Annotated in this window: 44 protein-coding genes and 1 riboswitch; of the genes, 26 read left to right on the forward strand and 18 right to left on the reverse strand. The window is 72.7% G+C overall.

Annotated elements, in window-relative coordinates:
• Positions 1–36: 36 nt before the first annotated feature.
• Positions 37–1,839 (reverse strand): LVIVD repeat-containing protein, encoded by a 1,803-nt coding sequence (locus tag ACWGPE_RS14420; protein ID WP_452048952.1) that lies wholly within the window; start codon positions 1,837–1,839, stop codon positions 37–39.
• Positions 1,840–2,049: 210 nt separating this feature from the next.
• Here ACWGPE_RS14420 and ACWGPE_RS14425 point away from each other — a divergent pair, with 210 nt between their 5' ends.
• The 4 genes from ACWGPE_RS14425 (at position 2,050) to ACWGPE_RS14440 (ending at position 6,513) form a co-directional block, all read left to right on the forward strand.
• Positions 2,050–3,162 carry an epoxide hydrolase family protein gene (locus tag ACWGPE_RS14425; RefSeq protein WP_231429857.1) on the forward strand — a complete coding sequence of 371 codons (1,113 nt, stop codon included), beginning with the start codon at positions 2,050–2,052 and terminating at the stop codon, positions 3,160–3,162.
• A 158-nt stretch (positions 3,163–3,320) separates the two neighbouring features.
• A riboswitch (TPP riboswitch) is annotated at positions 3,321–3,437 on the forward strand.
• Positions 3,429–4,352, forward strand: a complete 924-nt coding sequence (gene thiM, locus ACWGPE_RS14430; protein ID WP_452048953.1) for a hydroxyethylthiazole kinase — start codon at positions 3,429–3,431, stop codon at positions 4,350–4,352. Its footprint overlaps the riboswitch before it by 9 nt.
• Positions 4,349–5,011, forward strand: coding sequence for a thiamine phosphate synthase (gene thiE, locus ACWGPE_RS14435; protein ID WP_452048954.1), 663 nt, complete (start codon positions 4,349–4,351; stop codon positions 5,009–5,011). Before thiM ends, thiE begins: the two co-directional genes overlap by 4 nt.
• The gene (locus tag ACWGPE_RS14440; RefSeq protein WP_308191616.1) at positions 5,008–6,513 is read left to right on the forward strand and encodes a bifunctional hydroxymethylpyrimidine kinase/phosphomethylpyrimidine kinase; all 1,506 of its coding nucleotides are present in this window, start codon (positions 5,008–5,010) and stop codon (positions 6,511–6,513) included. The genes thiE and ACWGPE_RS14440 overlap by 4 nt, the downstream gene beginning before the upstream one ends.
• 78 nt (positions 6,514–6,591) lie before the next feature.
• On the opposite strand, the gene ACWGPE_RS14445 is transcribed toward ACWGPE_RS14440, so the two are convergent.
• Positions 6,592–6,960 (reverse strand): winged helix-turn-helix transcriptional regulator, encoded by a 369-nt coding sequence (locus tag ACWGPE_RS14445; RefSeq protein WP_231429855.1) that lies wholly within the window; start codon positions 6,958–6,960, stop codon positions 6,592–6,594.
• Positions 6,961–7,058: 98 nt separating this feature from the next.
• Between ACWGPE_RS14445 and ACWGPE_RS14450 the strand changes: the two genes are divergently transcribed.
• Positions 7,059–7,919, forward strand: coding sequence for an SDR family oxidoreductase (locus ACWGPE_RS14450; protein ID WP_275505303.1), 861 nt, complete (start codon positions 7,059–7,061; stop codon positions 7,917–7,919).
• 3 nt (positions 7,920–7,922) lie between these two features.
• On the opposite strand, the gene ACWGPE_RS14455 is transcribed toward ACWGPE_RS14450, so the two are convergent.
• Positions 7,923–8,495 (reverse strand): dihydrofolate reductase family protein, encoded by a 573-nt coding sequence (locus tag ACWGPE_RS14455; protein WP_231429853.1) that lies wholly within the window; start codon positions 8,493–8,495, stop codon positions 7,923–7,925.
• A gap of 148 nt (positions 8,496–8,643) precedes the next feature.
• On the opposite strand from ACWGPE_RS14455, the gene ACWGPE_RS14460 reads away from it, so the two are divergent.
• The 3 genes from ACWGPE_RS14460 to ACWGPE_RS14470 all read left to right on the forward strand — a co-directional run bounded on the left by ACWGPE_RS14460 (position 8,644) and on the right by ACWGPE_RS14470 (position 12,112).
• Positions 8,644–9,204, forward strand: a complete 561-nt coding sequence (locus ACWGPE_RS14460; RefSeq protein WP_231429852.1) for a hypothetical protein — start codon at positions 8,644–8,646, stop codon at positions 9,202–9,204.
• A gap of 101 nt (positions 9,205–9,305) precedes the next feature.
• Positions 9,306–11,321, forward strand: coding sequence for an ATP-binding cassette domain-containing protein (locus tag ACWGPE_RS14465; protein ID WP_452048955.1), 2,016 nt, complete (start codon positions 9,306–9,308; stop codon positions 11,319–11,321).
• Complete coding sequence (locus ACWGPE_RS14470; protein ID WP_452048956.1) at positions 11,318–12,112, forward strand: ECF transporter S component; 795 nt, start codon at positions 11,318–11,320, stop codon at positions 12,110–12,112. The genes ACWGPE_RS14465 and ACWGPE_RS14470 overlap by 4 nt, the downstream gene beginning before the upstream one ends.
• Positions 12,113–12,388: 276 nt before the next feature.
• Here the strand turns inward: ACWGPE_RS14470 and metH are convergent, their stop codons facing one another.
• Both metH and ACWGPE_RS14480 read right to left on the reverse strand, forming a co-directional pair.
• Positions 12,389–16,060: a methionine synthase gene (gene metH, locus ACWGPE_RS14475; protein ID WP_452048957.1), complete on the reverse strand. Its 3,672-nt coding sequence runs from the start codon at positions 16,058–16,060 to the stop codon at positions 12,389–12,391.
• Between the two features lie 303 nt (positions 16,061–16,363).
• The gene (locus ACWGPE_RS14480; protein ID WP_452048958.1) at positions 16,364–17,839 is read right to left on the reverse strand and encodes a cellulase family glycosylhydrolase; all 1,476 of its coding nucleotides are present in this window, start codon (positions 17,837–17,839) and stop codon (positions 16,364–16,366) included.
• Positions 17,840–18,114: 275 nt separating this feature from the next.
• Between ACWGPE_RS14480 and ACWGPE_RS14485 the strand changes: the two genes are divergently transcribed.
• Positions 18,115–20,403 (forward strand): immune inhibitor A domain-containing protein, encoded by a 2,289-nt coding sequence (locus ACWGPE_RS14485; protein ID WP_376930570.1) that lies wholly within the window; start codon positions 18,115–18,117, stop codon positions 20,401–20,403.
• A 166-nt stretch (positions 20,404–20,569) separates the two neighbouring features.
• Complete coding sequence (locus ACWGPE_RS14490; protein WP_452048959.1) at positions 20,570–21,610, forward strand: DUF389 domain-containing protein; 1,041 nt, start codon at positions 20,570–20,572, stop codon at positions 21,608–21,610.
• A 68-nt stretch (positions 21,611–21,678) separates the two neighbouring features.
• Here ACWGPE_RS14490 and ACWGPE_RS14495 read toward each other — a convergent pair whose 3' ends face one another.
• The 3 genes from ACWGPE_RS14495 to gap form a co-directional block, all read right to left on the reverse strand.
• Positions 21,679–22,509, reverse strand: a complete 831-nt coding sequence (locus ACWGPE_RS14495) for an alpha/beta fold hydrolase (RefSeq protein ID WP_452048960.1) — start codon at positions 22,507–22,509, stop codon at positions 21,679–21,681.
• Between the two features lie 44 nt (positions 22,510–22,553).
• The gene (locus ACWGPE_RS14500) at positions 22,554–22,757 is read right to left on the reverse strand and encodes a hypothetical protein (RefSeq protein ID WP_452048961.1); all 204 of its coding nucleotides are present in this window, start codon (positions 22,755–22,757) and stop codon (positions 22,554–22,556) included.
• Positions 22,758–22,943: 186 nt separating this feature from the next.
• On the reverse strand, positions 22,944–23,945 hold the full coding sequence (gene gap, locus ACWGPE_RS14505) for a type I glyceraldehyde-3-phosphate dehydrogenase (RefSeq protein ID WP_452048962.1): 1,002 nt from the start codon (positions 23,943–23,945) through the stop codon (positions 22,944–22,946).
• A gap of 133 nt (positions 23,946–24,078) precedes the next feature.
• Between gap and ACWGPE_RS14510 the strand changes: the two genes are divergently transcribed.
• The gene (locus tag ACWGPE_RS14510; protein ID WP_231429842.1) at positions 24,079–24,615 is read left to right on the forward strand and encodes a GNAT family N-acetyltransferase; all 537 of its coding nucleotides are present in this window, start codon (positions 24,079–24,081) and stop codon (positions 24,613–24,615) included.
• A gap of 9 nt (positions 24,616–24,624) precedes the next feature.
• Here the strand turns inward: ACWGPE_RS14510 and ACWGPE_RS14515 are convergent, their stop codons facing one another.
• Positions 24,625–25,578 carry a GlxA family transcriptional regulator gene (locus ACWGPE_RS14515; RefSeq protein ID WP_452048963.1) on the reverse strand — a complete coding sequence of 318 codons (954 nt, stop codon included), beginning with the start codon at positions 25,576–25,578 and terminating at the stop codon, positions 24,625–24,627.
• A gap of 140 nt (positions 25,579–25,718) precedes the next feature.
• Between ACWGPE_RS14515 and ACWGPE_RS14520 the strand changes: the two genes are divergently transcribed.
• Positions 25,719–26,687: a hypothetical protein gene (locus ACWGPE_RS14520; RefSeq protein ID WP_452048964.1), complete on the forward strand. Its 969-nt coding sequence runs from the start codon at positions 25,719–25,721 to the stop codon at positions 26,685–26,687.
• A gap of 20 nt (positions 26,688–26,707) precedes the next feature.
• On the opposite strand, the gene ACWGPE_RS14525 is transcribed toward ACWGPE_RS14520, so the two are convergent.
• Positions 26,708–27,907, reverse strand: a complete 1,200-nt coding sequence (locus ACWGPE_RS14525) for a fumarylacetoacetate hydrolase family protein (protein ID WP_231429839.1) — start codon at positions 27,905–27,907, stop codon at positions 26,708–26,710.
• Positions 27,908–27,966: 59 nt separating this feature from the next.
• Here ACWGPE_RS14525 and ACWGPE_RS14530 point away from each other — a divergent pair, with 59 nt between their 5' ends.
• Positions 27,967–28,377, forward strand: a complete 411-nt coding sequence (locus ACWGPE_RS14530) for a hypothetical protein (protein WP_231429838.1) — start codon at positions 27,967–27,969, stop codon at positions 28,375–28,377.
• Between the two features lie 73 nt (positions 28,378–28,450).
• Here ACWGPE_RS14530 and ACWGPE_RS14535 read toward each other — a convergent pair whose 3' ends face one another.
• Complete coding sequence (locus tag ACWGPE_RS14535; protein WP_452048965.1) at positions 28,451–29,389, reverse strand: 5'-3' exonuclease; 939 nt, start codon at positions 29,387–29,389, stop codon at positions 28,451–28,453.
• A 78-nt stretch (positions 29,390–29,467) separates the two neighbouring features.
• Between ACWGPE_RS14535 and ACWGPE_RS14540 the strand changes: the two genes are divergently transcribed.
• The gene (locus tag ACWGPE_RS14540; RefSeq protein WP_231429836.1) at positions 29,468–30,496 is read left to right on the forward strand and encodes an FUSC family protein; all 1,029 of its coding nucleotides are present in this window, start codon (positions 29,468–29,470) and stop codon (positions 30,494–30,496) included.
• Between the two features lies 1 nt (position 30,497).
• On the opposite strand, the gene ACWGPE_RS14545 is transcribed toward ACWGPE_RS14540, so the two are convergent.
• Entirely contained in the window at positions 30,498–30,833 is a 336-nt protein-coding gene (locus ACWGPE_RS14545) for a DMT family transporter (protein ID WP_275505293.1), read from the reverse strand.
• A gap of 70 nt (positions 30,834–30,903) precedes the next feature.
• Between ACWGPE_RS14545 and ACWGPE_RS14550 the strand changes: the two genes are divergently transcribed.
• The 3 genes from ACWGPE_RS14550 (at position 30,904) to ACWGPE_RS14560 (ending at position 37,075) form a co-directional block, all read left to right on the forward strand.
• Entirely contained in the window at positions 30,904–33,573 is a 2,670-nt protein-coding gene (locus ACWGPE_RS14550; protein ID WP_452048966.1) for a LuxR C-terminal-related transcriptional regulator, read from the forward strand.
• Between the two features lie 168 nt (positions 33,574–33,741).
• Positions 33,742–34,020, forward strand: a complete 279-nt coding sequence (locus ACWGPE_RS14555; RefSeq protein WP_231429833.1) for a helix-turn-helix domain-containing protein — start codon at positions 33,742–33,744, stop codon at positions 34,018–34,020.
• 127 nt (positions 34,021–34,147) lie between these two features.
• Positions 34,148–37,075, forward strand: coding sequence for an aminotransferase class III-fold pyridoxal phosphate-dependent enzyme (locus ACWGPE_RS14560; RefSeq protein WP_452048967.1), 2,928 nt, complete (start codon positions 34,148–34,150; stop codon positions 37,073–37,075).
• A gap of 73 nt (positions 37,076–37,148) precedes the next feature.
• On the opposite strand, the gene ACWGPE_RS14565 is transcribed toward ACWGPE_RS14560, so the two are convergent.
• A complete protein-coding gene (locus tag ACWGPE_RS14565) occupies positions 37,149–37,367 on the reverse strand; it encodes a hypothetical protein (RefSeq protein WP_231429831.1) in 219 nt (72 codons plus the stop codon).
• 101 nt (positions 37,368–37,468) lie between these two features.
• Here ACWGPE_RS14565 and ACWGPE_RS14570 point away from each other — a divergent pair, with 101 nt between their 5' ends.
• From ACWGPE_RS14570 to ACWGPE_RS14585, 4 genes are all read left to right on the forward strand, one after another.
• A complete protein-coding gene (locus tag ACWGPE_RS14570; RefSeq protein WP_231429830.1) occupies positions 37,469–38,605 on the forward strand; it encodes a DUF2207 domain-containing protein in 1,137 nt (378 codons plus the stop codon).
• The gene (locus tag ACWGPE_RS14575; protein WP_376930581.1) at positions 38,602–39,309 is read left to right on the forward strand and encodes an alpha/beta hydrolase family protein; all 708 of its coding nucleotides are present in this window, start codon (positions 38,602–38,604) and stop codon (positions 39,307–39,309) included. The genes ACWGPE_RS14570 and ACWGPE_RS14575 overlap by 4 nt, the downstream gene beginning before the upstream one ends.
• Positions 39,310–39,424: 115 nt before the next feature.
• The gene (locus tag ACWGPE_RS14580) at positions 39,425–41,155 is read left to right on the forward strand and encodes a molybdopterin-dependent oxidoreductase (protein ID WP_452048968.1); all 1,731 of its coding nucleotides are present in this window, start codon (positions 39,425–39,427) and stop codon (positions 41,153–41,155) included.
• A 472-nt stretch (positions 41,156–41,627) separates the two neighbouring features.
• Positions 41,628–42,188 carry a hypothetical protein gene (locus ACWGPE_RS14585; protein ID WP_452048969.1) on the forward strand — a complete coding sequence of 187 codons (561 nt, stop codon included), beginning with the start codon at positions 41,628–41,630 and terminating at the stop codon, positions 42,186–42,188.
• On the opposite strand, the gene ACWGPE_RS14590 is transcribed toward ACWGPE_RS14585, so the two are convergent.
• Entirely contained in the window at positions 42,185–43,912 is a 1,728-nt protein-coding gene (locus ACWGPE_RS14590; RefSeq protein WP_452048970.1) for an amidase, read from the reverse strand. The two genes, ACWGPE_RS14585 and ACWGPE_RS14590, sit on opposite strands and share 4 nt — an antisense overlap.
• Positions 43,909–44,943 carry an agmatine deiminase family protein gene (locus ACWGPE_RS14595; RefSeq protein WP_452048971.1) on the reverse strand — a complete coding sequence of 345 codons (1,035 nt, stop codon included), beginning with the start codon at positions 44,941–44,943 and terminating at the stop codon, positions 43,909–43,911. The genes ACWGPE_RS14590 and ACWGPE_RS14595 overlap by 4 nt, the downstream gene beginning before the upstream one ends.
• Before the next feature lie 122 nt (positions 44,944–45,065).
• On the opposite strand from ACWGPE_RS14595, the gene ACWGPE_RS14600 reads away from it, so the two are divergent.
• Positions 45,066–45,707, forward strand: a complete 642-nt coding sequence (locus tag ACWGPE_RS14600) for a TetR/AcrR family transcriptional regulator (protein ID WP_275505289.1) — start codon at positions 45,066–45,068, stop codon at positions 45,705–45,707.
• A gap of 73 nt (positions 45,708–45,780) precedes the next feature.
• Here the strand turns inward: ACWGPE_RS14600 and ACWGPE_RS14605 are convergent, their stop codons facing one another.
• Positions 45,781–46,176 (reverse strand): MmcQ/YjbR family DNA-binding protein, encoded by a 396-nt coding sequence (locus tag ACWGPE_RS14605; RefSeq protein ID WP_275505288.1) that lies wholly within the window; start codon positions 46,174–46,176, stop codon positions 45,781–45,783.
• A 124-nt stretch (positions 46,177–46,300) separates the two neighbouring features.
• Here ACWGPE_RS14605 and ACWGPE_RS14610 point away from each other — a divergent pair, with 124 nt between their 5' ends.
• Positions 46,301–49,981, forward strand: a complete 3,681-nt coding sequence (locus ACWGPE_RS14610; protein ID WP_452048972.1) for a TM0106 family RecB-like putative nuclease — start codon at positions 46,301–46,303, stop codon at positions 49,979–49,981.
• A 33-nt stretch (positions 49,982–50,014) separates the two neighbouring features.
• On the opposite strand, the gene ACWGPE_RS14615 is transcribed toward ACWGPE_RS14610, so the two are convergent.
• On the reverse strand, positions 50,015–50,473 hold the full coding sequence (locus ACWGPE_RS14615) for a PPOX class F420-dependent oxidoreductase (protein WP_231429821.1): 459 nt from the start codon (positions 50,471–50,473) through the stop codon (positions 50,015–50,017).
• 127 nt (positions 50,474–50,600) lie between these two features.
• On the opposite strand from ACWGPE_RS14615, the gene ACWGPE_RS14620 reads away from it, so the two are divergent.
• Positions 50,601–50,870 (forward strand): glutaredoxin family protein, encoded by a 270-nt coding sequence (locus tag ACWGPE_RS14620; protein WP_275505287.1) that lies wholly within the window; start codon positions 50,601–50,603, stop codon positions 50,868–50,870.
• Between the two features lie 147 nt (positions 50,871–51,017).
• The gene (locus ACWGPE_RS14625) at positions 51,018–51,548 is read left to right on the forward strand and encodes a hypothetical protein (RefSeq protein ID WP_376930588.1); all 531 of its coding nucleotides are present in this window, start codon (positions 51,018–51,020) and stop codon (positions 51,546–51,548) included.
• Between the two features lie 93 nt (positions 51,549–51,641).
• Here the strand turns inward: ACWGPE_RS14625 and ACWGPE_RS14630 are convergent, their stop codons facing one another.
• Complete coding sequence (locus ACWGPE_RS14630) at positions 51,642–52,646, reverse strand: LLM class F420-dependent oxidoreductase (RefSeq protein ID WP_452048973.1); 1,005 nt, start codon at positions 52,644–52,646, stop codon at positions 51,642–51,644.
• 94 nt (positions 52,647–52,740) lie between these two features.
• On the opposite strand from ACWGPE_RS14630, the gene ACWGPE_RS14635 reads away from it, so the two are divergent.
• On the forward strand, positions 52,741–53,085 hold the full coding sequence (locus ACWGPE_RS14635) for a hypothetical protein (protein WP_452048974.1): 345 nt from the start codon (positions 52,741–52,743) through the stop codon (positions 53,083–53,085).
• Positions 53,086–53,145 lie beyond the last annotated feature (60 nt).

Consider the following 53,145-nt stretch of genomic DNA (forward strand, 5'->3'; position numbering starts at 1 on the left):
GTCGTGGGTGGGGAGGCGCGGCCTCCCCACACCGACTCATCGGAATGTCGCCGTCAGTGCCGTGAGCGCCTGCACCACGTCGGAGTCGGCCGCGAGGCCGGACTTGCGCGCGGCGTTGACGAGCTGCGCGACGACCGCGCGGTCGGCCGCCGAGCCGTCGGCGAGCTGCTCCGCCTCGGTGAGGTGCTCACGCACCTCGGCGAGCGCCTCGCCGCTCAGGCTGCCGTCGCGCTCGGCCTGATCGACGTACGCGCCGGCGAGGGCGAAGCTCGGCGCGTGCACGGCGCCGGTCTGCAGCTGCGCGTTGAACTCGTCGAAGCGCACCTCGCCGGCGGCCTCGATCTCGTTCGCCGACAGGTCGTCGCTCGCGGTGAGCGCCATCGTGTCGAACCCGCGCGCGATCTCGCTGCCGAGCACGTTGCCGTTGTACCAGTACGTCGACCAGTAGCCGCCGAGGTTCAGGCCGGTCGTGCTCGGCGTGTTGATCGGACCGCGGTCGAGGAAGGCGATCTCCTTCGGGTTCGCGGTGTCGGTGAAGTCGATCACCGACAAGCCGCCCTGGTACCACGCCTGCACCATGATGTCGCGCCCCGGCACCGGGATGAGCGAACCGTTGTGCGCGACGCAGTTCTCCTGCGTGGTCTGCGGCACCGGCAGCTTGTAGTAGCTCGCGAACTGCAGCTTGCCGTCGACGATGTCGAAGAGCGCGTCGGCGCCCCACTCGGGCTGGTCGGTCGACCGGCACCGTGCCGCCGTGCCGCCGCCCCACTCATCGGTGAAGATGACCTTCGTGCCGTCGTTGTTGAACGTCGCCGAGTGCCAGTACGAGAAGTTCGGGTCGGCGACCGCATCGATCCGCACCGGGTCGGCCGGGTCGGAGATGTCGAGCAGGATGCCGTTGCCCTGGCACGCGCCGGCCGCGAGCCCGATCTCGGGGTAGGCGGTGATGTCGTGGCACGTGTTCGTGTTGGGGTTCGGCGAGTACCGGGTGCCCGACGGGTGCAGCGGCTGCGTCGGTCCGTTCTGCAGTCCGTTGAACGCGCCCGTCTCGGGGTCGGCGAAGATGCGCGGCTGGTTCACGATCGCCGCCGTCTCAGGCGCGGCGAGCGGCACCTTGATGACGTCGATGCGCCACTGCGTCGGGTTGCCCGTCGTGACCGGCTCGGTCGAAGCCGGCGCGTTCTCGCAGCCCGCGAGCTCGAGCGGCGAACGCACGCCCGAGGTGCCCGAGTTGTAGATGAAGACGTTCTCGGCGTCGTTCGGGTCGCTGACGAGCGTGTGCGTGTGCGAACCGCGGCAGGTCTGCACGCCGGGCAGCTGCACCGGGTTGTCGATGTCGCTGATGTCGAAGATGCGCACGCCGCGGAACCGCTCGGGGTTCACCGAGCCCGGCGCCCCCTGGGTGCCGCAGTCGATGCGGCCGCGCGTCTCCTCGACCGACATGAACAGCAGGTCGCCGTACACCGAGACGTCGCCCTGGCCGCCCGGGCAGACGAACGACGAGCGCAGCGTCGGCTCGGCCGGGTCGGACACGTCGTAGACCTGGAAGCCGTTGAAGTTGCCCACGATGGCGTTGTCGCCCGAGAAGGCGAGGTCGGAGTTGACGAACCCGAAGTCGCCGGGCGGGGCGTTGAACGGGTCGACCCGTGGCGTGCTCGACAAGAGGTCGATGTTGCTCGTCGCGACCTCGGCGTCGAGGTAGCCGGAGGGCAGGTCGACCCTGGGGTCGTCTTCGGCGACCGCCGCGGTGGCGGTCATCAGTGAGGCGCCGAGCAGCAGGGCGCCGGCGGCGGCGAGTGCGCGGCGCCGCGCATTCGGGGGTCGTTGTTCGGATCTCATCGTCGTGCCCTCTTCTCTCGTTACGACAGAACCTGCGTTTCGACACAGCGATCGAGCCCTCCGATGGGCGGTCGCCCACAACCCCGTGGGCGCCCGCGGCCCCGGAAGGCCGACCATGCCCCCCAAACTAGCGACAAGCGCAGGGTCGGCGCAGCCGGTATTTCGGGGGACACGGGCGACTCCGTCGGTGGGTCGCCGTACCGTCGGCCCATGGGCCAGGTGCAACCGTTCGAGATCCACGTCGACGATGAAGTGCTCGGCGACCTGCGGGCACGCCTCGCCCGCACCCGGCTCCGGGGCGACTCGCCGCGACGGCCGCCGGCGGGCATGAACCACGACTACCTGCGGCAGCTCATCGACACCTGGGCGGCATGGGACTGGCGAGCGCGCGAGGCGTGGCTCAACCGGCATCCGCAGTTCGTCGCCCGGGTCGGCGACGCCGACGTGCACTTCGTGCACCGGCGATCCGAGCGCACCGACGCACCCGTGCTGCTCGTGATGCACGGCTGGCCGCACACCTTCGCGCTGCAGCTCGACTTCGCCGACCTGCTGCCCGACTTCCACGTCGTCGTGCCGAGCCTGCCGGGGTTCGCCTTCTCATCGCCGTACGCCGACGGCCCGATGACCGAGCGGCGCCTCGCCGAGACGATGCACTCGCTCATGACCGACGTGCTCGGCTACGAGCGCTACGTCACCTACGGCGAGGACGTCACGGCCAACGTGAGCGACCTCATCGCCGCGAGCCATCCCGAGCATGTCGTCGCGATCGTCGCGACGCACGCGCACTTCCCGACCGGTGACGAACGGGAGGCGCTCACCGAACCGGCCGAGCGCGCGTTCTTCGCGGCGCTCGCCGAGCGCCACGGCACCGACGGCGCCTACGGGCACGTGCAGGCGACGCGTCCCGACACCCTCGCGGTCGCCCTCGACGACTCCCCCGCCGGCCTGCTCGCCTGGATCGCCGAGAAGCTCGTCGAGTGGAGCGACACCCCGCCCGGCGACCCCAGCGCCGTCGAGCGCCGCATCTCGCGCGACCGCATCCTCACCGAGGCGATGATCTACTGGGTCACCCGCTCGATCGCGTCGTCGTTCCGTCCGTACTACGAGGGCGCTGATCAGCCCGACCCGATTCCGCCGACCGGGGTTCCGGCGGCCGTCTTCATCCAGCGGCACGAGGCCGACTACCCCGAGACGCTCGCGCGACGGCACTACCTCGACCTGCGCGTCTTCGACCGGCTGCCAGAGGGCGGGCACTTCACCGTCGCCGAGGTGCCCGAGGCGATGGCGGCGCGGGTGCGGGAGTTCGTGGGGTCGCTGGGCTGAGGCGCGGCCCGCGCTTCCGGCGCATGGCGGCCCCGAACGTGAACGGAGCCCGATCAGAATGCGAGCCCCAGGTCGTCACGCGGAGTACCGCAGGTCGGGCGACGGGCTCCCCGGAACTGCGATGCCGACTCGCACTCGACCGCTGCGCTAGGCTCGCTCGCAGTGACACGGGGTGCCGCCCCGCCCGCGCCGAGGCGCGAGCACGAGCGGCTGAGATCACACCCGTCGAACCTGATCTAGTTCGGACTAGCGAAGGGATGTCGCCGATGAGCGCACGCCTGAACGACCCTGCCCAGCACGACGCGGATGCCTCGGAGGAGGTGGCGCTCGCCGCGGCGGCGCTGCTCGACCGGCTCCGCGAGACCGCCCCGCTCACGCACTGCATCACGAACAGCGTCGTGACGAACTTCACCGCCAACGCGCTGCTCGCGCTCGGCGCCGCCCCCGCGATGGTCGACATCACGGGCGAGGCCGGCATGTTCGCGAGCATCGCAGGCGGCCTGCTCGTGAACCTCGGCACTCCGACGCCCGAGCAGCGCGATGCCGCCCGCGAGGCCGTCGCCGCCGCCCGCGACGCGGGCACGCCGTGGGTGCTCGACCCGGTCGCGATCGGCGCCCTGCCCGTGCGCACGGCGCTCGCGCACGAGCTCACGGAGTTCCGGCCGACGGCGATCCGCGGCAACGCGAGCGAGATCCTCGCCCTTGCGGGTGACGGCGCGGGCGGGCGCGGCGTCGACGCCGCCGATACGACGGATGCCGCGGCCGACGCCGCCGCGCGACTCGCAGGCCGGTTCGGCTCGGTCGTCGCGGTGTCGGGCCCGGTCGACCTGATCACCGACGGCCGGCGCACCGTGCGACTCGCGAACGGCGACGCCCTGCTCACGCGCATCACGGGCGGCGGCTGCGCCCTCGGCGCGGTGACCGCCGCCTTCCTCGCCGTCGGCGACGACGCCTTCGAGGCCACCGTCGCAGCGAACCTCGTCTACACGGTGGCGGCCGAGCTCGCCGCTGACGGCGCCGCCGGGCCGGGGTCGTTCGGACCCCGCTTCCTCGACGCGCTCGCGGCGGTCGATGCGGCCGAGCTGGGGGCGCGGGCGCGGGTCGTTCTCGATGCGGGGCGGGGCGCCGGCCTCGACGTCGACGTCGACGTCGACGAATCGCTCGCCGAGATCGCCGAGGTCGGGGCGTGAGCGCCCGCACGGCACTCGACCTCTCGCTCTACCTCGTCACCGATCCGGCGCTCTGCGGCGCGCGCGGCATCGTCGAGGTGGTCTCCGAGGCCGTGGCCGGCGGCGTGCGGGTCGTGCAACTGCGAGACAAGGGCGCCGAGGCGTCCTCGCTGCTCGCCCAGCTCGAGGCGCTCGCCGCCGCGATCGACGGGCGCGCCGCCCTGCTCGTCAACGACCGGCTCGACGTCGCACTGGCCGCACGCGCGAGCGGCCTGCCGGTCGACGGCGTGCATCTCGGGCAGGGCGACGCGACGGTCGTGGTCGCCCGCGAACGGCTCGGCGCCGAGGCGATCGTGGGGCTCACCGCGAACGGCGCCGCCCACCTCGACGCGGTCGACCGGCTGCCGCGCGGCACCGTCGACTACCTCGGGGTCGGGGTGATCCGGCCGACGTCGACGAAGCCCGACCATCCGCCGACGCTCGGCGTCGACGGCTTCGCCCGGGTCGCCGCGGCGACCGAACTGCCGTGCGTGGCGATCGGCGGCGTCGGCCTCGCCGACGTCGTGCCGCTTCGCGAGGCGGGCGCGGCCGGTGTCGCCGTCGTCTCGGCGCTGTGCGCGGCCGACGACCCGCGGGCCGCGGCGCGCGAATTCGTGCTCGGATGGGCGTCGGCGCGATGACCGCACGCGTGCTCAGCATCGCCGGAAGCGACCCCTCGGGCGGTGCCGGCATCCAGGCCGATCTCAAGTCGATCGCCGCCGTCGGCGGCTACGGCATGGCCGCGATCACCGCCCTCACCGCGCAGAACACGCGCGGCGTCCGCGGGGTGCACGTGCCGCCCGCGAGCTTCCTCGCCGCGCAGCTCGACGCGATCGCCGACGACATCGTCATCGACGCGGTGAAGCTCGGCATGCTCGCGAACGCCGAGGTCATCCGCACGGTCGTCGCCTGGCTCGGGCGCACCCGCCCGCCGGTCGTCGTGCTCGACCCGGTGATGGTCGCGACGAGCGGCGACCGGCTGCTCGACGCCGACGCCGAGGCCGCGATGCGCGAGCTGCTGCCCCTCGCCGACCTCGTCACCCCGAACCTCGACGAGCTCGCCGTGCTCGCCCGGCGCGAAGTCGCGACGACCTGGGCCGCGGCGATCGCCCAGGCAGAGGGCGTCTCGGCCGAGTACGGGATCCGCGTGCTCGCGAAGGGCGGACACCTCGCGGGCGACCTCGCCCCCGACGCGCTCGTCGACGCCGCCTCCGCGACGATCGTCGAGTTCGGCGGCGAGCGCATCGCCACGAGTTCGACGCACGGCACCGGATGCTCGCTCTCGTCGGCGATCGCCGCACTCGCCGCCGAGCTCGGCGATTGGCCCTCCGCGATCGCCGAGGCCCGGCGCTGGCTGCGCGAGTCGCTGCGGCACGGCGACGCACTCGAGGTCGGCGACGGCCACGGGCCGATCAGCCACTTCGCGGGGCTCTGGTCGCGCGGCGGCACGCGCACCGCACCGACGCCGACCGAGGTCGAGGCCGAATGGTGGGAGGGCATCTCCGACGTGCGTCGTGCGATCGACGAGCTGCCGTTCATCCGCGGGCTCGCCGACGGCACGCTGCCGGTCGAGCCGTTCCGCGAGTACCTCGCGCAGGACGCGCTCTACCTGCGCGACTACGCACGCGCACTCGCGACGGCGGCGGCCCTCGCCCCGGATGCCGCTGCGCAAGCCTTCTGGGCGACGTCGTCGCACGGCTCGATCGTCGGGGAGCTCGAACTGCACGAGCGCTGGCTGGGCACCGGCGCCGCGACCGACGCGACCCGCCCCGGGCCCGCCACAACCGCGTACCTCGACCACCTGCTCGCGACGGCGGCGCGCGGCGACTACGCCGTGCTCGTCGCGGCCCTGCTTCCCTGCTTCTGGCTCTACACCGACCTCGGCGCCCGGCTCGCGGCCGGCGAGTTCGGGGAGCAGGCGCTCGCCCCGGAGCATCCGTATGCCTCATGGCTCGCGACGTACGGCGACCCCGCGTTCGCCGAGGCGACCCGCGAGGCGGTCGCGATCGTGACCGCCTCGGCGTCGCGCGAGACACCCGGGGTGCGCGAGCGCATGCTGCGGGCGTTCCGGGCTTCGGCCGTGCACGAGCTCGCGTTCTTCGCGGCGCCGCTCGGGGCGGAGGTCGCTCCGCTGGCGGGCTGAGGCGCGGCGGGCGCAGCTCGGGTCCTCGGCCGTCCGGGGTTCGAGGCGGGTCCTCTTCGTCGGCGCTCCTCGACCGACTCAGGCCGTTCGACCCACGATGCCGTCGGCCTCGCGAGCGACCCACCCCACGAGGGGCAGCATGTGCTCCATGAGGTCGTCGCCGAGCGGCGTCAGCGAGTACTCGACGCGAGGCGGCACCTCGGGATACGAGGTGCGGGCGACGAGCCCGTCGGCCTCGAGGGTGCGCAGCGTCGAGGCGAGCATCTTCTCGCTGATGCCTTCGACCTCGCGACGCAGCTCGCCCCAGCGATGCGTGCCGTCGGTCAGCGCGAGCAGCACGAGCACTCCCCACTTGCTCATGATGTGGTCGAGCACGACCCGTGTCGGGCAGCCGTCGGTGAAGACTTCGCCGGACTGCTCCCGGATCTCCGCAAGACTTACCGTCATGTGGGTACCTTACTTCAAAGTGGGTACAGATTCGGGGGAAGGTTCAGCCGAGGCATCCGGTTGCAGCCGGTGACGCTTCTCGAAAGGAACCGACCCTCATGACCATCCTCGTCACCGCCGCCTCGGGCCAGCTCGGCCGCCTCGTCGTCGACGCGCTGCTCGACCGCGGCGTCGCCCCCGCCGACATCGTCGCGACCGCCCGCGACACGGCGAAGCTCGCCGACCTCGCCGAGCGCGGCGTGCACACCGCTCGCCTCGACTACTCGGAGCCCGCCTCGATCGCGGCGGCGCTCGACGGCGTCGACCGGGTGCTGCTCGTCTCCGGTTCGGAGTTCGGCGAGCGCGCCGCCCAGCACCAGAATGTGATCGACGCGGCGAAGGCCGCGGGCGTCGCGAAGCTCGTCTACACGAGCGCACCGCAGGCCGCGACCGCCGACTTCGTCCTCGCGCCCGAGCACCGCGCCACCGAGGAGGCGATCGCCGCCTCGGGCATCCCCGCGGTCATCGCCCGCGACAACTGGTACACCGAGAACTACGCGGCGGATGTCTCGCGCGCGGCCGACACGGGCGTCATCGCCGCTTCCGTGGCCGACGGGAAGGTCGCGAGCGCGACCCGCGCCGACCTCGCCGAGGGCCTCGCCGTGCTGCTGACGAGCGACGACCACGTCGGCCAGGTGCTCGAGCTCGCCGGCGAGACGGCGTGGAGCTACGACGAGCTCGCCGCCGCGGCGTCCGAGGTGCTCGGTCGCGAGGTGCGGTACCAGCAGCTCACGACCGAGGAGCACGTGGCCGCGCTCGAGTCGGCCGGACTCGACGCGGGCACCGCGGGGTTCGTCGCGGGCATCGACGACGGAATCCGCCGCGGCGTGCTCGACGTGCCGAACGACGCGCTCGCCCGCCTCATCGGCCGGCCGACGACCTCGCTCGTCGACGGGCTGCGCGCGGCGCTTGCCGCGTAGCGATCAGCGCACGACGTCGTAGACGGCCTTGACGATGCCGTTCGAGTAGGCCGCGTGCTCGGTGAGCTCGAGCTTCGTCGTGAGGCCCGGGTCGTCGCCGAACAGGCGCTTGCCGCTGCCGAGCAGCACCGGGAACACCAGCAGGTGGTACCGGTCGACCAGCCCGGCGGCGGCGAGCCCCTGCGCGAGGGTCGCCGAGCCGTGCACGATGATCGGCGCGCCATCGCCCTCCTTCAGGCGGGCGACGTCGTCGAGCGAGCGCAGCAGGTTCGTCTCGTGCCACTCGGGTACGAGGTCGGCCTCGTCGAGCGTCGTCGACACGACGTACTTCGGCATCGCGTTGTACTCGGCGAAGTCGTCCTCCATCGAGGGCCACACGGGCGCGAACTCCTGGTAGCTCACCCGGCCGAGCAGCAGGGCTCCGGCTTCGAGTTGCTCGGTGCCCTTGAGCTCGTACGCCTCCTCGACGAACGGCACCTCCTTGAAGGTCCAGCCGGCGCGAGGGTGGTCGCCGCCGCCGGGCGAGTCGACGACGCCGTCGAGGCTGATGAACTCGGTCACGATGATGGGGCGCATTGGCCTGTCCTTCCGATTCAGGTGGCGGCGAAGCATCCGCCTTCATTCTGGACGTCGAACGGGCCGCGCCGATATCGACAGATGACGGAAGAAGCCCACCGCAGGTCACGCGGCGTCACAGCACGACTGCGCCGAATACGCTCGAAGGATGACTCGACTTCGGCCCGTGCTCGCGGCCCTGCCCCTGCTCGTGCTCGCCCTGGCCGCCTGTTCCTCGCCGTCCGGCTCGACCGGCGAGGGCGCCGAGCCCACCGCTGCCGCCACGGCGGAAGCCACCGCCGACGCCGCGACCGTGCTCGAGGAGTGCACGGGCGTCGCCGTCATCGTCGACTCGGCCGACCTCGAGCTGAGCGAACCGATCGACGTCGCCGCGTGCGTCGACACCGACGAGCCGATTCTCGCCGCCGACGCGCTCGACGAGGCCGGCGTCGCGACCGAGGGCACCGTCGAATGGGGCGACCAGGTCGTCTGCCGCGTGAACGGCGAGCCCGCGGAGGACACGCTCATCACGGCCGCCGACGGCACCGAGTATCACGAGACCTGCGCCTCGATGCCCGCGGCGTTCGCGTACTGGTCGCTCTGGCAGCGCAGCGGCGGCGGCGAATGGGGTTACGCGCAGGAGGGCCTGCCGACGCTCGAGCTGGCGCCGGGCGACGCGGTCGAGCTGCTCTTCACGCTCAACGACCAGCCGGCCTCGCCCGCCGAGTAGGCGGCCCGTGCCTCCGCTGGCCGGGCGGTGCCGACGCGTATCGAGACCACGATGCCAGCCAGCCCTTGACCGCGCGCCAGCGACCTGATGCACTGACCCCGATGTTCCGGTTCCGACCAGCTCCGCTCCGCCTTGCGCTCGTGCTCGCGGCGGTGTTCGTCGCGACCCGGGTCGTGTACCGCGTGCTGTTCGCGGGCGCCGGCGGGCCCGGCGTCGTGCTGGTCGACCTGCCGGTCGTGCGGCTCGCTCCCCCGTTCGAGCATGTCGCGATGTTCGGACCGATCACGACGGGCGGGCTGTGGGCCGCGTTCGTGAGCGCCCTGCCGATCGCGCTCGTGATTCTCGCTTTCGGCGTCGTCAACGCGTGCGTCGACGTCTCGCGGGTGTTCGCGCGGGCCGCTCGCGGAGGTCCCCTCGCCGGATCGGCTCGCGCGCTCGTCATCGCGTGGTCGACGTTCCCCGCGCTCGCCGACGCCGTGCGCCGGGTTCGGCTCGCCCGGCGGCTCCGCGGCGAACGCGGCGCCGGCGCGCTCATCGTGCCCATTCTCGAGCACACGATCGAACGCTCGATCGCGATCGCCGCCGCGATGGAGGTGCGCGGCTTCGCCGCGACCCATCGCGTCGAGGGCGACTGCGCCCGCCCCGTCGAGGTGACCGGCGCCGTGCTCGGCCACGGCGAGGGCGACGACCGCGAGCGTGCGGACCGCTGGTCGATCGCCGTGCCCGAACTGCGGCTCGAGCCCGGCACCCTCGCCGTGCTCGCCGGCCCGACCGGTTCGGGCAAGTCGACCCTGCTCGACACCCTGAGCGGCGTGCACACGCACGTCGACGGCGGTCGGGCGTCGGGCGTGCTCCGCGTCGGCGGCGTCGACCGCCTCGCCGTGCCGGCCCGCGACACGGCCGGGTTCGTCGGGGTGGTCGCACAGGACCCGCGGCTCGGATTCACGAGCGAGACCGTCGACGACGAGGTCGGCTTCGCGCTGACCGTGCGCGGCGTCGCACCCGTCATCGTCGCGGCCCGCGTCGCCGAGGTGCTGACGCGCATCGGCGCCGAGCATCTCGCGGGACGCGAGCTGCGCAGCCTCTCGGCGGGCGAGGCGACGCTCGTCGCGATCGGCGCCGCGATCGTCGAGCAACCCCTGCTGCTGCTCGTCGACGAACCGCTCGCCGACCTCGACCCCGAGGCCCGCGCCCGCATCACCGGACTGCTCGGACGCATCGCGCACGAGGCGGGCGTCTGCGTGCTCGTCGCCGAGCATCGGGCGGCCGAGTTCGCGGCGGTCGCCGATCGGTGGTTCGAGATCTCGGAGGGCGCGGTCGTCGAGGCATCGAGCGCTCCCGACTCGACCGAGGGCCAGCGGGCCGCCTCGTCTGGATACGCTCGTGCGTCGCTTCCCGGCCGACGGGCCGGCGTTGGACTGCGCGTCGCCGGCATCACCGTGCGACACGGCGATCAGGTCGCGGTCGACGACGTCTCATTCGACGCGGCGCCCGGCGAGATCGTGGCGCTCGGCGGACCGAACGGGGCCGGCAAGTCGAGCCTCTTCACCGCGATCGCGCTCGGCACCGAACCGGGCACGGTGCGCACGGGCGACGAGGATGACTCGGGCCAGGATGCCTCGGGCCACCGCCCCTCCCGGTCGTCACGGCGTCGCATCGCCCTCGTGCCCGACCGCTCCGACGACCTGCTCTTCACCGACACCGTCGAGGCCGAGTGCCGGCGCGCCGACCGCACCGGACGCCGACCGCGCGGCACGACGTGGGCACTGTTCACCGAGCTGCTCGGGCACCCGACCGATCGGGATGAGCTCGCGGCGCGGCATCCGCGCGACCTCTCGGCCGGCCAACGGCGGCTGCTCGTGATCGCCGTGCAGGCGGCGGGCGAGGCATCCGCGCTGCTCGTCGACGAGCCGACCCGCGGACTCGACCCGTCGGCGCAGACCGCGCTCGCGCGGGCCCTTCGGCTCGTCGCCGATCGGGGGCGAACCGTCGTCATCGCGACCCATGACCGCGGCTTCGCCGCGTGCGTCGCCGACCGCGCGCTCTCGATGCGCGAGGGGCGCCTCGAGGAGCGGCGAACGCCTGCCGCGCCCGCACCAGCGGGAGGTGCGGCATGAGTACGCTCGCCGCTCCCCCGGCGCCGGTCGTCGCACGGCGGCGACGGCTTCCGTCGTGGTCGTCGATGCTCCTCGTCGGCGGCAGCGTCGTCGCAGCGGCCGCGTTCGCCTGGCCCCTCATCGCCCCCGCGCTGCCGACCGACGCCCAGGCGGCGGCGCCCTGGGCGGCGCTCGCACTCGCGCCACTCGTCGCGATCGTCGCGGTGCTCGCGATCGACGGCGGATTCCGCTCGGCGAAGACGCTCGCGCTGCTCGGCACGCTCACCGCGGTCGCCGCCGCCGTGCGCGTCGCCGGCACGGGGGTCGGCGGAGTCGAGGCGGTGTTCGTGCTGCTGATCCTCGCCGGGCGGGTGTTCGGGGCGCGGTTCGGGTTCCTCCTCGGGGTGCTCGCGATCGCCCTGTCGTCGACGATGACGGGCGGATTCGGGCCGTGGACCCCCTTCCAGATGTTCGCGTGCGCGTGGGTCGGGGCGGGAGCAGGGCTGCTGCCGCGGGCGCGCGGGCGGCTCGGCGAGATCGTGCTGCTGTCGGTGTACGGGGTGCTCGCCTCGTACGCGTTCGGGCTCGTCATGAACCTGTGGTTCTGGCCGTTCGCGATCGGCGGCGGCACCGGCATCTCGTACGAATCGGGCGCCCCGCTCGCACAGAACCTCGCGTCGTTCTGGCTGTACTCGCTGACGACCTCGACGCTCACGTGGGACACGCTGCGCGCCGTCACGACCGTCGTCGGGCTCGCCGTGTTCGGCCCGGCCGCGCTCGCGGCGCTGCGTCGGGTGCGGCTGTCGCGCTGAGCGGAGTGATCGGTCGCCTCCGGGGCGCCCGCCTGCAGCGCAGGGAGCGAGCATCACCGGAGGTGATGGTGTGGATTTGTGGACTTGTCGACAACCCACGTGTGGATCTGTGGACTTGTCGACACCCCACGTGTGGATTTGTGGACTTGTCGACAACCCCGCCGGAAGGACCCACTCCCCGAGGTACCCGCCACCCCGAGCCGGCGCACCACACCCCCGACGGGTGGCCGGAATTCGAGACGGTCGCTGCGCCTCCTCCTCGACCCGCTCGACGCGTCAGACGGAGAAGTACTTCGCCTCGGGGTGGTGGAACACGAAGGCGTCGGTCGACTGCTCGGGGTGCAGCTGCAGCTCCTCGCTGAGCTCCACGCCCATCCGCTCGGGGCGCAGCAGCTCGACGAGCTTGCGGCGGTCCTCCATATCGGGGCAGGCGGGGTAGCCGAGCGAGAACCGCGCGCCGCGGTACTCGAGCTTGAAGAGCCCGGCCGTGTCGGTCGGGTCCTCACCCGCGAAGCCGAGCTCCGACCTGATTCGCGCGTGCCAGAACTCGGCGAGCGCCTCGGTGAGCTGCATGACGAGGCCGTTCACCTCGTAGTAGTCGCGGTACTTGTTCTCGGCGAACAGCTTCGCGGTGAACTCGTCGATCTTCGCGCCCGCGGTCACGAGCTGCACGGGCAGCACGTCCACCTGCCCCGACTCGCGCGAGCGCACGAAGTCGGCGAGGCACAGGTGCCGGTCGCGACGCTGCCGCGGGAAGTGGAAACGGAGGCGGTCGGTGCCGAGCGCCTCATCTGAACCGCCGTCGGGGGCGAGCAGCCCGGGCACGCCGAGCACGCCCGTGGGGTCGTCGGCGTGGTGCAGCACGACGACGTCGTCGCCCTCCGACACCACCGGGAAGAAGCCGTACGCCACCGAGGCATCCAGGAGCCCCTCGGAGAGGATGCGGTCGAGCCAGTACCGCAGGCGCGGCCGGCCCTCGCGCTCGACGAGTTCCTCGTAGGACGCGCCGTCGGCACCCCGACCCGGCTTCAGCCCCCACTGGCCCATGAACGTCGCCCGCTCGTCGAGGAACGCCGCGTAGTCGGCGAGCGCGATGCCGCGCACGATGCGGGTTCCCCAGAACGGCGGGGCCGGAACGGGGTTGTCGGTCGCGACATCCGACCGCGCCGGCATCTCGTCGGGTTCGGTGAGCGTCAGGCGAGACCCCGACGCGTGGATGCGCTTCTTGAGGGGCGGCAGGCCCACCTCGTCGGGCGAGGCCCCGCGGGCGACCCTCACGAGCGGCTCCATGAGCGCGAGCCCCTCGAACGCGTCGCGCGCGTAGCGCACCTGCCCGTCGAAGATCCCGGCGAGGTCGTCCTCGACGTAGGTGCGCGTGAGCGCGGCGCCGCCGAGGATGACGGGCCAGCGCTTCGCGAGGCCGCGGTGGTTCAGCTCCTCGAGGTTCTCCTTCATGACGACCGTCGACTTCACGAGCAGGCCCGACATGCCGATGACGTCGGCGTCGTGCTCTTCTGCGGCCCTGATGATGTCGGCGATCGGCTGCTTGATGCCGAGGTTGATCACGTCGTAGCCGTTGTTCGTCAGGATGATGTCGACGAGATTCTTGCCGATGTCGTGCACGTCGCCGCGCACCGTCGCGAGCACGATGCGGCCCTTGCCGGAGGCATCCGACTTCTCCATGTGCGGTTCGAGCAGGGCAACCGCGTTCTTCATGACCTCGGCCGACTGCAGCACGAACGGCAGCTGCATCTCGCCCGCACCGAACCGCTCGCCGACGATCTTCATACCCTCGAGCAGATGGTCGTTGATGATGCCGAGCGCGGTCATGCCCGAGTCGAGCGCGAGCGACAGGTCGGCGTCGAGTCCCTTGCCCTCGCCGTCGATGATGCGCCGCTCGAGGCGCTCGCCGACGGGCAGCGCCGCGAGCTCGGCGGCGCGCTGGTCGCGCAGCGCCGCGGTGTCGACCCCGGCGAACAGGTCGAGCATACGGGCGAGCGGGTCGTAGGTGGCGTTGCCGTCGGCGTCGAACTCCCGGCGGTCCCAGACGAGGTCGAGGGCGACCTCGCGCTGCTCGTCGGAGAGCGATGCGAGCGGCACGATCTTGGCCGCGTCGATGATGCCCGAGCTGAGCCCCGCCTCGACGGCCTCGTGCAGGAACACCGAGTTGAGCACGCTGCGTGCCGCCGGGTTGAGCCCGAACGACACGTTCGAGACGCCGAGCGTCGTGTTGATGCCGGGGTACTTCGCGTTGATGCGACGGATCGCCTCGATCGTCTCGATCGCGTCGCGCCGGGTCTCCTCCTGGCCGGTCGCGATCGGGAACGTGAGCGCGTCGACGATGATGTCCTCGACGCGCATGCCCCACGTGCCGGTGAGCTCGTCGACGAGGCGCGAGGCGATCGCGACCTTGCCGTCGGCAGTGCGGGCCTGGCCCTCCTCATCGATCGTGAGCGCGACGACCGCCGTGCCGTGCTCCTTCACGAGCGGCATGATGCGGCCGAAGCGACTCGTCGCGGCATCCCCGTCTTCGTAGTTGACCGAGTTGACGACGGGGCGGCCGCCGATGAGCTCGAGACCGGCGCGGATCACCTCGGGCTCGGTCGAGTCGACGACGAGCGGCAGCGTCGACGCGCTCGCGAAGCGCGAGACCACCTCGCGGATGTCGGCGACGCCGTCGCGCCCCACGTAGTCGACGCACACGTCGAGCAGGTGGGCGCCGACGCGGGTCTGCGACTTGGCGATCTCGACGCAGTCGTCCCAGCGACCCTCGAGCATCGCCTCGCGGAACGCCTTCGACCCGTTCGCGTTCGTGCGCTCGCCGATCGCGAGGTACGACGCGTCCTGCTGGAACGGCACGTGCTGGTAGAGGGAGGCCACGCCGGGCTCCGCCTGGACGGCCGGTCGAGTGGCGCCCGATGCTGGCGCACGCGTATCGAGACCCGACGCCGCCCCGACGGGCCGCAGCCGCTCGACGACCGCCGCGAGGTGGTCGGGCGTCGTGCCGCAGCAGCCGCCGACGAGGGCGAGCCCGAACTCCTCGACGAACTGCGCGTGCGCGGTCGCGAGCTCGGCGGGCGTGAGCGGGTAGTGCGCGCCGTTCGCGCCGAGCACGGGCAGGCCCGCGTTCGGCATGCACGCGACCGGCACCCGCGACTGCTTCGACAGATGCCGCAGGTGCTCGCTCATCTCGTCGGGTCCGGTGGCGCAGTTGAGGCCGATCGCGTCGACGCCGAGCGGCTCGAGCGCCGTGAGGGCGGCGCCGATCTCGGAGCCCATGAGCATGGTCCCCGTGGTCTCGACGGTCACCTCGACGAAGATCGGCAACCGGATGCCGCGGCGGACGATCGCCAGCTTGCAGGCGTTGACCGCGGCCTTCGTCTGCAGCAGGTCCTGGCTCGTCTCGATGAGGAACGCGTCGGCCCCGCCCGCGATGAGCCCCTCGGCCTGCAGCGCGAACGTCTGCTTGAGGTGGTCGTAGGTCGTGTGCCCGAGGCTCGGCAGCTTCGTGCCGGGCCCCATTGAGCCCAGCACCCAGCGCATGCGGCCGTCGTCTGCCTCGGACGCCTCGACCCGCGCCCGCGCGATGCGGGCACCGGCCTCGGCGAGCTCGAAGATGCGCTCGTCGATGCCGTAGTCCGAGAGGTTCGACCAGTTCGCCCCGAAGGTGTTCGTCTCGACCGCGTCGATGCCGACCGCGAGGTACGCGTCGTGGATGCCGCCGATCACGTCGGGGCGGGTGACGTTGAGCACCTCGTTGCAGCCCTCGTGCCCCTCGAAGTCGACCTCGATCGACAGGTCGTGCTGCTGCAGCATCGTGCCCATCGCGCCGTCGGCGATGACGACGCGGGTCGCGAGCGCCTCGAGCAGGGCCTCGGCGCGGGCGGTCCTCGGCACCGGGTCGATGTCGAGGCCGAATCTGGGCGCGCCGGAGGTGCTGGGGGTCACATCGCGAGTGTAGTCACGCGGGTCCCGCGCCGCCCGGCCCGTTACGCGGGAGGACGCGCGGAGCTGCCCGCGCCCGTCGGCGCCGGGCGGCGCGGCGCGGCGGGGCGGGGTGGCGCGGCGGGGCGGGGTGGCGCGGCGGGGCGCGGTGGCGCGCGGCTCGGCTGGAGCCGCCGAGCGTTTCCGTTCGCGCCGGGCGTTCCCGTCCGAACGGCAACGATCGACGGGAACGGCAACGCTCGTCGCACCGACGACAGCGGGTGCGGGTCCCGAATGACCCGCGCCCGCCGTGCGTGGGCGACCGCGTCAGCGCGAGAGCGTCAGCTCGACCGTCGCGCCCGGCTTCGCCGTGATGCGCAGGGTCTGCTTCTTGCGGTCGTAGTGCGCCGTGCCGCCGCTGATCTCGACGTCGGGACGCTGCGCGTATGCGGCGCTCGGCACCCACACCTCGCTCGGACCGGCGCCCGCCGTGTAGCTCAGCGAGTAGTCGCCGGTCGCGGCGTCGAAGTGCTCGGCGCCGGGAACGCCGGCGATCGCCCGGGCGTACGGTCCGAACGCGGGCTCGTTGCCGGGCGCGGCCCCGCCCGCGGCATCCATCGCGCAGTACCCGCCGTGGTCGCTCCGGCAGAAGTACCACATCGACCATCCGGTCGCGAACCGTTCCATCGACGCCACCTGCGCGGCCACGAGGGCGGCGTTGCCGGGCGTGCGCGAGTTCGGCACGCCCCACTCGCCCACGATCAGCGGCATGCCGTTGGCGGCCGGGTAGGCCGAGATCGCCGCCTCGTAGTTCACCACGAAGTCGTCGCCGACCCAGTCGCCGCCCTCTTCGACCCCGGTGTTGTAGAAGTGCGGGGCGTAGCCGATGCGCGGGGCACCGTCGCGCGGGTCGTCGAACGAGCGCAGCTGGGTGGGCACGCCGTAACCGACCAGCACGGTCGGCTCGACGAAGATCCACGAGTCGTCGTCGACACTGCGGATCGCGGGGATCAGCCGGTCGTACATGTCGCTGATCTTCGTCGACTCGATGCGGGCCGATGCGGTGACCCAGTCTTCGTCTTCGTAGAACTCGCCGAACGGCTCGTTGAAGAGGTCGTATCCGAGCAGGCTCTCGTGGTCGCCGAAACGGCCGGCCACCTCGACCCACAACTGCTGCTGAGCCGCTCGCAGATCGGCGTCGTCGTAGAGATGCGTGAAGGCGCGCATGACCGCGGGCTGGAAGTAGTTGTTGAACCAGTTGTCGGGGTCGTCCACGAACGGCAGCCCGTCGGTGCGGGTCGTCCACTCGGGAGCACCCGAGGCCCCGAACGTGGGCCCGTAGACGTCCTGGTGCATGTCGATCATGACGTGCACGCCCTCGCGGTCGGCCGCGTCGAGCACCGCGTCGACGTAGTCGAAGTACGAGTCGTCGTACTGGCCCTGTTCGGGTTCGAAGTACTGCCACTGCACGACGAGCCGCAGGAAGTCGAAGCCCTGGTCGGCCATCGCGGCGACATCCTCGGCAGTCACGCGGTCGCTCGGGTACTTTCCGGCGTTGAAGCCGCGCAGCTGCAGGGCTCGGCCCTGCTCGTCGGCGATGAACGTACGGCCGTCGGGGGTCGTGATCGTGCCGCGATCACGGTCGGCGGTCGCGGCGACCGCGAGGGCGGATCGCGAGGTCGCGCTCATCGGCCGGGCGTTCGCCGATTCGGATGTCGCGGCCGAGGCGGCCGTCGGAACGGCGAGGCTCGCGGTGAGCGCCAGCGCGAGTGCGGCGCCGGCTCGATGCAGGGTCGAAGACACTTCGGGGGTACTCCTTGCGCGTCGTTGCGGGTCGGGATGCGAGGAGCCTACGGCGAAGTGGGTCAATTGTCCAAGTACTGCGGTCCCGAGCGTGCCGGACGGGCCCTGCGAACCGGATCGCGGGGTACGTCGAGCAGGACGTTCGGCGTCATCGGGGGACACCGTCGGCACCGGGCGGTAACAACATCGAAACGACCGTTCCACCCGTCCGGAGTGCGTGTTAGCGTGCTCGCACCGTGCCCGGCGATCCCGGGCATTCCCACGAAGGAGTGCAAGTGAAACGACGCACCATGCTCGCCGTCACCGCGGCGAGCGCGACGATGATGACGGGGCTCGCGTTCGGCCCCGCCGCAATGGCCGCCCCACCGGCCGCCGACCCGGGCACGTCGCCGTCGGCCGCCCAGCGACTCGACAACCGCCCGGGCCCCCTCACGAAGTCCCAGAGCGAGCAGCGCAAGCTCGCGCAGCAGCTCGTGCGCCAGGGCAAGGCCACGCCGAACGACGACGGCGTCGTCGCGCTCGGCGCCGACAAGTTCGCCGAGACCGCCGTGACCGGCACCGGCCGGGTCTTCACGATCCTGTCCGAGTTCGGCGACCAGGGCAGTGGCAAGCTCGGCACGGTGCCGGGCCCGCTGCACAACGAGATCCCCCAGCCCGACCGCAGCGTGAACAACAGCACGCACTGGATGGCGGACTTCAACAAGGCCAGCTACGAAGACCTGTTCTTCGGCGAGGGCGAGTCGTTCGCCGACTTCTACTCGAAGCAGTCGAACGGCAACTACACCGTCGACGGCGAGGTGAGCGACTGGGTGCAGGTGCCCGGCAACGCCTCGACCTACGGCGACAACTCGGTCGAGGACTACGGCGGCGCCTGGCAGTTCATCGAGGACACGGGCAACGCCTGGTACGACGAGCAGGTCGCCGCGGGCAAGACCGAGGCCGAGATCAAGGCCGAGCTCGCCTCGTTCGACGTGTGGGACCGCTACGACGCCGACGGCGACGGCAACTTCGACGAGCCCGACGGCTACCTCGACCACTTCCAGGCCGTGCACGCCGGCGAGGGCGAAGACGCCGGCGGCGGCGCGCAGGGCGAAGACGCCATCTGGTCGCACCGCTGGTACGTGAACTCGACCGACTACGGCACGACCGGCCCCGAGGGCGCCAAGTTCGGCGGCTCGCAGATCGGCGACACCGGCTTCTGGATCGGCGACTACACCGTCGAGGCCGAGAACGGCGGCCTGGGCGTGTTCGCGCACGAATACGCGCACGACCTCGGCCTTCCCGACTTCTACGACACCAACGGCGGCGAGAACTCGACCGCCTTCTGGACCCTCATGTCGAGCGGCTCGTGGCTCAACCACGGCGGCGAGGACATCGGCACCACGCCGAACTACATGGGCCCGTGGGAGAAGATGCAGCTCGGCTGGCTCGACTACGCGGTCGTGAACAAGGGCGAGTCGGGCTCGTACACGCTGAGCCCCGCCGCGCTCCAGACCGACGGCCAGGAGCAGGCGCTCGTCATCGACCTGCCCGACGAGGAGATCGAGCAGACGTACACGACGCCGTACTCCGGCGCGAACGCCTGGTGGACCTCGAGTGCCGACGACCTCAACACGACCCTCACCCGCACGCTCGACCTGAGCAAGGTGAAGTCGGCGACCGTCACGGCGAAGGCCTGGTACGACATCGAGGCCGGCTACGACTACTTCTACGCCGAGTACTCGACCGACGGCGGCGCGAGCTGGCTGCCGGCCGGCAAGTCGCTCAGCGACACCTCGAACGGCAAGTGGACGACGCTGCGGTACTCGGTGCCCGGCGGCTCGGCCGACACGCAGTTCCGGTTCCGCTACCAGTCCGACGGCGGCGTGCACCTCGCCGGCGCGTTCCTCGACGACATCGTCGTGAAGTCGGGCGGCACGACGCTGCTGACCGACGACGTCGAGGGCGGCGCGAACGGCTGGACGGCCGCGGGCGGCTTCACGATCAGCGACGGCACCGCGACCTCGACGGGCGACCGGTACTACCTGGCCGAGAACCGCACCTACGTCGGCTACGACGCGACGCTCCAGAACGGTCCGTACCAGTTCTCGGAGGGCATCACGCGGCCCGACTGGGTCGAGCACTTCGCCTTCCAGGAGGGGCTGCTGATCTGGGCGGTCAACGAGGCCTACACCGACAACAACACGATCGACCACCCGGGCGACGGCCTCGCGCTGCCCGTCGACGCGCGTTCGGCGAAGTTCACCTACCCCGACGGCACCGCGCCGAGCAACCGGCGCCAGCCGTTCGACGCGACCTTCGGCCTGAAGGACTTCACCGACGTGGTGCTCCACAAGCAGGTCGTGGTCGGCAAGGGCAAGAACCAGACGGTCGAGTCCGTCGGGGCCGCGGCCCCGGGCGAGGCCCAGGACGCGACGTTCGACGACTCGGACGTGAACGCGTTCAACGACCCGTCGAACCCCCTCGGCGGCGTCAAGGTCGCCGGCGAGGGCGTCACGGTCACCGTCACCTCGCAGGTCACGGGCGGCACCATGGGGGTCACCGTGAACTACCCCGCGAACTAGCCTCGGCTGCTCGCACGAACGGGCCCGTCTCCGCGAGGAGGCGGGCCCGTTCCCGTTCGCGCACGTTGCGACGCGGATGTCGCCGCCCACGCCGATCGCGTCGGTCCCGCGGATCGCCGCGTCGCGGATCTACGCTCTCCCTGAGCCGACGCGAAGGGAGCCGCCGATGGCCGAGCCCGTGTACCCGCCGCCGCCGTCGGAGTCGCTCAACACGATCGAGCAGATGCGCGATGCGGTGTTCTTCGACGAGCCGGGTCGGGTGCGCCGTATCCAGCGCTTCTGGATCCTGCTCGTGCTGTCGTCGGCGATCGCAGCGAGCGGAGTGATCGGCGACTCGACCGCGACCGTCATCGGCGCCATGATCGTCGCGCCGATGATGCTGCCCATCCAGGGCACGATGCTCGCGACCGTGCTCGGCGAGCGGGCGAACTTCGTGCGATCGCTCGTCACGATGATCGCGGGCGCCCTCGCGGCGATCGCGATCGGCTACCTGTGCGGCCTGCTCGTCGTCGTGCCCCAGACCGCGGCGACGAACGCGCAGATCGCCGAGCGGGCGACGCCCGACCTCATGAGCCTGTTCGGCGCGCTCGCGACGGGCGCGGTCGCCTCGATCGCCCTCGTGCGCAAGGACATCTCCGACACGCTGCCCGGCGTGGCCATCGCGATCTCGCTCGTGCCGCCGCTCGTCGTGGTCGGCGTCGCCGCCGAGTCGGGCGACTACGCCGCGTCGATCGGGTCGCTGCTGCTGTTCGTCGCGAACGTCGCGGCCATCCTCGGCACCGGCGTCGTGGTGATGGCGCTCTACCACGTGCAGCGCTGGGGTGCGATGGCGGTCGCCGCCGGGGCCCCGCGCATCGCGACCGGGTCGATGGCGCTCACGCCCCTGAGTCGCCGGCGCTCGCACATCGCGATCTCGGTCATGCTCGTGCTCGTCGCGATTCCGCTCACGCTCTCGACCTATCGCACCGTGACGACGACCACGCAGGCGTCGAACGTCGACGCGGCGGCGAACTCATGGGCCGACGACGAGGACCTCGAGGTCGTCGAGATCGCGACCGAGTCGCCCGGCTACGTGGTACGCGTGACCGGTGGCGACGCGATGCCCGATGTCGCACCGCTGCAGAAGTCGCTCGATGCTGCCGGCGTCGACCCCTCGACCGTCGCGGTCGAATGGGTGCCGACCACGCGGGTCGACCTCGGCGGTTGATGGCCTCGGACGACCGCAGATGACCGGGGCGGGCCGGCGAGCGCGCGCCCGAGTGCGGTCGGGACCGTTCAGCGTCGCCGCAGCCAGTCGCCGAGGAGAGCGCGGAACGCCTCGGGCTGCTCGACCCACGGGTAGTGGCCGCACGCATCGAGGAATCGCAGGTCGGCGCCGATCGCGTCGGCGTAGGCCTCGACGGTGCGCACGCCGACGAGGATGTCCTCGTCGCCCGCGATCACGAGCGCGGGGCGGGCCGGTGCGGCGCGAACGAGCTCGGCGGCGTCGGCGGGGATGTCGGCGAAGTACGCGTCGAGCGAGGCGAGCGACCATTCGCCGACGGCGGCATGCCGCTGCTCGCGCTCGGTCCAGCGGGCGTAGCCGGCGGGCCCCTCGAGTTCGCGAGCCCGCTCGAACTCGGCCTGGTCGCGCGGCTCGGGCCCGGTCAGCGAGTCGAGCGCCCGATCGACGAGCGGATCGTGCCGCCGGCGTGCGAGCTCGACGCTGTCGCGCGGCGCATCGGTGAACCACGCCGCGGCCGGGGTGACGAGGGCGAGGCTCCGCACCCGCTCCGGCGTTCGCGCCCAGGCGGCGAGCGCCAGTCGGGTGCCCGCCGAGTGGGCCACGACGTCGACGGCCTCGAGGCCGAGGTGGTCGGCGAGGTCGACGAGATCGTCGGCGTCGGTCCACCAGCCGCGCGACAGCCCGCCGGTCGTCGGGGTTCCGCGCGGGTGCAGCACGGCGAGCGGTCGCCCCGCGAGATCGGCGGCGCCGGCCAGGTCCTCGAGGTAGTCGACCCCGCGGCACGGTCCGCCGGGAACGACGATGGCCGCGGCATCCCCGTTCGTCTGACCGATGACGTGAAAGGCGATGCCGGTGCCGTCGCGCGCGGTGAAGGTCTGCACCCGCCCGACGATACCGGTCCCGCACGAGGTGCGGGCTCGGGGCATCACATGCCGGCACCGCCGATCGGGGGCCCCGGGTCCTCGGCCTCGCGCTCGAGCCTGCGCTCGCGGTTCAGCCGATCGAGCTCGGACCGCTCGACAGACCCGGCGTCAGCGGGCGGGGCACGCCGTACGCGAGCCGCACGCACCACCATGACGATCATCAGGAGCACGGCGACCCCGACGGCCGCCCAGATCAACGCGTCCACGACGAACCTCCGCTCGAGCGGTCGGGTCGAGCCGAACGTACGCCGCGGCGCGTCCCCGCCGCAAGCGCGGCAGGACGACCGGAACGCGAACGGGCCCGCCTCCGGAGAGGCGGGCCCGTTTCTGCGGCGCGGGGCAGGGGTGCGCCGCAGTTCCGCGCACCGTTCGGCGGCGGGGTCTGCGGTGATCTAGCCGGCGAGCAGCGTGAGCGAGTCGATCACGCGGTTCGAGAAGCCCCACTCGTTGTCGTACCAGGCGACGACCTTGATGTGGCGGCCGTCGACGCGGGTGAGCTCGGCGTCGAAGATCGACGAGTGCGGGTCGCCGACGATGTCGCTCGACACGAGCGCCTCGTCGGAGTACTCGAGCACGCCCTTGAGCGGGCCCTCCGAGGCGGCGGCCTTGTAGGCGGCGAGCACCTCGTCGAGGGTGACGTCCTTCGAGACGGTCGTGTTGAGCTCGACGATCGATCCGACCGGCACGGGCACGCGCATCGAGTCGCCGTTGAGCTTGCCGTCGAGCTTCGGCAGCACGAGGCCGATCGCCTTCGCGGCACCGGTCGAGCTCGGCACGATGTTGACGGCGGCGGCGCGAGCGCGGCGGGGGTCGGAGTGCGGGGCGTCCTGCAGGTTCTGGTCCTGCGTGTACGCGTGGATCGTCGTCATGAAGCCGTGCTCGATGCCGGCGAGGTCGTCGAGCACCTTCGCGAGCGGGGCGAGCGCGTTGGTGGTGCACGACGCGTTCGAGACGATGGTGTGCAGTTCGGCGTCGTACGCCTCGGTGTTCACGCCGTAGGCGAGGGTGACGTCGGCGCCCTTCGACGGGGCCGACACGAGCACCTTCTTCGCGCCGGCATCGAGGTGGGCGCGGGCGGCGGTCGCGTCGGTGAAGCGCCCGGTCGACTCGAGCACGACGTCGACGCCGAGCTCGCCCCACGGCAGCTTCGCAGGGTCGCGCTCTGCGAGCACCTTGACGCGACGGCCGTCGATCACGAGCACATCGCCGTCGACCTCGACGGGGTAGCCGAAGCGGCCCGCCGTGCTGTCGTACTTCAGCAGGCGCGCGAGGGCCGCGGGGTCGGTGAGGTCGTTGACGGCGACGAGCTCGAGGTCGGCGCCGCGCTCGACGAGGGCGCGCACGACGTTGCGGCCGATGCGTCCGAAACCGTTGATGGCGATGCGGGTGGTCATGCGGGGATGGGTCCTTTCAGTCCGCGATACCCCCACTCTGCGGTGCGGATGCCTCGGGCGGGAGTGGCACGCAAGACAGTGCTCGTAAGGATCTCGCCAACCCGGCCGTGCTCTCCCCGATAGCCTGAACCCCATGCCCTACGCCCCGCTCGCCGATGCCCGCGACACCGACCGTCTCAGCCTGCGGCTGTGGGACGAGTGGGACGCCGACGGCTACCGCCTGCTCGTGTGCGAGCGCGAGGAGGCGCGCGCCGAGCGAGAGGGCGACCGGGTCGACGAGGGTCGTCTGCTGAGCCTCGACGAGGCACGCGCCGAGGTCACCGGCGCCCGCGAGAACGCGCCCCGTCGCGGCATCCATTGCCTGACACTGCGGTTGCGCGGCAGCGACGAGTTCCTCGGCTACTGCGGACTCGTCGTCGGCCGCTCGACGATCGACGAGCCCGAGCTCGCCTACGAGCTGCTCCGCAGTGCGCACGGGCACGGCTACGCGACCGAAGCGGCGGCCGCCGTCGTCGACGCGGCCCGCGAGACCGGCCGCGACCGGCTCTGGTCGACGGTGCGCGCGTGGAACACGCCGTCGTTCCGGGTGCTCGACAAGCTCGGGTTCCGGCGCGACCACTCGACGGCCGACGAGCTCGGCGAGATCGTGTGGAGCGTGCTCGACCTGTAGCCGCCCCGGCTACTCGCCGCGTGCGAAGGTCTGCCGGTAGTCGCTCGGCGAGGTACCGAGGATGCGCTTGAAGTGCAGGCGCAGGTTCGCCCCGGTGCCGAGACCGGCACGCGCCGCGATCTGCTCGACGCCGAGGTCGCTGCGCTCGAGCAGTTCGCGCGCCATGTCGACCCGGGCGCGCAGCACCCACTGCATGGGCGTGTAGCCGGTGTCCTCGACGAATCGGCGCGAGAAGGTGCGCGGCGACACGTTCGCATGCCGGGCGAGGTCGCCGAGCGCGAGCGGTTCGTCGAGCCGGCGCAGCGCCCACTCGCGCGTCGCCGCGAACACCGGGCCGAGCTCGGGCGGCAGGCTGCGCGGCACGTACTGCGCCTGGCCGCCCGACCGGTAGGGGGCGGCGACGAGCCGCCGGGCGGCGTGGTTCGCGACGCCGACGCCGTGGTCGCGCCGCACGAGGTGCAGGCACAGGTCGAGTCCGCTCGCGGCACCGGCTGAGGTGAGCACCTGTCCCTCGTCGACGAACAGCACGTTCGCATCGACGTTCACGAGCGGATGCCTCGCGGCGAGCGCCCGCGTGTAGTGCCAGTGCGTCGTCGCGCGGCGGCCGTCGAGCAGCCCGGTCGCGGCGAGCGCGAACGCGCCCGTCGAGATCGCGGCGAGCCGGGCGCCGCGCCCATGGGCGGCGCGCAGCGCATCGACGACCGCGGCCGGCGGGTCGTCGCGATCGGGGTGCCGGTAGCCGGGGATGAAGACGGTCTCGGCCCACTCGAGGGCCTCGAGGCCGTCGGCCACATGGTACGAGAGTCCGTCGCCGCCGGTCACGAGCCCCGGCGCGGCTCCGCACACCCGCACCTCGTACGGCATGCTCGCGCGGGTCGAGAACACCTGGGCGGGGATGCCGACGTCGAGCGGCTTCGCACCCTCGAGCACGAGCACGGCGACGCGGTGAGGACGACGGGTCATGCGGCAAGAATGCCATGCAGCGCAAGCCTCATGCCAACCCGCGACGGGCTGCGCCCGGTCGCCCGCGCCGCGACGATCGGGCCATAGGGTGAACGGACCCTGCACTGCTCCAGCCGATCCGAACGATCACCGAGGTGCCGATGAGCGAGTCACGAACGATCCAGCCCGAGTCCGACGACCTCGAGACGGGTGCCCGGCGGATGCGGCCCTGGCAACTGCTCCTCGTCGGCATGGGAGCGGCCCTGCTCGGACTGCTGCCGTGGCTGCTCACCGGCATGCGACTGCCGCTGCAGAATCTCTGGGCGACCGACACCCTGCCGGATGACATGCCGCTCGTGCTGCTGCCCTTCAGCCAGTACTCCCTGTCGACGATCGCCTCGCTCCTCGTCGTCGGGGCGGCGGCCGGCGGACTCGCCGGGCGCACCCTCCGCGCTCGCACACCCGCACGCGGGTTCGCACTGCTGTTCTTCGGCGTGCTGCTCGTCGACGTCGTCGCGGTCGCGCAGAGCGCCGCGACGGTCGGCCCTGGCCTTCGCGACGACACCTGGTCGGCCGTCTACCTCGCCGGCGTGCTGACGGTCGCGGTGCTCGCCGTCGGCATCGGCGCATCGGTGCTCTGGCTCATCGGCCGGGCTCCGCAGGCCGGCGCGGTGGTCGGCATCGCGATCGCCGCGGTCCTGCTGCCGGGATGGCTGCACCTGCTCATGGCGCCGCGCGGCCCGGCCTTCGCCGGCGAACCCGAGTGGCTCTGGACGGCGGTGCGGTGGGTGCCGTCCGTGCTCATCGGCCTCGCGATCGCGTGGGCGGGCGTCCGCACCGCCGGGCGGATCATCGCGGCGATCGCCGCCCTCGCCCTGCTGTGGCTCGCGCCGGCCCTGATCACCGCGGCGTCGGCGGCACTCGGCAGCCGGGTGCTCGCGCGCGTACCCGGCGAGATGCTCGACTACGGTGCGGGTGTGTTCCGCCTGGCCGCGACCGACCCGGACCTCGTCGTGAAGCCGATCGTCGTGGCCGTCGTGGTCGCCGCGGTCGGACTCGCCGTCCGCGCGCTGCTCGCCCGCCGCACCGCCGCCCGCGCGGGCACCGGCGGCGAGGCGTCCGGGGCCTGATGCCGCATCCCGCGCGACGGTCAGAGCAGTCCGCGCCGCGCGAGGCCGCGATAGAGCTCGTCGATGCCGAAGGTCCACGGCGCGACCGTCTCGCTGTGGCGCACCCTGTTGATGAGGGCGCCGAGCCTGGGCTCGCGGATCGTCACGACGTCATCGAGCCGGTGCGTGAACCCGTGCCCGGCCTCGTCGCGATCCTGGATCGGCGCGAACAGGGTGCCGAGGTAGAGCACGAACCCGTCGGGGTACCGATGATGGGCGCCGACCGTCTGTGCGACGAGATCGGCGGGATCGCGACTGATGCGCTCGAGCGGGCTCGTCGCCTCGAGCCGGAACCCGTCGGCACCGTCGACCTCGAGGGTCACGACCGCGCGCCGCACGTCGTCGAGGCCGTAGCCGTCGTCGAAGAGCCGGATGAACGGGCCGACCGCGGCCGAGGCGTTGTTGTCCTTCGCCTTGCCGAGGAGCAGCGCCGAGCGGCCCTCGACGTCGCGCAGGTTCACGTCGTTGCCGAGCGTCGCCCCGACGATGCGCCCATCGGAGGCGACGACGAGCACGAGCTCGGGCTCGGGGTTGCTCCACGCCGACGTCGACAGCACGCCCACGTCGGCACCCGACCCGACGGTCGAGAGCACCGGTGCCTTCGTGAAGACCTCGGCGTCGGGGCCGATGCCGACCTCCAGGTACTGGCTCCAGAGGCCCTGCTCGATGAGCAGCTCCTTGAGGGCGGCCGCCTCGGGCGAACCGGGCACGAGGTCGTCGAGCGTACCGCCGATGACGGCGAGCACCTCGTCGCGCACGTCGGCCGCCGACTCGGCTGCGCCCAGGGCGCGCTCCTCGATGATGCGCTCGATCATCGACACCGGGAAGGTGACGCCGGCCGCCTTCACGACGTGCAGGTCGATCGGCGAGAGCAGCCACGGCCGGCCGGGGGCGCGCACGTCGTCGGGCGTGTTCGCCACGATCTCGGCGAGCGTGCCGAGCACGGGTCCGTCGGCAGCGGCGAGTGCGGCGGCCGGGTCGGGCAGCTCGGTGAGCGCGCGCATGGTCGCGAAGTGCATGCTGACGTCGACGACGCCCGCCTCGCGGATCGCCACGACGCTCGGCCCGCCGACGGCGGGATCGAAGACGCGGCCGGCGAGCGTGCCGGCCGTGCCGTCGACCGGCAGCATCGCGGCGGCGTCGGCGGTGGGGTTCGGCTCCTGGCTCACGGACTCGAGCATCGCAGGATCGGCGGCCGCGCGCATCAACACCGGCGGCGGCGCGCCCCTACGATCGGAGCATGACCGACCCGAACGGCCCCTGGTGGACCGGCGACGACGATCTCGGCGGCATCGGCCTCGCCCGCTTCTTCGCTTGGACGGGCCTCCTCCTCGGCGCCGGTGCGCTCGTCATCGCGCTGTTCGCCCCGCTCGAGGGCGATGCGCTGCGCACGGTGTGGATCGTGGGGTTCGGGTGCGCCGCGATCTGGGTCGCCGCGATGGCGATGCCGCGCTACCGGCGCGCAGGGGTGCGCACCTCCTGGACGGTGCGCGCGGCCTTCGCGCTCGGCGCACTCGCCGTCGTCGTCGCCTGCTACGCGTTCGTCGTGATCTGGCTCGCCTCGACGGGCATCGAGCTGCCCGCTCCGCCGTACTGGTTCGCGCCCGAGCGGGCGCCGGTCGGGGTGATCGAGGCCTCGTCGGTCGCGTAGGGAGCGGAGCGACCGGTTTCGAGGCCGCGCCGTCGGCCAGGGCCGCGGCCGCGTTCTCGATGCGCGCTTGGCGCTACTCGACCGACCCGACGGAGTCGAGCGCCGCGAGCACGCGCGGCACCGAGCCGCCGAGGTTCCACTCGTCGGCGAGGCGCTCGAGCGCTGCACGACGGTCGCCCGCGACCGGCCGCAGGTGCGCGTCGACCTCGGGCAGGTCGAGGTCGCGCACGACCTCGACGACCGTCGGCGCGACGGCGAGGTAGTCGGCGGCCGCGACGAGCTTCGTGCGCACGCCGGCCGACATCTTCGCCGAGGCGTCCCCCGCGGCCTCGATGATGCCGTCGAGGTCGACGAACTGCTGGATGAGCCCCGCCGCGGTCTTCTCGCCCACGCCGGCGACGCCCGGCAGGCCGTCGGAGTTGTCGCCCCGCAGCGTCGCGAAGTCGGCATACTGCTCGGGCAGCACGCCGTACTTGCCGACGACGACCGCGTCGGTGACGATTTCGAGCTTCGACATGCCGCGCGCCGTGTTGATCACGCGAACGGATGCCTCGTCGTCGACGAGCTGGAACAGGTCGCGGTCGCCCGTCACGATGTCGACGGGCCGCCCGGCGCCGGTGGCGAGCGTGCCGATCACGTCGTCGGCCTCGTGCTCGGCTGCGCCGACGATCGGCACGCCGATGAGCCCGAGCACCTCGCGGATGAGCGGGATCTGCTTGACGAGCCCGGGCGGGGTCTCCTCCACGTCGACGCCGCCCGGCACCGCGCGCTCGACCCGGTGCGCCTTGTAGGTCGGGATGAGCGCGACGCGCCAGCCCGGCCGCCAGTCGTCGTCCCAGCAGGCGATGAGCTCGGTCGCCTCGAAGTCGACGGTGAGCCGGGCGATCATGTCGAGGAGCCCCCGCACCGCGTTCACCGGGGTGCCGTCGGCGCGCTTGATCGAGTCGGGCACGCCGTAGAAGGCGCGGAAGTAGAGGGAGGCGGTGTCGAGGAGCATCAGTCGGTCGGCCACACCGCCGATCATGGCACGGACCTCCCCCGCGGGCGACCATGCGGGTCGAGGAGGCGCTCAATGGGGAGAATGGAGCGCATGGGCATCACCGCCACGCTGCGCGCCTCGAAGCGCCCGCCCCTGCTGCAGGTCGCGAAGGCGTCGGTCGCGACGATCGCGGCGTGGCTCGTCGCCGGCTGGCTCATCCCCGGGCAGCTCCCCGTGTTCGCCGCGATCGCGGCGCTGCTCGTCGTGCAGCCGAGCGTGAACCAGTCGTTCGGCAAGGCCGTCGAGCGTTCGGTCGGCGTCATCCTCGGCGTGCTCATCGCGACGGCGATCTCGTTGACCGTCGGGCAGAACAGCTGGATCATCCTCGTCGCGATCGTCGTCGCGATGCTCGTCGCGTGGGCGCTCAAGATGACGCCGGGCACCTCCAACCAGGTCGCGATCAGCGCGATGCTCGTGCTCGCGCTCGGCTCGTCGTCGCCCGAGTACGCGCTCGACCGGGTGATCGAGACGCTCATCGGCGCGGCGATCGGCATCGTCGTGAACGCGGCCGTCGTGCCGCCGGTCGCGGTCGCCCCCGCCCGCCGCGACCTCGCACTGCTCGGGGGCGAGCTCGCGGCATCCCTCGAGCGCCTCGCGCACGCCCTCGAGACGCCGCAGTCCGCACCCCAGCTGCAGCAGCTGATGCTCGAGGCCCGTCTCATGCGACCGATGCGGGATGCCGCGGACGCATCGATCTCGGCGGGCGAGGAATCGCTGACCTTCAACCCGCGGCGCTCGGCGCACCGCACCGACCTCGCCGAGATGCGGGCGCTCATCGAGCGGTTGAGTCCGATCGTCACGCAGGTCATCGGCATGACACGGGCGACGTTCGACCACTACGACCCGTCGCTCGCCGATGAGCCGACGGTGCAGGCGATCGCCGAGCAGCTGCGCCGCGCCGCGCACGACGTACGGCTCGCCGTGCATCTCGCCGACGTCGACCCCGAGCCGATGACGTCGGCGATCCCCGCGCTCACGGCGCCGCTCGTGGTCTCGCCGCCGCGCTCGGGCCACTGGATCCTGATCGGGTCGCTCATGGAGGACCTGCGGCGCATCCGCGGCGAGCTGCTCGAGGAGTAGCTCAGCCGTGCGCGGCCGACTGCCCGGCGAAGACGTTGAGCACGATGACGCCCGCGATGATGAGCCCGATGCCGAGGAGCTTCGGCACGGTGAGGCTCTCGCCGAGGAAGAGCACGCCGATCGCCACGATCGCGGCCGTGCCGACGCCCGACCAGATCGCGTAGACGACGCCGATCTCGAGCTCGCGCACCGCCTGCGCGAGCATGGCGAACGAGACGCCGTAGCCGGCGAGCACGGCGACCGTCCACCAGAGCTTCGTGAACCCCTCGGTCTTGCCGATGAAGCTCGTCGCCGCGACCTCGAAGCCGATCGCGAGCGCCAGGTAGACCCATGCCATGCAGCCATGCTCGCATGCGGCCGGGGGCGCGCCCCTATCGCCCGCCCCGGCCGAGGAGCATGATGAACCCGTGGACGGATGGCCGATCGTCGGTCGGGATCACGAGCTCTCGCGGGTGGCGCGCCGGCTCGTCGAATCGCCCGCGTCGGAGCGGCGTCGCGGGGCGCTGCTCGTGGGTGCGCCCGGCATCGGCAAGACACGGATCGCGCGCGAGCTGTACCGGCTCGTGCGCCGGCACCGGCTCGGGGCGGTCTGGGCGACCGCGAGCCGCACGGCGCAGCACCAGCCGCTCGGAGCGTTCGCCGCGTACACGCGCGAAGGCGACGACACCCTCGCACTGCTCGCCCAGCTCGCCGCCGAGATCAGCCCCGGCGACCGGCCGACCGCCGTCTTCGTCGACGACGTGCACGCGCTCGATCCGATGTCGGCGCTGCTCGTGCAGACCCTCGCCCGTCGCCCGCAGACGAGTCTCGTGCTCACCGCCCGCACGCCCGCGCCGCTGCCCGACGTGATCGTCGACCTCTGGAAGGACGACCTCGTCGAACGGATCGAGGTGCACCCGCTCGACGAGGCCGCGACGGGCCGGCTCGCGTCGGCCATCCTCGAACGGCCGCTCGAGGCCGTCGCCGCGCACCGGCTGTGGGAGCGCAGCCAGGGCAACCCGTTGTACATCACCCACATCGCGCAGGACTGGCGCGACGCCCTCGCCGCCGGCGGCGACGACGAGGCTGCCGGCGGGCTCGCCGACGACGCCGACGAACCGGCGACATCACTCCCCTTCGTGCCCGACCCCGCGAGCCCGCTGCCCGCGGAACTCGGCGCGCTCATCGAGCAGACGCTCATCGGGCTCGACGACACCCGGCTTGAGGTGCTCGACGCCGTCTCGCTGCTCGAGCCGTTCCCCCTCGCGGCGATCATCGAGGCCGTGCCGAGCGCCGACGTGCGCCTGCTCGACGAGCTCGAGGCGCGCGGCGTGATCGTCGCGGCGATCGACGACCCGGGGCACCTCATCACGCTGCGGGCCGCGCACCCGCTCTTCGCCGAGGCCCGCCGAGCCGCGATGGGCCCCCTCCGGGCGCGCCGGCTCCGCGGCCGCATCCTCGACGCCGTCGAGCACACGGGCGTCGACCTCGACATCGTCTCCCGCTCGCTGCTGAGTCTCCAGGCCGACGGTTCGAACGGCGGCGGCGACGCCGCGCTCCACCTCGAAGCGGCGGCGACCGCGTTCGCGCGCCTCGACCTCGACCTCACCGCGCGGCTCGCCACGGCGTCGGCCGAGCACGGCGGACCACCCGCGGCGACGACGCTCGCCGCCTACGCCCTGTCGCTGCGCAGCCACGGCGAGGCGGCCGCCGCGATGCTCGCGCCGCTCCTCGATGCCGAGCGGCCGCCCGTCGACGCGCTCATCGTCGATTCCGGCAACCGGTTCTTCGTCCTCGGCGACCCCGAGGGCGCGATCGCGCGCACGGAGGCGGCCCGAGCGGCGGCGACCGACGACGGGGACCGCGCCGAGCTCGCGGCGATGCTCGCATGGGAGCACGCCTTCCAGGCCCATCCGGCGCACGCGCTCGACCTCGCCGACGCGGCGCTCGCGCATCCCGGGCACAGCGGCCGGGCCATCGCGTTCGCGACGATCGCCCGGGTCACGGCGCTCGCCTGCGCGGGCCGCAGCGACGAGGTCGCGGCGGTCGCCGAGCCGGGATATGCGGCGGCCCGCGGCGGCTACGACGCCGCCGTGCTGCGCACCGTGCTGCTCGACGCGCACCTGCTCGCCCTGCACCTCGCCGGGCGCATGGGCGAGGCCGCCGACCTCGCCGAGCGGGTGCTCGCCGACGATCGCGAGGCACCCCCGCCCTTCGACAGCCGGCTGCTCAACCTCACCGGACGCGCCCTCGTGCGCAGCGGCCGCATCGCCGAGGGGCTCGTCGCCCTCACGTCGGCGCAGGCTGCGATCGGCGGCCACGACCACACCGGCTGGTCGCCGCTCAACCTCGTCGACCTCGCCGAGGGCGAGGCCCTCGGCGGCGACCTCCGCCGGGCGCGACGCGCGCTCGAGCGGGCGCGGGCCGAGTGGTCGCCCGCGTTCCGCTACCGGCTGCCGCAGCTCGAGCGCGTCGCGGCGCTGATCGACGCCGCCGCCGGCCGGGCCGCCGAGGCCGCGGCCGGCGCGGTGGCGGCGGCCGACCTCGCGATCGAGCAGGATGCCCCGGCGCTGGCCCTCCGTGCCCTGCACGACGCGGTGCGGCACGGGGCGCACGGGCTCCGCGACCGGGTCAGCGACCTCGCCGACGAGCTCGACGGACCCCGCGCGCGGCTCGCGCCCCGGCACGCCGACGCGTGGGATCGCGGCGACGCGGCCGAGCTCGACGAGCTCTCGCGGGCGTTCGAGGCCGACGGCGACCTCATCACCGCAACCGACGCGGCCGCCCAGGCCGCCGTGCACTGGGCCACGGCCGGTCGCGGCGGGCGGGCCGCCGCCTCGCGGCTCCGGGTGCGGGGCATCGAGTCGACGACGGGCCGGCTGCACACGATCGCCGTCGCCCGGGCGAGCCTCGGACCCGATCTCAGCGAACGCGAGGGCGAGATCGCGGCCCTGATCGCCGGCGGGCATTCGGACCGCGAGATCGCCGTGCGCCTCGGGCTCTCGACGCGCACGGTCGAGGCGCACGCGCATCGCATCTACGCGAAGCTCGGCGTCGAGGGGCGCGCCCAACTGCGCGACCTCGCCGACGGCGGCTGACGACGCCGCGAGCGCATCGCCCCGATTTACGTACCCGACTACGTAGGGCGCCGGCACGAGGCATCCGTAATCTTGTCGGCGAGCACCTCGACGAGCCGGCTCCCCGTACGACCGTTGCCCGACGGTCGCGCCTCGCCGAGGGTTGCCGCACCCCGAAGGAGTGCCCCAATGCGGCAGCTACTCGCCCCCGACACCACCAATGCGGAGTTCGACTGGATCGACGCCCGCGTACCCGACCTCGCCTCGCTCACCGCCGGCGAGCTGACCGTGCTGCGCGCGCTCGCGTGCGGCGCCTCGAACGCCGCGATCGCGGCCGGCCTCTTCCTCTCGGAGCGCACGGTCGAGTCGCACGTGCGCTCGATCTTCTCGAAGCTCGGACTGCTGCGCTGCCCCGACGAGAATCGGCGCGTCATCGCCGCCGTCGTGTGGGCGCGGGCGGCGGTGTGAACGAGGTCTGCGCGTCAACCGCGGCGGGCGTCTAGGGTCGTAAGCGGATGCCACGGGGCCGGTTCGTGCGCCCCGCATCCGCCGCACGACGAGCACGCCGCGAGCGCCACGCAGGAGAGGGCCGACGATGACCGCTGAACCGACCGGATTCGACTTCTTCTCGGTCGGCGAGCTGCCTGCGCCGGCGCTGCCGGTCGACGAGGTGCGCGGCATCGTCGCCGCCGAGTGGGGGCTCGACGTCGAACTCGAATCCCTCGGCAGCCAGCAGGACCAGAACTTCCTGGCTCGGGATGCCGCGGCCGACGCCGCCGCCGACGGCGGCGCCCCCCTCGGCGTCGTGAAGATCACGAACCCCGCCTTCACGGCGGCCGAGCTCGCCGCGCAGGATGCCGCGGCCGAGCGCATCGCCGACGGGTCGGGCGGTCGAATGGCGGGCGTCCGCGTCGCGACGACCACGAAGGACGCCGACGGGCGGCCGCGCTCCGTCGTCGCCGACACGAGCGCGGGACCACTCGCGGTGCGACTGCTCGAGTTCCTGGGCGGCGGCACGCTCACGGGCGACGCCTATCTCGCCCCCGCAGTCGTCGCCCGCATGGGCGAACTCGCCGCGACGGCGAGCCTCGCGCTCGCCGACCTCGACCACGCCGGGCTCGACCGGGCGCTGCAGTGGGATCCGCGCTTCGCCGACCGCGTCGTCGAACTGCTCGCGCCGCATCACCCCGACCACTACCGGCGCGAGCTCGTGCAGGGCGCCGCCCGCGAGGCCTGGCGCACCGTCGCCGCCCTCGCCGACGAACTGCCGCAGCAGGCGGTGCACCTCGACCTCACCGACGACAACGTGGTCTGCCGCGTCGAGGGCGGCCGGCGGATGCCCGACGGCATGATCGACTTCGGCGACGTCACCCGCAGCTGGGCCGTCGGCGAGCTCGCGATCACGATCTCGTCGGTGCTGCACCATGCCGGCGCCGAACCCGTCTCGGTACTGCCCGCGGTGCGCGCGTTCCACGCGCTGCGCCCGCTCGCACCCGCCGAGGTCGCCGCGCTCTGGCCGCTCGTCGTGCTGCGTGGCGCCGTGCTCGTCGTGAGCGGCGAGCACCAGGTGCAGCTCGACGGCGAGTCGAACGACTACGCGCGGTCGGCGCTCGACCGCGAATGGCGCATCTTCGAGCAGGCGACCTCGGTGCCGGCCGACGTGATGACGGCGGTCATCGCCGATGCGCTCGGGGTTCACGATTCGCCGCAGGTCGATCTCGGCGCACGAACGCACGACGGGCCCGCACGCGAGCACCGGCTCCCGCCGAGATCTTCGAAGGGGACTGCGACCGCCTCGCCGGCGCGGCTCGACGTGTCGGTGTTCGCCGAGGCCGCCGACGGCGGTGCGTGGCTCGACGGCGAGGCGCTCGAGGCGCGACTCGCGCTCGAGGCCCTCGACGCCGGTGCGTCGGCGGCCTGGCTCGACCGCGGCACGCCCCGGCTGACCGCGAGCCGCACCCTCTCGCAGGCCTCGCCCGCGACGGTGCCGGTCGGCATCGACGTCTGGTACGCCGAACCGCGACGGCTCGAGGCATCCGAGCACCTCGTCGTCGAGGGTGCGACGCAGGACGCCGACGGCGACTGGATCGTGCCCGCGCGCACGCGCGTCCGGGTGCGGCTCGGCCGCGCCGGCACGCCGCACCTCGTGCGGCCCGAGTACGCCGCGGGATGGCTCGCGGTGACGCTCGATCCGGCGCCGATGCTGGGTCTCGATACGGCGCCGCGCGCCGACTCGACCGACCGCGAGTCGCTCATCGGGCGGCGCAACGCGGCCTTCGCCGAGGTGCAGGAGCACTACTACGAGGCCCCGCCGCAGATCGAGCGCGGTTGGCGCGAGCACCTCGCCGACACGGACGCGCGCGTCTACCTCGACATGGTCAACAACGTGACGCCGCTCGGTCACGGCCACGTCGGCCTCGCCGACGCGGTGCACCGGCAGCTGCGCCGGCTCAACACGAACTCGCGGTTCAATTACGAGGCGGTCGTCGAGTTCTCCGAGCGGCTCGCCGGACTCCTGCCCGATCCGCTCGACACCGTGTTCCTCGTGAACTCGGGGTCGGAGGCCGCCGACCTCGCGATCCGCGTCGCGCTCGCCGCGACCGGCCGGCGCGACGTCGTGAGCGTGCTCGAGGCCTACCACGGCTGGACCTACGGCTCCGACGCCGTCTCGACCTCGACGGCCGACAACCCGAACGCGCTCGAGACGCGCCCCGACTGGGTGCACGCCGTCGAGGCGCCGAACTCGTTCCGCGGCCGGTACCGAGGGGCGGATGCCGCGCGCTACGCGCCCGAGGCCGCGGCGCGGATCCGCGAGCTCGCGGACTCGGGCCGGCCCCCGGCCGCGTTCATCGCGGAGACGTTCTACGGCAACGCCGGAGGCATCCCCCTGCCCGACGGCTATCTCGCCGAGGTGTACGCCGCCGTGCGGGAGGCGGGCGGGCTCGCGATCGCCGACGAGGTGCAGGCCGGCTACGGGCGCCTCGGCGAGTGGTTCTGGGGCTTCGAGCAGCAGGGCGTGGTGCCCGACGTCGTCGCCGTCGCGAAGGCGATGGGCAACGGGTATCCGCTCGGCGCGGTGATCACGACGCGCGAGATCGCGGCGCGGTTCCGCACGCAGGGGTACTTCTTCTCGTCGACTGGCGGCAGCCCGGCCTCGTCGATCGCCGGGCTCACGGTGCTCGACGCGTACGAGCAGATGGGGCTGCAGCAGAACGCGGCGTCGACCGGCGCCTACCTCAAGCGGATGCTCGAGGAGCTCGCCGAACGGCACCCGCTCATCGGCGCCGTGCACGGTCTCGGCCTGTACCTCGGCGTCGAGTTCGTGCGCGACCGCGAGACGCTCGAACCGGCGACCGACGAGACGCGCGCGATCTGCGATCGGCTGCTCGAGCTCGGGGTCGTCATGCAGCCCACGGGCGACCACCAGAACGTGCTGAAGACGAAGCCGCCGCTGTGCGTCGAACCCGAGTCGGCCGAGTTCTTCGTCGAGATGCTCGACCGGGTGCTCGGCGAAGGCTGGTAGGGGTCGCCGGTCGATCGAGTGGTCTCGATACGCGTGCTCCTTCGTCGCGCGCTACTCGACCGACGGTTGCGGCTCAGGCGAGCAGGTCGCGCACGGCGAGGCCCCACTCGAACCCGCAGTCGCGGCAGTCGAAGATCGGAGCGTCATCGGTGAGGAACGGGTCGACGGTCTCGGCCTCGACCGCGAGGTCGAGCGGGCCGTAGACGATCGCACGCACGGCGGCCGAACCGCACCGGGGGCACGGCTCGTCGAGCGCCTCGCGCGGGGCTTCGGTCTGCAGCTGGTTCGTCATGGCAGTCAAGCTACGCCGCCCCGCCGACATCCCCGGCAGCCGGCCCGCGCGTCGCCTTCCGACCGCTCGGCCGGGAACTCGATGATCCCTAGACTGGGCGCGTGCTCACCGCCGTCATCCTGCTCGCGATCGTGCCCGCGTGCCTCATCCTGGTGCTCGGGCTCGTCGCACGCGCGTTCGCCGCGCAGCCCGTGACGGCCCGCGTCGTGCAGTACGCGCCCGAGCGCGGCACGACGCTGCTCCGCGATGCGGTGCTCGCCGACGCCGACAAGCGGGCCGCCGCGGCGGCGCTCATCGACCTCGCGGTCAAGCGCAAGGTGCGGCTCATCGCCGGCACGGCGGGCGCGTCGGCTGCGGGCACGGCGGGCGGCGCGTCCGGTTCCCGCTCCCGGGAGCCGATCGGCGTGGAGCTCACCGACGGCGCACGGCTCACCACCGCCGACACCGCCTTGCTCGAGGTGCTGTTCGGCCCCGAGCACACGGGCGCACGCCTGCGCCGCTTCTCGGCCGACCGCAGGGCGCTGGCCGGGCGGCTGAAGACGCTCATGACGTTCACCGAGCTCGCGCTCGCGCGCGAGGGACTCGTCGGCGACCGGCGCGTCACCTGGCCCGGCACGACCCTGACCGTGCTCGCCTACCTCGGCATGCTCGTCGAAGCGCTGCTGCTCGTGTTCACGCTCATCGCGGGCGACTGGACCGCGTTCTTCGCCACGCTCGCGGCCGTGGCCGTGACGATCGCGACGATCTTCGTCACCCCGGCCTCGTGGCGACGGTACCTGCCGCCGTCGCTCCCGCATCGCGAGCACCTCGCCGGACTTCGCCGCTACCTCGAGGTCGCCGAGGCCGACCGGCTCCGCGTGCTGCAGTCGCCGAGCGGAGCGGAGCTCCGCGCCGACGCCCCGGCCGGGTCGATCGGCGGCGGGCCGTCGATCGGCGCCGACCCCGAGGCATCCGCGCAGCTCGAGCGCTTCCACCTGCATGAGCGCCTGCTGCCGTACGCCGTGCTGTTCGGCCTCGAACGGGAGTGGCTCGCGAAGCTCCGCCTCGAGGCCGACACGCTCGCGCACACGAACGTCGACACGCTCGGAGACCTCGTCGACGTCACCGCGGAGGTGGCCGCCGCGATCGACGCCGCGGGCGGCGTGCTCGAGCTGACCGCCGTGGTCGGCGACCTCGTCGACGGCACCGGTTCGGTGATCGAGGGCATCGGCGGCATCTTCGAAGGGCTGGGCTCATGAGCCTCACCGACCTCGAGCAGGCGATCTCGATCGACCTCGACGGCACCGCGGTCTCGGGCGTCTACGCCCGCCCGGCCGGCGGCGATGCCTCGGCCACGATCGTCGTCGCGCACGGCGCGGGCGCGGGCATGGATCATCCGTTCATGTCGGGCTTCACGCGGGCGCTGAACGCCGACGGATTCTCGACCCTGCGCTTCAACTTCGCGTATCGCGAGGCCGGACGCCGCTTCCCCGACCGGCCGCCCGCCGCGATCGCGGCGTGGCGAACGGTCATGGGGGTCGCCGGCGAGCTGGCCGTGCAGGCCGGGCGTGCGGGCGAGCCGGTCTGGGCAGCGGGCAAGTCGTTCGGCGGGCGCATGGCCTCGATGGCCGTCGCCTCGGGCATGGATGCCTCGGGGCTCGTGTTCCTCGGGTACCCGCTGCACGCACCGGGCAAGGCCGACAAGCCGCGCGACGAGCACCTGCCGGGCATCACGATGCCGATGCTGTTCCTGCAGGGGCGCAACGACCCGTTCGCGATTCCGAACGAGCAGCTCGACGCGGTCGCGGAGCGGGTGGGGCCGAACGCCGTCGTCGAGTGGATCGACGGGGCCAACCACTCGTTCGAGGTGAAGGGCGCGAAGCGCCCCGCGGCCGAGATCGGTGCGTCGCTCGCGGAGCGCGCGGCCTCGTTCGTGCGCGCGCACGCCCCGTCGGCCGAGTAGGCGCGCAGCGCGGTATCGAGACCGCAGCTCCGTCCGTCGACTCGGCGCGCAGCACCGTTTCGCGACCACGGCGAAGACCCGGCGCGCACCCTGCCCCGCCGCGTACGCTGGCCTCATGGGCGACGCACGGTCGACCGGATGGCTCCTCCCCGCGGCCGCGGGTGCCGCGGCGGCGGTCTTCGGCGCGGGCCTCGGCGAACTCGTCGCCGCGGTGATCGCACCCGAGTCGGGGCCGGTGGTCGTCATCGGGTCCGCGCTGATCGATCTCGCGCCACCGTGGGCGAAGGACGCCGCGATCGCCCTGTTCGGCACCGCCGACAAGCTCGCCCTCGTCACCGGCATCGTGCTCGTGCTGCTCGTCGCGGCGTGCGGTGCGGGCGTCCTCGAGTCACGCCAGCCGCCGTGGGGAAGCGCGGTCTTCGCGGTGTTCGGCGTCGCCGGGGCGGTCGCCGCCGCGACGCGTGCGAACGCGCCGATGCTCGCGGTCGTGCCGTCGCTCGTCGCGGGCGCGGCCGCCGTGGTGGCGCTGCGGGTGCTCGTGCGACGGCTCGCCGCGGTCGCCGGCGTCGAGACGTCGCGGCGCCCCGCCTCGACCGCCCCAGGCGAGACGCCCGCTTCCGCCACTCCAGCAGCCACAGGCGACACGCCCGCTTCCGCCACTCCATCCGCCGCACGCGAGACGCCCGCCCCCACGGCCCCAACCACCCCGCACGAGGCACTCGCCCCCGCCACCCCAGCCACCACTCGCGAGACATCCGTCCCCGCCTCGGGGGCCCGCACGACGCGACGGGCGTTCCTCGGCTGGGCGGGTGGCGCCGCGGTGATCGGCGCGCTCGCCGCCATCGGCGGTGCTGCGATCCAGGCCGGCGGGCGGGCGGTGACGGCGGTGCGCGAGGCGATCAGGCTGCCGACGCCGGCCTCGAGGGCGTCCGTGCCGCCGGGCGCCGACCTCGGCATCGACGGGCTCGCCCCGGTCATCACCCCGAACGCCGACTTCTACCGCATCGACACGGCCCTCGCGGTGCCCGTGCTCGACCCGGCCGACTGGAAGCTGCGCGTGCACGGCATGGTCGAGCAGCAGTTCGAACTCACCTGGGACGAGCTGCTCGCCCTTCCCCTCGCCGAGAGCGTCACGACGCTCGCGTGCGTCTCGAACGAGGTCGGCGGCGATCTCATCGGCAACGCGGTTTGGCTCGGCTACCCGATCCGCGAGTTGCTCGCCCGTGCGCGCCCGCTCCCGGACGCCGATATGGTGCTCTCGCGCAGCTCAGACGGCTTCACGGCCTCGACGCCGATCGAGGTGCTGCAGGACGACCGCGACGCGATCCTGGCCGTCGGCATGAACGGCGAGCCGCTGCCGATCGAGCATGGCTTCCCGGTGCGCATGGTCGTGCCGGGCCTCTACGGCTACGTCTCGGCCACGAAGTGGGTCGTCGACCTCGAGGTCACGCGATTCGACCGGGCGCGCGCGTACTGGACCGACCGCGGCTGGAGCGACCACGGCCCCATCAAGCTCTCGTCGCGCATCGACGTGCCGCGGCGCGGACAGTCGGTCGAGGCGGGCGACGTGGTCGTCGCCGGTGTCGCCTGGCACCAGCACACGGGCATCGAAGGCGTCGAGGTGCAGGTCGACGAGGGCGCGTGGCGGCCGGCCGAACTCGCCACCGCGATCTCGGACGACACCTGGGTGCAGTGGCGCTTCGCATGGCCGGATGCCTCGTCCGGAAGCCACACGCTGCGGGTACGCGCGACCGGCGCCGACGGCGAGCTGCAGACCGCGGAAGAACGCCCGGTCGTGCCCGACGGCGCCACCGGCCTGCACGAGATCACCGTCGACGTGCGCTGACGCGCGGGGTACGAGACGTCGCTGCGCTCCGGCGCCACTCGCGCCGGCCCTCCGTCGCACCCATCGCCATTCCTCCCCGCCCGCACTCGTCCTCCCCAGCCCCGGACCGGAGCGTCCGGTCGACGATGAGCCGTCGCGTGCGACGCGGCACCCCGCGCGGTGGGAGCATCCCTCCCGAGAGCCTGTTCACAAGTCCACAGATCCACACGCAGGTCGTCCACAAGTCCACAAATCCACACGCAGGTCGTCCACAAGTCCACACGCAGGTCGTCCACAAGTCCACAAATCCACACGCAGGTCGTCCACAAGTCCACAAATCCACACGCAGGTCGTCCACAAGTCCACAAATGCACACGCAGGTCGTCCACAAGTCCACAAATCCACACGGTCGGCGAATCGTTGGTCGCCAGTCGACGCGACGACCGCCACCACCACCTCCACCACCACCACCACCACCACCGAGGAGCTTCAGATGGCGACGCGAACGATCCGGGTCGACGACGGGACCCACCGAGCGATCGGCGATCTCGCCTACCTGCTCGACAGCACGCGAACCTACGTCGTCGCGGATGCGATCACCGAGTACGCGGCGCGTCGGGGATCGATCGTCAGGATCGACGGGCGGGTCACGTTCGACGAACTGCCGGTCGCCGATCGGCTCGCGCTCCGGCGCGATGAGCTGATCCGCGTGTTCGCGAAGCGCGAGGCGACCGACATCCGGTTGATCCACTTGGGCGACACCGCCGAGCACGGGCCGGCCGAAGCCGAGGGCGCCGAGGACGAGGACGACGACGCTCCGTGGGTGCCGCCACGTCCGCTCGAGCTGCTCGTCACGACCGCGCTGCATCGAGGCAGCGGCGAGGCGTACGCGCTCGAGCGCATCGCGTCGAAGCTGCTCCGCACGCGCGTGCACGTCGAGTCGGCGACGCGACTCGAACTCTTCGACAAGCGGGCGCTCGAGCGCGCCCGAGCAGCATCGACGCCCCTCACCGAGTGGGCGAGGGGCGTCGAGCCCGAGGCATCCTCGACCTAGCCCAGGCGGGGCGTGCGCGGCGGCGCGGTGCGGCGCGATCCGGTCGCCTCGAAGGCGGCGGCGAGCGTGAGCAGCTCCGTGTCGTCGTAGGCACGTCCCGCGAAGGTGAGGCCCACCGGCATGCGGATGTCGGCCATCGTGCCCATCGGCACCGTCACGGTCGGGATGCCGAGGTGGCGCGGCACGAGGTTGCCGTTCGCGACCCAGACGCCGTTGCGCCAGCCGAGGTCGGCCGAGGCCTCGTTCACGTCCATGTCGGCAGGGCCGACATCGGCGACCGCGGGGAACGCGACGGCATCGAGGCCGAGTCCGTCCATCCACTGCTCGAGGTCGATGCGGCGGGTCTCCTCGAGGCCGCGCACGCCCGCCTCGAGCTCGGGGATCTCGGTGAACGACGCATACGGGTGCTCGCGCACCTGCGCCGGATACTCGGCGATGTCGTCGTCGAAGCCCGTGTAGCGGTCGGGCAGCGCGCCCGGCGGCTGCGGGAAGATCGTCGCGCCCTCGACGCCCGTGAGCGTCGAGAGGGCCGGGTCGCCGTTGGCCTGCAGGAAGTCCTCCCACGCCCACGCCGACAGGTCGACGATCTCGTACTTCAGGAACTCCTCGCTGACGAGCCCGCGGGTCTTGACCGTCGGCGCTCCGGGGCGGTCGCCCTCGTAGTTCGTCACGACCGGGAAGTCGACGTCGACGACCTCGGCGCCGGCCGCCTCGAGGTCGCGGCGCGCGGCCTCCCACAGCTCGATGACCGACTCGCGCGTCTCGACCCGCTCGCCGGTCGGACCGCCGATGCCGCCGTCGGGGTTCGTGCCGGCCTCGGGGTCGGCGTTGATGTACATCTTCGGCACGCCGATGCGCTTGCCGGCGAGCGCGGCACGAGCCGCCGACGCGTCGACCGGGGCGAGCGCGGGATACGACGCCGGTCGCACCGCGGACGACGCGGGGATCCGCACCCACGGCTGTGCGCGCCAGAAGTCGCCGCGCGTCTCGGGGTCGTCGGCGACGATGACGTCGAGCAGCTCGAACAGGTCGGCCATCGTGCGGGTGTGCGGCACGACGACGTCCATGGTCGGCACGAGCGGCCAGTTGCCGCGCACCGAGATCACGCCGCGCGACGGCGTGTACGCGCACAGCGCGTTGTTCGACGCCGGCGCGCGCCCGCTCGACCAGGTCTCCTCGCCCAGGCCGAATGCGCCGAACGACGCCGCCGTCGCGGTGCCCGACCCGTTCGACGAGCCCGAGCCGAACGCGCTCGTCAGCCACTCGGCGTTGTACGGGCTCTCGGCCCGGCCGTAGACGCCGCGCTGCATGCCGCCGTTCGCCATCGGCGGCATGTTCGTGAGCCCGATGAGCACGGCGCCGCCGGCGCGCAGCCGCTCGATCGTGAACGCGTCGCGCTGCGCGACGAGGTGCTCGAACGCGGGCGATCCGGCGGCCGCGGTGAGCCCCTTCGCGAGGTAGCTGTCCTTCGCGGTGTACGGGATGCCGTCGAGCGGCCCGAGCACCTCGCCGCGCGAGCGACGCTCGTCGGAAGCACGGGCCTCGGCCGCGGCATGCGGATTCATGACGACCAGCGCGTTGAGCGCGGTCTCGGTGCCCGACGCATCGTAGGCGGCGATGCGCGCGAGATACGCGTCGAGCAGCTCGACAGCGGTGGTCTCGCCCGCCTCGAGCGCGGCGCGCAGGCGCTCGATCGGCGCCTCGACGACGTCGAACCCGCTCATCGGGCCACAGCCGGCTGCTGCTGGGTGATGCAGTGGATGCCGCCGCCACGGGCGAAGATGTCGCGCGAGTCGACCGTCACGGCGCGCCGACCGGGATAGGCGGCCTCGAGGATCTCGCGAGCCGCGGCATCCGCCCGCTCCTCACCGAAGCCGCACGCGATGATGCCGTCGTTCACGACCAGGTGGTTGACGTAGCTGTAGTCGACGAAGCCCTCCTCGTCGCGCAGCGTCTCGGGCGCGGGGATGTCGACGATCTCGAAGCGCCGCCCCGCGGCATCCGTCGCCTGCTCGAGCACCGCGCGCAGCTCGCGCGTGACCTCGTAGTCGGGGTGGTCGGGGTTCTGCTGCGCGTGCAGCAGCAGCTTGCCGGGCGAGGTGATGGTCGCCACGATGTCGACGTGGCCGTTGGTGCCGAACTCGTCGTAGTCGCGGGTCAGGCCGCGCGGAAGCCACACGACCTTGGTCGCGCCGATCGTGCGGGCGAGCTCGGCCTCGACGCGGGCCTTGTCGGCGTAGGGGTTGCGGCGCGGGTCGAGCTGCACGGTCTCGGTGACGAGCACGGTGCCCTCGCCGTCGACGTGGATGCCCCCGCCCTCGTTGACGAGCACGCTCGACACCAGTTCGGCGCCGACGAGCGGGGCGACGAAGCGGGCGATCTCGGCGGACTTGCGCCACTCGGCCCACTCGGGGGCGCCCCAGCCGTTGAACGTCCAGTCGACGGCACCGAGCACGCCGGGGCGCTCGTCGTCGACGACGAAGGTGGGGCCGAAGTCGCGCATCCAGAACTCGTCGAGCGGGGCCTCGACGATCTCGATCTCCGAGCTCAGCATGCGGCGGGCGCGGTCGAGCTCGGTCGGGTCGACGACCATCGTGACGGGCTCGAACTCGGCGACGGCGTGGGCGACGGCCGTCCACGCTGCGTAGCCCTGCTCGCGCTCGGCGAGTTCCTCGCCGAGGGTGAACCCCTCACGGGGGAACGCCATCCAGGTGCGCTCGTGCAGTGCGGTCTCACTCGGCATGCGCCAGGCCATGCGTGGTCTCCCCTTCGAGATGGTGCGGTTCGTTCGTCGTGCGGTCTTCGCGTTCGATGCGGATGCCGCCTTTATTGACCAAATGATCAATATTGCTGCGAGATTACCTACAATGGGTGATCATGTCAACGCCGACCCGACCCCGCGCCGCCCGCAAGTCGCCCGACGAGCGCACCCGCGACATCGCCCGGGCCGCGCACCGACTGGCGCTCGAAGAGGGACTCGCGGCCGTCACCCTGCGCGCCGTCGCCGCGCGGGCCGGCGTCGCCCCCGCCCTCGTCGCCCACTACGTGCCGAGCATGGAGTCGCTCATCGCGAGCACCTTCTCGACCGTCGTCGGCGCCGAGATCGCCGAGGTCGAGGGTCTCGTCGCAACGCTCGACGGGCCGCGCGCGCAGCTCAGCGGCATCATCCGCACCGTGCTCGACGGTACCCGCGACGACGTCACGGTGGTCTGGGTCGAGGCCTGGGCCCTCGGCCGGCGCAACGAGAGCCTGGCCCGGGCGGTGCGCGAGCAGATGGACGCCTGGCAGTCGGTGCTGCAGGGCGTCATCGAGGCGGGCGTGCGCTCGGGCGACTTCGAGACGACGGACGCCTCGGGCGTCGCGTGGCAGCTCCTCGGCATGGTCGACGGGCTCAACGCCCAGGCACTCGTGCGCTGGGGCGACTCGGCGCACCGCGGCGAGCTGACCGCGCACGCGGTCGAGGGCATGCTCGGGCTCGCGCGCGGTGCGCTCGGGTCCCACGTTCCGGTCGTCGAGTAGGCGCGACTCGCCGGTCGAGCAGGCGCGCAGCGCCGTATCGAGACCACGGCCCCGCCTGTGCCGGTCCGCTTCGCTACTCGACCGACCGCCCGTCGAGCCGTGCCCGCGCGAGCTTCGGCGGTGCCATCACGAGCCACGCCTCCTCGACGAGTTCGGCGAGCCGCTCGTCGCCGATGCGGTCGAGCCGCGCGAGGATCGCGGGCCACCCGTCGAAGTGGGGAATGGTGAAGAACACATCGGGATCCTCGTCGATGAGCCCGAGCTTCTCGTGTTCATCCTCGACGCGGGCCCCCATGATCGGGCCGGGCTGCTCGTCGAGGCCGAGGTGCGCGAGGTCGGTCTTGCGCAGCGGCCGCTCCCACACGAACCCCTTGCCGTGCACGCGCCAGTGCGCCGAGCCCCAGCTCACCGCCTCGCTCGTGTCGGGCAGCGCGAGCGCGAGGCGCCGCAGCAGCTCCCAGTCGGCCATGGGCGTCACCCTACGCCGCGGGGTCGGCCGCGGCATCCCCCGGGCCCACTCGAGCCGCCTCGCTCGCCCGACCGATGTCGCACGCTGACGCTACCTTGGGAGCACGCCCGGCGAGAGGAGCACGATGTACCTGCTGAACGGCATCGTCGTGACGAGTGCGAGCGACCTCAAGAAGGCGAGCGACTGCGAGTTCGCCTTCCTGCGCGAGCTCGACGTGAAGCTCGGTCGCGACACGCTGTTCGCCCCGCTCGACGACCCGATGCTGCGCCGTGCCGGCGAGCTCGGCGACGCGCACGAACTGCGGGTGCTCGAGCGGTACCGCGCCGAGTTCGGGCCGGGCGTCGTCGAGATCGATCGACCCGACGTGCGCGACGCCGAGGCGGTGGCCGCGGCGACGAACGCCACGATCGCGGCGTTCGAGGCGGGTGCGCCGGTCGTGTTCCAGGCGACCTTCTCCGACGAGCCCGTGCCGGGGCAGGGGTTCATCGGCTTCGCCGACTTCATCGTGCGCCAGCCCGACGGCCGGTACCGGGTGCAGGACTCGAAGCTCGCCCGGCACGCGCGCGTCACCGCCCTGCTGCAGCTCGCCGCCTACGCCGAGCAGCTCACGCGGCTCGGCGTGCCGCTCGACGACACGGTCGAGCTGCTGCTCGGCGACGGTTCGGTGAGCGCGCACCGGCTCGACGACATCCTGCCCGTCTACCGCGAACGCATCGGACGCCTGCAGCGCATCGTCGCCGACCGCGTGGCCGACGCCGGCCCGGTCGCCTGGGGCGACCCGCTCTACACGCAAGACGGCCGGTGCCCCACCTGCGAGCTCGAAGTGCAGGCGAACCGCGACGTGCTCATGGTCGGCGGGCTGCGCGTCACCCAGCGCGAGCCCCTCGCCGCGGCCGGCATCACGACGATCGACGCCCTCGCGGCCTCCCACGATCCCGTGCCGCACGTGATGGAGGCGACGCTCGACAACCTCCGCGCCCAGGCCCGCCTGCAACTGCGGGCCGAGGTCGAGGCGACCGAGGCCGTCGCGTCGGGCGCGTGGCGCGAGGGCGACCCGCCGCTGCCGCCGCCCGTCGGCGTGCGCGATGCCCGCGCGATCGCGGCGATCCCCGAGCCGAGCCCGGGCGACCTCTTCTTCGACTTCGAGGGCGACCCGCTCTACACCGAGGGCGACGGCACGAAGTGGAACCTCGACTACCTCTGGGGCATGGTCGACAACTCCGAGACCTATACGGCGTTCTGGGCGCACTCGTTCGCCGAAGAGCGCGTCGCGCTCGAGCGCTTCCTCGAGTTCGTGAAGCTGCGTCGGCAGGTGCATCCCGACCTGCACATCTTCCACTACGCGAGCTACGAGCGCACCCACCTGACGTCGATCGCCGCCCGGCACGGCGTCGGCGAGGCCGAGGTCGACCAGCTGCTGGCCGACGGCGTGCTCGTCGACCTCTACCCGATCGTGAAGCGCGCGGTGCGCGTGGGCAGCCGCTCGTACTCGATCAAGAAGCTCGAGCCGTTGTACATGGGCTCCGAGCTCCGCGAGGCCGACGTGAAGTCCGGCGCCGACTCGATCACCGAGTACGTGCGCGCGGGCGAGCTGCAGGCGCTCGCACTGGCGATCGGCCCGGCATCGCCCGTCGAGGCTGCGGATGCCGCGGCCGAGGCAGCGCGCATCCTCGACGACCTCGCCGACTACAACCGGTACGACTGCGTGTCGACGCTGCGCCTGCGCGACTGGCTGCTCGCGGTCGGTGCGCGCGAGGGCGTCCGGCCGGTCGCGGCGTCGCTCCTGGCCGACCGCGCCGAGGGCAAGATCTACGAGGCCTCGCCGCTGGCGCTGCAGCTCAAGTCGCTCGTACGCGATCGCGAAGAGCGGGCCGTGCGGTCCGCGGCGAGGGCCGGCGGTGTCGCGACCGCGATCGGCACCGCGCGTCGCGACGCCGACACCGAGGCCCTCGCGCTCGCCTCGGCGGCGATCGACTACCACGCCCGCGAGGCGAAGAGCTTCTGGTGGTCGCACTACCTGCGCTGCGACCAGCCCATCGAGAGCTGGGAGGAGCACCGCGACGTGCTCGTCGTCGACCCGGCGCGCTCGCGCGCGATCGGCAACTGGTACGAGGAGCCCCGGTGGAACAGCGCGCGTCGCGAGCTGCTGCTCGACGGGCGGATCGCACCGGGTTCGCGGTTCAGCGTGGGCGGCGACGTCTTCCTGCTCTACGACTGGCCGGCACCGTTCCCGTCGCAGTCGACCCGGCCGGGCCAGCGCGCGTGGTCCAACGCGACCGTGGTCGAGGTGACCGATGCGGGCGTGCGCGTCGAGGAGCGCGGCCATCCCGGCATCACGTGGCGCGACCTGCCCCTCGCGATCGCCCCCGGGGCCCCGCCCCGCGCCGACGCGCTGCGCGACGCGATCGCCGAGTGGGCCGCCCCGATTCCCGGGCGCGCGCCCGAGCTGCCGCTCGACCCCGCGATGGACATCCTGCGGCGGCGTCCGCCGCGCGCGATCGGCGGCCTCGCGCCGCTCGACGCCGCGCACGACTACCAGTCCGCCGTCGTCGAGTCGGTGCGGCGCCTCGAACGCTCGTACCTCGCCGTGCAGGGCCCGCCCGGCACCGGCAAGACCTACCTCGCCGCCCATGTGATCGCCGCGCTCGTGCGCGACCACGGTTGGCGCATCGGCGTCGTCGCGCAGTCCCACTCGGTCGTCGAGAACGTGCTCGACTCGGTCGTGAACACCGCAGGGCTCGACGGCGACCTCGTCGCGAAGCACCTGAAAGACGCCGGCGAGGCCGACCGGCACGGGTTCACGGCACTCGCCCGTAAAGACGACGTGGCGGCCTTCGCCGCCGAGCGCCCCGGCGGGTACGTCATCGGCGGCACGGCATGGGACTTCTGCAACGTCCGACGCATTCCGCGAGCCTCGCTCGACCTCCTCGTCATCGACGAGGCGGGGCAGTTCTCACTCGCCTCGACGATCGCCGTCTCGGTGTCGGCGAAGCGGCTGCTGCTGCTCGGCGATCCGCAGCAGCTGCCGCAGGTGAGCCAGGCGCTGCATCCCGAGCCGGTCAACGCCTCGGCGCTCGGCTGGGTCGCCGACGGCCACGACGTGCTGCCGCCCGAGTACGGCTACTTCCTCGCCGAGAGCCGGCGCATGCACCCCGCCGTCGCGGCGCCGGTGTCACGGCTGTCGTACGAGGGCGAACTGCGCTCCCACCCGGTGGCGGCCGGTCGTGCGCTCGAAGGCGTCGCGCCCGGGGTCACGCCGATCCCCGTCGAGCACGAGGGCAACTCGACCTTCTCACCCGAAGAGGCCGACGCGGTCGTGCACCTCGTGCGCTCGCTCATCGGCCGCGACTGGACCGACGCGACCGACTCGCCGACCGGGCCCGCGATGTCGCCGCCGAGACCGCTCGACCAGCGCGACCTCATCGTCGTGACGCCCTACAACGCCCAGCTCGGCACGGTGCGCGAGGCGCTCGACGCGGCCGGGTTCGCCGACGTCCCCGTCGGCACGGTCGACAAGTTCCAAGGCCAGGAGGCGGTGGTCGCGATCGTCTCGCTCGCGGCATCCTCGGCGGCGAGCGCGCCCCGCGGACTCGAGTTCCTGCTGCTGAAGAACCGGCTGAACGTCGCGATCTCGCGAGCCAAGTGGGCGGCGTATCTCGTGTACTCCCCCGGGCTGCTCGACGGGCTGCCGCACCGGGCCGAGGGCGTCGCGCAGCTCAGCGCCTTCATGCGGCTCGTCGACGCACGCGGTTCCCGCGCGGCGCCCCTCGAGCCGCGAGTGGCCGAGCCGAGCGTCGTGAGCTGAGCAGCGCTCCGCGCGGAACGGTCTCTGCGCCGCTCAGTTCCCGAAGTCGAGGCGGGTGCCGCCCAGGCGCTCGGCTCGCAGCCGGATGACGACCCGGCCCTCCGCGACCGCCTCGTCGAAGAAGTCGCTGGGGTCCGCGGGGCGAGCGGCCTCCGGCACGAGCGCGAGCAGCTCCCGCCCGACCGCGTCACCGGGCTCGACGGTCGGCGCCGACACTTCGGCGAGTCCCTCGACCGCGGCGTACGACCAATGGTCGTCGGCCGAGACGTGCAGCGTCGCCCTCGGGTTGCGCCTGAGATGCGTCGCCTTGAGCCGGGTGCTCGTCGTTGAGAAGCGCGCGACGCCGGCCGAGGCATCCCAGCCGTAGAGCATCGTCGTCAGGTGCGGCTGCCCGTCGCGCTTCAGCGTGGCGAGCACGCCGAAGTTCTGGGCGGCGAGCAGGTCGGAGGCTTCGGCCTCGGTGAGCGGCACGGGTCCGGCGTTCTTCGTCATGTCAGGGCGAACCCGGTTCGGCGTCGCGGCATTCCGTCGATGACGGCCGAAGACGCGGAACATCCGTCGAGCGGGCCGCACGCCGCGCTCGGGAATATCGCAGAGGGTTCCTGCGTAGGGTATGCACGTGACTTCCTCTGCAGCGCACCCCGACCGCATCACCATGTACGGCGCCGCCTGGTGCGGCGACTGCCGCCGTTCGAAGCGACTGCTCGACGCCCGCGGCGTCGACTACGAGTACGTCGACCTCGAGGTGAACGTCGAGGCCGCCGACATCGCGAAGTCGATCTCGGGCCGCACGAACATCCCCGTGGTCGTCTTCCCCGACGGCACGCACTTCACCGAGCCCACCGACGCCGAGCTCGGCGCGAAGCTCGACGAGGAACTCGCCGCGTAACTCGCTGCGGGGCGACACCCGAGCCGGGATCGCCGTGAGCAACGCGTGAGTTCCCGCGTGCACGCCGTTCGGGTCGCGTAACAATCGCGCACGTCCGGCCGACCCGGCGTACAACGGAGACATGCCTTCGACCTCGCGGTGCCACGCATGACGCTCACGCGCCTGCTGCCGACGCTGCGGCGCTCGATCCCCGATCCGATCGCGCCCGAGCACTGGCCCGCGGGCACCCGCGTCACGACGACCGATGTCATCGTCGGCGGGTTCTCGATGCTCCGCCTCGCCGAACGCGACGGCACCCCGTTCGCGCACCTGGATCCCGCCCCGGCGCGCACCGGAGGCGTCGGTCGCACGCGGCACCTCGGCGTCGTGCTCGCCGCCGTGCGCGCGATCTCGACCGTCGGCGGCCGCCGTGAGGCTGAGCTCGACGCCGGATTCGGACCCCATCGCCCCGACTGGGCGGAGGCCCGCCTCCTCGGTCGCGCGTCGACCGCGCGCGTGGCGCCCGTCTCGGTCCGCTTCGCGGCGGGTGGACGCCTCGCGCTCGCGCCGCTCGAACTGCCCGGCGACCTCGCGGTCGGCGACCTCATCGCCGTGCCGATCGAGGCGCACGGCATCACGATCAGCGTCGCAGGCGCCGACGTCCGGACACGACCGCTGAAGCCCGCACTCAACGCCTGACCGCGGCGCCGCCCGCAGAATTCAGGACGAGCGCGATCTCACGCTCGCGTACGCACCCGTGACCCGGCTCGTCCTGAACTACGCGGGGCCCGCTCAGCGCAGCGCCGGCACGACCTCAGCGGCGAACAGCTCGAGCCCCGAGCGGTCGTACGCCGCCTCGGGCGCGTAGAGGATCGCGTAGTCGAGCCCCACCGCACGGCGCTGCTCGAGCTTCGCGACGATCTCGTCGGGCGTGCCGACGAGCGCGCCGGGCGCGGTGACGTAGTAGCTCTCGACGGCCTTCGCGGCACCGTCGGCGCCCAGGTGCGGAACGAGCCGCTCCTCGATGCGGGCGAGGCGGGCCGCGACATCCGCCGTCGACGAGCCGACCACGGTGTTGAAGTTCATCGAGCGGGTGATCGCCGAGGCATCCCGCCCGATCGCCTCGCAATGGCCGCGCAGCACGTCGTCCTTGTGCGCGAACTCCTCGAGCGAACCCGTGAAGTTCGTGTAGTCGGCGTACGTCGCCGCGATCTTGAGCGTCACCTGCTCGCCGCCGCCGGCCACCCAGATCGGGATGCCGCCGGCCTGCAGCGGCCTCGGCTGCGCGATCGCTCCGTCGACCTGGTAGTACCGGCCGTCGAGGGTCGCCTGCCCGGTCGTCCACGCCTGGCGCATGATCTCGACGCCCTCGCGCAGGCGCCCGAGCCGCTCGGGCACGGGTGGGAAGCCGTAACCGTATGCGCGCCACTCGTGCTCGTACCAGCCGCCGCCGATGCCCATCTCGACGCGGCCGCCCGAGATCAGGTCGGTCGTCGCCGCGACCTTCGCGAGGTAGGCGGGGTTGCGGTAGCTCATGCACGTGCACATCTGGCCCAGGCGCACGCGGGAGGTCGACGCGGCGAACGCGGCCATGAGGCTCCACGCCTCGTGCGTGGCCTCGGTCGGCGACGGCTCGGGCGTCGTGTGGAAGTGGTCATAGACCCAGATCGACTCGAACGGCGAGTCGGCGCGGTCGGCGAAGGACGCCACGTCGCTCATCACCGCCCAGTGCTCGGCGGGGTCGATGCCCACGAGGTCGAAGCGCCATCCCTGAGGTACGAACATTCCGAATCGCATTCCGTCAGCCTATGAGCATCCGGGGGCGAGCCCGTTCCGGGATTCAGCGTCAGCACTGAGGCCGCGGTCCGGGTCGAGGCGTACCGTCGGCCCAATGAACGGTCAGCTCCACTGCGATTACTCCGCCTCCGACTTCGATGCCACGGTCGTCGAGACCTGCGACGCGCGCCTCATCCGCGTGACCGGCCACGGGCTCGCCCCGAGCCACGGCTGGCACCTCGAACTCGTCGCCGCCAACCCGGGCGTCGTCGCCCACCCCGAGAGCCTGTGGCTCGAACTCCGCGAGACCGCACCGGGCGAACCGCGCCCGCGAGTGCTCACCGAGGTGCCCGTCGAGGCCATCATCGAGGACCTCCACGCCAAGGAGATCATCATCCGGTTCCGCTGGCGCGAGGGCTTCCGGCTCGCGCTGCGCGAACGCGTTCCCGCGTTCCGCTGAGCCGGCGCCCCTGCGGCGCGCGACCACGACACGACGGATGCCTCGGGGCCGGCCCCGAGG

It is taken from the genome of Agromyces sp. NPDC055658, assembly GCF_053618155.1.

What these genes read in the sequence shown, in the direction of transcription:
- ACWGPE_RS14420 (WP_452048952.1), bottom strand. Translation starts at nt 1,839, where the DNA reads ATGAGATCCGAACAACGACCCCCGAATGCGCGGCGCCGCGCACTCGCC.
- ACWGPE_RS14425 (WP_231429857.1), top strand. Translation starts at nt 2,050, where the DNA reads ATGGGCCAGGTGCAACCGTTCGAGATCCACGTCGACGATGAAGTGCTC.
- thiM (WP_452048953.1), top strand. Translation starts at nt 3,429, where the DNA reads ATGAGCGCACGCCTGAACGACCCTGCCCAGCACGACGCGGATGCCTCG.
- ACWGPE_RS14440 (WP_308191616.1), top strand. Translation starts at nt 5,008, where the DNA reads ATGACCGCACGCGTGCTCAGCATCGCCGGAAGCGACCCCTCGGGCGGT.
- ACWGPE_RS14445 (WP_231429855.1), bottom strand. Translation starts at nt 6,960, where the DNA reads ATGACGGTAAGTCTTGCGGAGATCCGGGAGCAGTCCGGCGAAGTCTTC.
- ACWGPE_RS14450 (WP_275505303.1), top strand. Translation starts at nt 7,059, where the DNA reads ATGACCATCCTCGTCACCGCCGCCTCGGGCCAGCTCGGCCGCCTCGTC.
- ACWGPE_RS14455 (WP_231429853.1), bottom strand. Translation starts at nt 8,495, where the DNA reads ATGCGCCCCATCATCGTGACCGAGTTCATCAGCCTCGACGGCGTCGTC.
- ACWGPE_RS14460 (WP_231429852.1), top strand. Translation starts at nt 8,644, where the DNA reads ATGACTCGACTTCGGCCCGTGCTCGCGGCCCTGCCCCTGCTCGTGCTC.
- ACWGPE_RS14465 (WP_452048955.1), top strand. Translation starts at nt 9,306, where the DNA reads ATGTTCCGGTTCCGACCAGCTCCGCTCCGCCTTGCGCTCGTGCTCGCG.
- ACWGPE_RS14470 (WP_452048956.1), top strand. Translation starts at nt 11,318, where the DNA reads ATGAGTACGCTCGCCGCTCCCCCGGCGCCGGTCGTCGCACGGCGGCGA.
- ACWGPE_RS14490 (WP_452048959.1), top strand. Translation starts at nt 20,570, where the DNA reads ATGGCCGAGCCCGTGTACCCGCCGCCGCCGTCGGAGTCGCTCAACACG.
- gap (WP_452048962.1), bottom strand. Translation starts at nt 23,945, where the DNA reads ATGACCACCCGCATCGCCATCAACGGTTTCGGACGCATCGGCCGCAAC.
- ACWGPE_RS14510 (WP_231429842.1), top strand. Translation starts at nt 24,079, where the DNA reads ATGCCCTACGCCCCGCTCGCCGATGCCCGCGACACCGACCGTCTCAGC.
- ACWGPE_RS14515 (WP_452048963.1), bottom strand. Translation starts at nt 25,578, where the DNA reads ATGACCCGTCGTCCTCACCGCGTCGCCGTGCTCGTGCTCGAGGGTGCG.
- ACWGPE_RS14520 (WP_452048964.1), top strand. Translation starts at nt 25,719, where the DNA reads ATGAGCGAGTCACGAACGATCCAGCCCGAGTCCGACGACCTCGAGACG.
- ACWGPE_RS14525 (WP_231429839.1), bottom strand. Translation starts at nt 27,907, where the DNA reads ATGCTCGAGTCCGTGAGCCAGGAGCCGAACCCCACCGCCGACGCCGCC.
- ACWGPE_RS14530 (WP_231429838.1), top strand. Translation starts at nt 27,967, where the DNA reads ATGACCGACCCGAACGGCCCCTGGTGGACCGGCGACGACGATCTCGGC.
- ACWGPE_RS14540 (WP_231429836.1), top strand. Translation starts at nt 29,468, where the DNA reads ATGGGCATCACCGCCACGCTGCGCGCCTCGAAGCGCCCGCCCCTGCTG.
- ACWGPE_RS14545 (WP_275505293.1), bottom strand. Translation starts at nt 30,833, where the DNA reads ATGGCATGGGTCTACCTGGCGCTCGCGATCGGCTTCGAGGTCGCGGCG.
- ACWGPE_RS14555 (WP_231429833.1), top strand. Translation starts at nt 33,742, where the DNA reads ATGCGGCAGCTACTCGCCCCCGACACCACCAATGCGGAGTTCGACTGG.
- ACWGPE_RS14560 (WP_452048967.1), top strand. Translation starts at nt 34,148, where the DNA reads ATGACCGCTGAACCGACCGGATTCGACTTCTTCTCGGTCGGCGAGCTG.
- ACWGPE_RS14565 (WP_231429831.1), bottom strand. Translation starts at nt 37,367, where the DNA reads ATGACGAACCAGCTGCAGACCGAAGCCCCGCGCGAGGCGCTCGACGAG.
- ACWGPE_RS14575 (WP_376930581.1), top strand. Translation starts at nt 38,602, where the DNA reads ATGAGCCTCACCGACCTCGAGCAGGCGATCTCGATCGACCTCGACGGC.
- ACWGPE_RS14580 (WP_452048968.1), top strand. Translation starts at nt 39,425, where the DNA reads ATGGGCGACGCACGGTCGACCGGATGGCTCCTCCCCGCGGCCGCGGGT.
- ACWGPE_RS14585 (WP_452048969.1), top strand. Translation starts at nt 41,628, where the DNA reads ATGGCGACGCGAACGATCCGGGTCGACGACGGGACCCACCGAGCGATC.
- ACWGPE_RS14590 (WP_452048970.1), bottom strand. Translation starts at nt 43,912, where the DNA reads ATGAGCGGGTTCGACGTCGTCGAGGCGCCGATCGAGCGCCTGCGCGCC.
- ACWGPE_RS14595 (WP_452048971.1), bottom strand. Translation starts at nt 44,943, where the DNA reads ATGGCCTGGCGCATGCCGAGTGAGACCGCACTGCACGAGCGCACCTGG.
- ACWGPE_RS14600 (WP_275505289.1), top strand. Translation starts at nt 45,066, where the DNA reads ATGTCAACGCCGACCCGACCCCGCGCCGCCCGCAAGTCGCCCGACGAG.
- ACWGPE_RS14605 (WP_275505288.1), bottom strand. Translation starts at nt 46,176, where the DNA reads ATGGCCGACTGGGAGCTGCTGCGGCGCCTCGCGCTCGCGCTGCCCGAC.
- ACWGPE_RS14610 (WP_452048972.1), top strand. Translation starts at nt 46,301, where the DNA reads ATGTACCTGCTGAACGGCATCGTCGTGACGAGTGCGAGCGACCTCAAG.
- ACWGPE_RS14615 (WP_231429821.1), bottom strand. Translation starts at nt 50,473, where the DNA reads ATGACGAAGAACGCCGGACCCGTGCCGCTCACCGAGGCCGAAGCCTCC.
- ACWGPE_RS14625 (WP_376930588.1), top strand. Translation starts at nt 51,018, where the DNA reads ATGACGCTCACGCGCCTGCTGCCGACGCTGCGGCGCTCGATCCCCGAT.
- ACWGPE_RS14630 (WP_452048973.1), bottom strand. Translation starts at nt 52,646, where the DNA reads ATGCGATTCGGAATGTTCGTACCTCAGGGATGGCGCTTCGACCTCGTG.
- ACWGPE_RS14635 (WP_452048974.1), top strand. Translation starts at nt 52,741, where the DNA reads ATGAACGGTCAGCTCCACTGCGATTACTCCGCCTCCGACTTCGATGCC.